The organism is Mesorhizobium sp. LNHC221B00, assembly GCF_000502935.1.
Classification (GTDB): Bacteria; Pseudomonadota; Alphaproteobacteria; order Rhizobiales; family Rhizobiaceae; genus Mesorhizobium; species Mesorhizobium opportunistum.
In genome coordinates, this window is the sequence record NZ_AYWR01000026.1 from 1 (window position 1) to 57,671 (window position 57,671).

At 61.8% G+C, this 57,671-nt stretch carries 49 protein-coding genes and 4 pseudogenes (1 of these 53 running past the window's edge); 22 read left to right on the forward strand and 31 right to left on the reverse strand.

The genetic code is table 11. The annotated features are described in order from the left end of the window. On the reverse strand, positions 1-490 hold a 490-nt coding region (locus X741_RS141515), incomplete at its 3' end, for an FAD-dependent oxidoreductase (protein ID WP_023780011.1). 222 nt (positions 491-712) lie between these two features. On the opposite strand from X741_RS141515, the gene X741_RS141510 reads away from it, so the two are divergent. After that, a complete protein-coding gene (locus tag X741_RS141510) occupies positions 713-1,189 on the forward strand; it encodes an Lrp/AsnC family transcriptional regulator (RefSeq protein WP_031250456.1) in 477 nt (158 codons plus the stop codon). Positions 1,190-1,233: 44 nt separating this feature from the next. Here X741_RS141510 and X741_RS141505 read toward each other — a convergent pair whose 3' ends face one another. After that, a complete protein-coding gene (locus tag X741_RS141505; RefSeq protein ID WP_023769077.1) occupies positions 1,234-2,175 on the reverse strand; it encodes a LysR substrate-binding domain-containing protein in 942 nt (313 codons plus the stop codon). Between the two features lie 93 nt (positions 2,176-2,268). On the opposite strand from X741_RS141505, the gene X741_RS141500 reads away from it, so the two are divergent. Together X741_RS141500 and X741_RS141495 are read left to right on the forward strand one after the other, a co-directional pair. Then, on the forward strand, positions 2,269-4,323 hold the full coding sequence (locus tag X741_RS141500) for an NADH:flavin oxidoreductase (RefSeq protein ID WP_031250457.1): 2,055 nt from the start codon (positions 2,269-2,271) through the stop codon (positions 4,321-4,323). Positions 4,324-4,330: 7 nt separating this feature from the next. Beyond that, positions 4,331-4,807, forward strand: a complete 477-nt coding sequence (locus X741_RS141495) for an Lrp/AsnC family transcriptional regulator (RefSeq protein WP_023780014.1) — start codon at positions 4,331-4,333, stop codon at positions 4,805-4,807. Here X741_RS141495 and X741_RS141490 read toward each other — a convergent pair whose 3' ends face one another. The 7 genes from X741_RS141490 to X741_RS141460 form a co-directional block, all read right to left on the reverse strand. After that, positions 4,808-6,463 (reverse strand): ABC transporter ATP-binding protein, encoded by a 1,656-nt coding sequence (locus X741_RS141490; protein ID WP_023780015.1) that lies wholly within the window; start codon positions 6,461-6,463, stop codon positions 4,808-4,810. Beyond that, positions 6,460-7,305, reverse strand: a complete 846-nt coding sequence (locus X741_RS141485; RefSeq protein ID WP_023769081.1) for an ABC transporter permease — start codon at positions 7,303-7,305, stop codon at positions 6,460-6,462. Before X741_RS141485 ends, X741_RS141490 begins: the two co-directional genes overlap by 4 nt. 2 nt (positions 7,306-7,307) lie before the next feature. Next, positions 7,308-8,258: an ABC transporter permease gene (locus X741_RS141480; RefSeq protein WP_031250459.1), complete on the reverse strand. Its 951-nt coding sequence runs from the start codon at positions 8,256-8,258 to the stop codon at positions 7,308-7,310. 87 nt (positions 8,259-8,345) lie between these two features. Next, positions 8,346-9,956 carry an ABC transporter substrate-binding protein gene (locus X741_RS141475; RefSeq protein WP_023780017.1) on the reverse strand — a complete coding sequence of 537 codons (1,611 nt, stop codon included), beginning with the start codon at positions 9,954-9,956 and terminating at the stop codon, positions 8,346-8,348. Between the two features lie 62 nt (positions 9,957-10,018). After that, on the reverse strand, positions 10,019-10,741 hold the full coding sequence (locus X741_RS141470) for an HAD-IA family hydrolase (RefSeq protein ID WP_023780018.1): 723 nt from the start codon (positions 10,739-10,741) through the stop codon (positions 10,019-10,021). A 237-nt stretch (positions 10,742-10,978) separates the two neighbouring features. Further along, positions 10,979-12,352: an aspartate aminotransferase family protein gene (locus tag X741_RS141465; RefSeq protein WP_023780019.1), complete on the reverse strand. Its 1,374-nt coding sequence runs from the start codon at positions 12,350-12,352 to the stop codon at positions 10,979-10,981. A gap of 10 nt (positions 12,353-12,362) precedes the next feature. Continuing rightward, complete coding sequence (locus X741_RS141460) at positions 12,363-13,202, reverse strand: GNAT family N-acetyltransferase (RefSeq protein WP_023780020.1); 840 nt, start codon at positions 13,200-13,202, stop codon at positions 12,363-12,365. Positions 13,203-13,521: 319 nt separating this feature from the next. Between X741_RS141460 and X741_RS141455 the strand changes: the two genes are divergently transcribed. Together X741_RS141455 and X741_RS141450 are read left to right on the forward strand one after the other, a co-directional pair. Beyond that, positions 13,522-14,190, forward strand: coding sequence for a haloacid dehalogenase type II (locus X741_RS141455; RefSeq protein WP_023780022.1), 669 nt, complete (start codon positions 13,522-13,524; stop codon positions 14,188-14,190). Between the two features lie 16 nt (positions 14,191-14,206). Further along, positions 14,207-15,481, forward strand: a complete 1,275-nt coding sequence (locus X741_RS141450; RefSeq protein ID WP_023780023.1) for an FAD-binding oxidoreductase — start codon at positions 14,207-14,209, stop codon at positions 15,479-15,481. Positions 15,482-15,521: 40 nt separating this feature from the next. On the opposite strand, the gene X741_RS141445 is transcribed toward X741_RS141450, so the two are convergent. The 6 genes from X741_RS141445 to argE form a co-directional block, all read right to left on the reverse strand. After that, positions 15,522-16,979, reverse strand: coding sequence for an NAD-dependent succinate-semialdehyde dehydrogenase (locus X741_RS141445; protein ID WP_023780024.1), 1,458 nt, complete (start codon positions 16,977-16,979; stop codon positions 15,522-15,524). Positions 16,980-16,996: 17 nt separating this feature from the next. Next, positions 16,997-18,040, reverse strand: coding sequence for a tartrate dehydrogenase (locus X741_RS141440; RefSeq protein ID WP_023780025.1), 1,044 nt, complete (start codon positions 18,038-18,040; stop codon positions 16,997-16,999). Between the two features lie 11 nt (positions 18,041-18,051). Beyond that, entirely contained in the window at positions 18,052-19,590 is a 1,539-nt protein-coding gene (locus tag X741_RS141435; protein ID WP_023780026.1) for an aldehyde dehydrogenase, read from the reverse strand. Between the two features lie 147 nt (positions 19,591-19,737). Next, positions 19,738-20,091, reverse strand: coding sequence for a cupin domain-containing protein (locus X741_RS141430; protein ID WP_031250460.1), 354 nt, complete (start codon positions 20,089-20,091; stop codon positions 19,738-19,740). 81 nt (positions 20,092-20,172) lie between these two features. Next, on the reverse strand, positions 20,173-21,096 hold the full coding sequence (locus X741_RS141425; RefSeq protein ID WP_023780027.1) for a glyoxylate/hydroxypyruvate reductase A: 924 nt from the start codon (positions 21,094-21,096) through the stop codon (positions 20,173-20,175). A gap of 10 nt (positions 21,097-21,106) precedes the next feature. Continuing rightward, on the reverse strand, positions 21,107-22,231 hold the full coding sequence (argE, locus tag X741_RS141420; RefSeq protein ID WP_023780028.1) for an acetylornithine deacetylase: 1,125 nt from the start codon (positions 22,229-22,231) through the stop codon (positions 21,107-21,109). Between the two features lie 237 nt (positions 22,232-22,468). Between argE and X741_RS141415 the strand changes: the two genes are divergently transcribed. Continuing rightward, positions 22,469-23,365: a GNAT family N-acetyltransferase gene (locus X741_RS141415; protein WP_023780029.1), complete on the forward strand. Its 897-nt coding sequence runs from the start codon at positions 22,469-22,471 to the stop codon at positions 23,363-23,365. Positions 23,366-24,505: 1,140 nt separating this feature from the next. Continuing rightward, the gene (locus X741_RS141410) at positions 24,506-25,003 is read left to right on the forward strand and encodes a hydrolase (protein WP_023780031.1); all 498 of its coding nucleotides are present in this window, start codon (positions 24,506-24,508) and stop codon (positions 25,001-25,003) included. A 52-nt stretch (positions 25,004-25,055) separates the two neighbouring features. On the opposite strand, the gene X741_RS141405 is transcribed toward X741_RS141410, so the two are convergent. Continuing rightward, positions 25,056-28,208: a GAF domain-containing protein gene (locus X741_RS141405; RefSeq protein WP_023780032.1), complete on the reverse strand. Its 3,153-nt coding sequence runs from the start codon at positions 28,206-28,208 to the stop codon at positions 25,056-25,058. Between the two features lie 276 nt (positions 28,209-28,484). Between X741_RS141405 and X741_RS141400 the strand changes: the two genes are divergently transcribed. Continuing rightward, positions 28,485-28,733: a hypothetical protein gene (locus X741_RS141400; protein WP_023780033.1), complete on the forward strand. Its 249-nt coding sequence runs from the start codon at positions 28,485-28,487 to the stop codon at positions 28,731-28,733. Between the two features lie 138 nt (positions 28,734-28,871). On the opposite strand, the gene xth is transcribed toward X741_RS141400, so the two are convergent. After that, complete coding sequence (gene xth, locus X741_RS141395) at positions 28,872-29,657, reverse strand: exodeoxyribonuclease III (protein ID WP_023780035.1); 786 nt, start codon at positions 29,655-29,657, stop codon at positions 28,872-28,874. A gap of 191 nt (positions 29,658-29,848) precedes the next feature. Here xth and X741_RS141390 point away from each other — a divergent pair, with 191 nt between their 5' ends. The 3 genes from X741_RS141390 (at position 29,849) to X741_RS141380 (ending at position 32,133) form a co-directional block, all read left to right on the forward strand. After that, positions 29,849-30,886, forward strand: coding sequence for an alpha/beta hydrolase (locus tag X741_RS141390; RefSeq protein ID WP_023780036.1), 1,038 nt, complete (start codon positions 29,849-29,851; stop codon positions 30,884-30,886). A 40-nt stretch (positions 30,887-30,926) separates the two neighbouring features. After that, positions 30,927-31,454, forward strand: coding sequence for a DUF1003 domain-containing protein (locus X741_RS141385; RefSeq protein WP_023780037.1), 528 nt, complete (start codon positions 30,927-30,929; stop codon positions 31,452-31,454). A gap of 286 nt (positions 31,455-31,740) precedes the next feature. Beyond that, positions 31,741-32,133, forward strand: coding sequence for a response regulator (locus X741_RS141380; RefSeq protein ID WP_023780038.1), 393 nt, complete (start codon positions 31,741-31,743; stop codon positions 32,131-32,133). A gap of 480 nt (positions 32,134-32,613) precedes the next feature. Here the strand turns inward: X741_RS141380 and X741_RS05045 are convergent, their stop codons facing one another. From X741_RS05045 to X741_RS141365, 4 genes are all read right to left on the reverse strand, one after another. After that, entirely contained in the window at positions 32,614-32,790 is a 177-nt protein-coding gene (locus X741_RS05045) for a hypothetical protein (protein ID WP_084018889.1), read from the reverse strand. Positions 32,791-32,911: 121 nt separating this feature from the next. Beyond that, a complete protein-coding gene (locus X741_RS1000000170050; RefSeq protein WP_023780040.1) occupies positions 32,912-33,088 on the reverse strand; it encodes a hypothetical protein in 177 nt (58 codons plus the stop codon). Positions 33,089-33,379: 291 nt separating this feature from the next. Further along, a complete protein-coding gene (locus tag X741_RS141370; protein WP_023780041.1) occupies positions 33,380-33,616 on the reverse strand; it encodes a hypothetical protein in 237 nt (78 codons plus the stop codon). 19 nt (positions 33,617-33,635) lie between these two features. After that, positions 33,636-34,370 (reverse strand): Crp/Fnr family transcriptional regulator, encoded by a 735-nt coding sequence (locus X741_RS141365; protein WP_031250461.1) that lies wholly within the window; start codon positions 34,368-34,370, stop codon positions 33,636-33,638. An 894-nt stretch (positions 34,371-35,264) separates the two neighbouring features. Here X741_RS141365 and X741_RS1000000171190 point away from each other — a divergent pair. The 4 genes and pseudogenes from X741_RS1000000171190 to X741_RS01000000167180 all read left to right on the forward strand — a co-directional run. Then, positions 35,265-36,257, forward strand: a pseudogene (locus X741_RS1000000171190) (CarD family transcriptional regulator); the annotation flags it as partial. A gap of 439 nt (positions 36,258-36,696) precedes the next feature. Beyond that, positions 36,697-36,951, forward strand: a pseudogene (locus X741_RS1000000171195) (DEAD/DEAH box helicase); the annotation flags it as partial. 135 nt (positions 36,952-37,086) lie between these two features. Beyond that, complete coding sequence (locus X741_RS1000000171200) at positions 37,087-38,127, forward strand: TRCF domain-containing protein (protein ID WP_245272784.1); 1,041 nt, start codon at positions 37,087-37,089, stop codon at positions 38,125-38,127. Positions 38,128-38,346: 219 nt separating this feature from the next. After that, positions 38,347-40,349: pseudogene (locus tag X741_RS01000000167180) on the forward strand (AI-2E family transporter). 76 nt (positions 40,350-40,425) lie between these two features. Here X741_RS01000000167180 and cyoD read toward each other — a convergent pair. The 5 genes and pseudogenes from cyoD to X741_RS01000000167185 form a co-directional block, all read right to left on the reverse strand. Further along, entirely contained in the window at positions 40,426-40,836 is a 411-nt protein-coding gene (cyoD, locus tag X741_RS141360; protein ID WP_023767906.1) for a cytochrome o ubiquinol oxidase subunit IV, read from the reverse strand. Beyond that, on the reverse strand, positions 40,833-41,519 hold the full coding sequence (locus X741_RS141355; RefSeq protein WP_023780048.1) for a cytochrome (ubi)quinol oxidase subunit III: 687 nt from the start codon (positions 41,517-41,519) through the stop codon (positions 40,833-40,835). The genes cyoD and X741_RS141355 overlap by 4 nt, the downstream gene beginning before the upstream one ends. After that, positions 41,516-43,516 carry a cytochrome o ubiquinol oxidase subunit I gene (gene cyoB / locus X741_RS141350; protein WP_032928273.1) on the reverse strand — a complete coding sequence of 667 codons (2,001 nt, stop codon included), beginning with the start codon at positions 43,514-43,516 and terminating at the stop codon, positions 41,516-41,518. Before cyoB ends, X741_RS141355 begins: the two co-directional genes overlap by 4 nt. A gap of 2 nt (positions 43,517-43,518) precedes the next feature. Continuing rightward, a complete protein-coding gene (gene cyoA, locus X741_RS05015) occupies positions 43,519-44,544 on the reverse strand; it encodes a ubiquinol oxidase subunit II (RefSeq protein ID WP_031250462.1) in 1,026 nt (341 codons plus the stop codon). A gap of 206 nt (positions 44,545-44,750) precedes the next feature. After that, positions 44,751-45,619 (reverse strand): annotated as a pseudogene (locus X741_RS01000000167185) (MBL fold metallo-hydrolase). A gap of 264 nt (positions 45,620-45,883) precedes the next feature. On the opposite strand from X741_RS01000000167185, the gene X741_RS141345 reads away from it, so the two are divergent. Continuing rightward, complete coding sequence (locus X741_RS141345) at positions 45,884-47,053, forward strand: hypothetical protein (protein WP_023780053.1); 1,170 nt, start codon at positions 45,884-45,886, stop codon at positions 47,051-47,053. 52 nt (positions 47,054-47,105) lie between these two features. Here X741_RS141345 and X741_RS141340 read toward each other — a convergent pair whose 3' ends face one another. Genes X741_RS141340 through X741_RS0135845 form a run of 3 tightly spaced genes read right to left on the reverse strand, consistent with a single transcriptional unit; the run spans position 47,106 to position 49,981 of the window. Continuing rightward, the gene (locus X741_RS141340; RefSeq protein ID WP_031250463.1) at positions 47,106-47,627 is read right to left on the reverse strand and encodes a ferritin-like domain-containing protein; all 522 of its coding nucleotides are present in this window, start codon (positions 47,625-47,627) and stop codon (positions 47,106-47,108) included. Positions 47,628-47,660: 33 nt separating this feature from the next. Next, on the reverse strand, positions 47,661-48,806 hold the full coding sequence (gene glf, locus X741_RS141335; RefSeq protein WP_023780055.1) for a UDP-galactopyranose mutase: 1,146 nt from the start codon (positions 48,804-48,806) through the stop codon (positions 47,661-47,663). Positions 48,807-48,808: 2 nt separating this feature from the next. After that, positions 48,809-49,981: a glycosyltransferase family 1 protein gene (locus X741_RS0135845; protein ID WP_031250465.1), complete on the reverse strand. Its 1,173-nt coding sequence runs from the start codon at positions 49,979-49,981 to the stop codon at positions 48,809-48,811. 529 nt (positions 49,982-50,510) lie between these two features. Between X741_RS0135845 and X741_RS141330 the strand changes: the two genes are divergently transcribed. Next, complete coding sequence (locus X741_RS141330) at positions 50,511-51,335, forward strand: hypothetical protein (protein ID WP_023780058.1); 825 nt, start codon at positions 50,511-50,513, stop codon at positions 51,333-51,335. 25 nt (positions 51,336-51,360) lie between these two features. On the opposite strand, the gene X741_RS0135850 is transcribed toward X741_RS141330, so the two are convergent. Then, entirely contained in the window at positions 51,361-52,983 is a 1,623-nt protein-coding gene (locus X741_RS0135850; protein WP_051410515.1) for a M20/M25/M40 family metallo-hydrolase, read from the reverse strand. A 147-nt stretch (positions 52,984-53,130) separates the two neighbouring features. After that, positions 53,131-53,382: a hypothetical protein gene (locus tag X741_RS141325; protein WP_023767844.1), complete on the reverse strand. Its 252-nt coding sequence runs from the start codon at positions 53,380-53,382 to the stop codon at positions 53,131-53,133. A gap of 687 nt (positions 53,383-54,069) precedes the next feature. On the opposite strand from X741_RS141325, the gene X741_RS141320 reads away from it, so the two are divergent. The 5 genes from X741_RS141320 to X741_RS141300 all read left to right on the forward strand — a co-directional run. Next, entirely contained in the window at positions 54,070-54,678 is a 609-nt protein-coding gene (locus tag X741_RS141320) for a DUF1206 domain-containing protein (RefSeq protein ID WP_023767846.1), read from the forward strand. Next, positions 54,675-55,067, forward strand: a complete 393-nt coding sequence (locus X741_RS141315; RefSeq protein WP_023767847.1) for a phage holin family protein — start codon at positions 54,675-54,677, stop codon at positions 55,065-55,067. The genes X741_RS141320 and X741_RS141315 overlap by 4 nt, the downstream gene beginning before the upstream one ends. After that, on the forward strand, positions 55,064-55,903 hold the full coding sequence (locus X741_RS141310) for a hypothetical protein (RefSeq protein ID WP_023780061.1): 840 nt from the start codon (positions 55,064-55,066) through the stop codon (positions 55,901-55,903). Before X741_RS141315 ends, X741_RS141310 begins: the two co-directional genes overlap by 4 nt. 91 nt (positions 55,904-55,994) lie before the next feature. Then, positions 55,995-56,291 carry a hypothetical protein gene (locus X741_RS141305; protein WP_023780062.1) on the forward strand — a complete coding sequence of 99 codons (297 nt, stop codon included), beginning with the start codon at positions 55,995-55,997 and terminating at the stop codon, positions 56,289-56,291. Positions 56,292-56,651: 360 nt separating this feature from the next. Then, a protein-coding gene (locus tag X741_RS141300; protein WP_023780064.1) for an ABC transporter substrate-binding protein crosses the window boundary here: on the forward strand, positions 56,652-57,671 show its 5' portion. 156 nt of this gene lie beyond the right edge of the window; only the first 1,020 of its 1,176 coding nucleotides appear in the window; it begins with the start codon at positions 56,652-56,654; the stop codon falls past the right edge of the window.

Consider the following 57,671-nt stretch of genomic DNA (forward strand, 5'->3'; position numbering starts at 1 on the left):
CCCGCGACGGATCCGCGGTGCCGTCGGTCGGCGAGAACACGCCGCCCTTCCAGGTCCGGCCCGTGGCGCGGCCCCGCTCGCTGGCCTCGGCGCTGTCGAGCATGTGCGTGGTGACGCCGGCCGTCCTAGCGAAGTCACGCCAACGCACCCAGCCAGCCAGTTCCGCATCGTCATTGCTGAGATAGAGCAAGCCGCACCGCCGAAAGCCGGTGTCTTCATCTGTCTCTGGGGCAAAGCGCTGCCACAGATCGAGGCTGCGCGTCGCCATGGGCAACTCGCGCGCGTCACGGTTCTGCTGGCGGCACCACCCCCAGTTCCTTGAGGACTGCTCGGCGCCGACGCGTCCCTTTTCGACAAGCACGACCTTCATGCCGCGCCTGGCCAGGTAATAGGCCGCGAAGATGCCGACGATGCCGCCGCCGATCACCACCGCGTCCGCGGTCCGTGGCAGTTCGCCGGATGTCTCGATTTGCTGCAGTGGTGCGCGCATGGTCTCTCTGCCTTGACGCGCCAATCTACCGTGTTGTGCAGGCAGCCGGTGCCGCAGTTGACGCTGAAGCAGAATTTTATTCCGGCAGCCTGGGCGAAATCGGGAGCCGCTGCGTTTCAAGCGCTGTCCGCTTGGATGGACAGGCCTACGGGCTGTGGTAGTGTCAATGCCTATGAGCAAGGCAGCATTTTGTGCTACGGCCTGCGTTCTGCGGAGACGACCGTGAAACTGGATCGGATCGATATCAAGATTCTGTACGAGTTGCAGAAGAACGGCCGCATCACGAATGTGGAACTGGCTGATCTGGTGCATCTGTCGCCAAGCCCATGCCTGATGCGGGTCAAGAAGCTCCAGTCGGAAGGGTACATCGAAGGCTATTCCGCGCAGGTCAATATCGGCAAGCTCGGCCAGACGCTGACCGTGTTCACCGAAATCACCTTGAAGAACCATCGCCAGGTGGACTTTGCCCGCTTTCTCGCCGTGGTGGAGAAGATCGACCAGGTCATCGAGTGCCACCTCGTGTCGGGCGGCTACGACTATTTGATGAAATTCGTGACCGCCGGCATCGCCGAGTACCAGACCATCATGGAACGGCTGACCGACATGGATATCGGCATCGACAAGTATTTCAGCTTCGTGGTGCTGAAGTCGCCCATCATCAAGGCGCACATGCCGCTGCCCAGCCTGTTTCCGAGGTAGTCAGCGATGGCCTTGCGCGCGCTGCGCTTGTCGCCTGCAGCCCGCTACAAGGTGTCCGGCCCCAATATCGGGTGCAGTGCCTTCAATTCGATTTGCATCTCGGCAATCATCCAGGCGCAGATGTCGGAGACGACAGGTCGTAGCGGCCTTGAGCGCGGGGCAATCAGCTGATGGATCCGGCCCGTCTTGATCTGCCTGTCCGAGGCCAGGACAAGGGTTCCCTGAAGCAATGCCCTTGAAACGTTGCTGAGCCAGCCGAGCGCTACGCCTTCCCCGTTCATCGCGGCTTGAAGCACGACCGCGTAGTCCGAGAATTCGAGCCACTTTGCCCTGCTGGTCTTGCGGTCCGCCACACTGCCCCAGGCGTCCAGCCATTGCTCCTTGGCGTCGGTCAGGTGAAGCAGGGCATGACCTTCCCCGGTTCCGGCATGGATCAGCCGACCGTGGGCCGACAAATAGGATGGGCTGCACACCGGAACGATGATCTCAGGCGAGAATGCCCAGTGGTGATAGTGGGGGTCGTCATCGGCCAGGATTCTCGTGGCCAGGTCAACATTCTCGGCGGGTCCTCGCAGAACGCCCGCGGTCAGTTCGAACCTCAGATCGACGTCAGGAAACCTGGTGTTGAAAGCCCCTAACCTGGGAACAAACCAATAGGTTGCCAGAGAACTCGAAAGGGAAAGGGTGACCACCGGCTTTGCAGCGCTGTTCTGCTTGATCCTGCGGATCACTTCCGCGATGCCGTCAAATCCCTCCCGCACGGCCGAATAGAGCACACGTCCGTCCGGGGTCGGGGTCAATCCCGTTGCGCCTCGTGTGAAAAGAGGCACACCAAAATCGGCCTCGAGTTGGGCAATGCTGCGGCTGATCGATGGTTGCGTGACGTTGAACTCGCGCGCCGCGGCCGTGAAACTACCGGACCGGACCGCAGCTTCGAAGACAAGCAGTCCGCGCGCGGAGGGAACGAGTTTTGCAAAACCAGCCATGCGCCCAGCGTATAGACACCCCAACAATTTGCAAGCTTTCTATGAGCTCGGAAATGGCGAACTATAACCCTGATGAATGGGTCGGAGCAGAACATGAAGACAGCGGCATCCCAAGCGGGCAGCACATCCAGCGATCCTCTGCTTCAGCCGTTTCGGCTCAAGGGTCTGACGCTGCGCAACCGTGTCGTCAGCACCAGCCATGCCTCGATGCTGGACGATGGCGGCCTGCCGCTCGAGCGCTATCAGCGCTACCATGAGGAGAAAGCGCGCGGCGGCCTGGCGATGACCATGGTGGGCGGCTCGGCCATGGCGTCGCCCGATTCGAGCTGGGGCGGCGGTCAGCTGGACCTTTCCACCGACCGTATCGTGCCTCATCTCCAATCGCTATCGCAGCGGGTGCATCGCCACGGCGCCGCCGTCATGTGCCAGGTCTCACACCTTGGCCGGCGTGCCACCGCCTATGCAGGAAACTGGTTGCCGCCGGTGGCGCCGTCACGCGTTCGCGAGACGAGAAACCGGAATTTTCCGAAGGAGATGGACGCCGCGGACGTCGACAGGATCATCAAGGATTACGCCAGTGCCGCAAGGCGCTGCCTGGACGGCGGTCTGGATGGCGTCGAAACCGTCACCGGCGGTCATCTGATCGGTCAATTCCTCTCGCTCAGAACCAACAGGCGCACGGATGGATTTGGCGGTTCGCTGGAAAACCGCGCCCGCTTCGGCCTGATGGTTCACGAGGCGATCCGCCGCGCGGTGGGCGACGATTTCGCCGTCGGCATCCGGTTCGTGATCGACGAGGCGGCCAAGGACGGATCCGATTTCGACGAATGCCTTGCCTTTGCCAGGCTGTTCGAACGGGAAGGTCATCTCGACTTCTTCAATTGCATCTTTGGCCGCATGGACACCGACCTGTCGCTGGCTGAGCAGAACATGCCCGGCATGTTTAGCCCGAGCGCTCCGTTTCTACCTCTGGTCGGGCAGTTCAAACGGGAAACCAGACTGCCCGTGATCCATGCCGCAGCGATCCGGGATGTAGCGACGGCGCGGCATGCCATCCGCGAAAACCTTGTCGACCTGGTCGGCATGACCCGGGCGCATATCGCCGACCCCGATATCGTCAACAAGGTGATGCGCGGCGAAGAAGAACGCATTCGCCCGTGTGTCGGGGCGTCCTACTGCCTGTACAAGAAGGTGCAGTGCATTCACAACCCGGCCAGCGGCCATGAAACGATCATCAGCCATACCATCGTGCGGGCCGAAAGGCCGAAACGGGTGGTCGTGGTCGGCGGTGGTCCGGGTGGGATGGAAGCGGCAAGGGTTGCTGCCGAGCGCGGCCACAGAGTGAGCCTGCTCGAAGCGGGGGCGCGACTTGGCGGGCAGGTGCTCGTCGCGGCCTCGGCGTCCGATCGCAAGGATCTCATAGGCATAGTCGACTGGCGCGTCGACGAACTCGCGCGCCTTGGCGTGGAAGTCCGTCTCAACACCTATGCGGACGCAGAGATCGTCCTCGCCGACCAACCGGATGCGGTCATCGTCGCCACAGGCGGCGTACCCGATATGGACCGACTGGAGGGTGCCGAACATTGCGACAGCGTCTGGGATGTCCTGACCGGGGTCGTGCCGACGAAGGACGACGTGCTTATCTACGATGAAACCGGACGCCAGGCCGCGATTTCCTGCGCCCTGCATCTTGCCGGTCCGGAGCGCGTGGTCTGCCTTGCCATAGCCGACGACACGCTGGCGATCGAAACGCCCTATCCCGACCGGGTGAGTTTTCGCAAACGCGCCGCGGAAAGCGGCATCCGCGTCGTCAGCGATGTGCGCCTGGTCAAGGCAGCGCGCCAAGGCAACGGCATCGCCGCCACGTTCCGGCATGAGCTCACCGGTGCCGAAACGGAAATGACCGCAGCCCAACTCATTGTCGAGCGCGGCACGGTGCCGATGGAGGATACCTATCAGGACTTGCGGGCGCGCTCAGCCAACAACGGCGTCACCGACATAGCCCTGATGACGGGCACGGAAACGAGGCGGGACAACGGTCCGCAAGCTGCCGGATCATTCGTCTTGCACCGCATTGGAGACGCGGTTGCCAGCCGGGACATCTACTCGTCGATCTATGAGGCCTACCGGCTCTGCTCGCAATTGTAGATGGGCCATGAAACTCGATCGAATTGACATCAAGATTCTCTACGAGCTGCAGAAGAACGGCCGCATCACAAATGTGGAGCTGGCGGAACGGGTCAATCTCTCCCCCAGCCCATGCCTGATGCGGGTGAAGAAGCTGCATGCTGAAGGCTATATCGTACGCTATTCGGCGCAGATCGACGTCGCAAAGCTGGGGCGGACGCTCACCGTTTTCACTGAATTTACGCTCAAGAACCATCGCCAGATCGACTTCGCGCGTTTCCTTGCCGCCATTGACAAGGTCGATGCGGCCGTCGAATGCCACCGCGTTTCCGCCCGCTACGACTATTTGACGAAATTTGTCGCCGCCGGCATCGGCGAGTACCAGGAGATCATGGAGCGGCTGAGCGACATGGATATCGGCATCGACAAGTATTTCAGCTTCGTGGTGCTGAAGTCACCCATCGTCAAGGCCCACATGCCGCTGCCCAGCCTGTTTCCGATGTAATCAGCGATGGCCGTATTGGCTGACGAGCTCGGGGTCGCGGACGAGGCCATCGAGCCAGGTGGGGTCGAGCTTCGGCACCGAGGAGAACAGGAGCTTGGAATAGGGGTGGGTCGGCGCCGTCAGCTTGTCGGGCGTGATCTGCTCCACCCGCTCGCCATTGTACATGACCATGATCTCGTCGCAGATCGCTTCGACGACCGAGAGGTCGTGGCTGATAAAAATGTAGGAAAGGCCCAACTCGCGCTGCAACTCCTTGAGCAATTCGATCACCGCGGCCGCCACCACCGTGTCGAGCGCCGAAGTGATTTCGTCGCAGATGATCAGCTTGGGGTCGGCCGCCAGGGCGCGCGCGAAGTTCACCCGCTGCTTCTGGCCGCCCGAGAGCTCCGACGGGCGACGGTAGCGCAGCGTCCTGGGCAGGCGAACCATGTCGAGCAGTTCGTCGACGCGCTTCGAGCGCGCCTGCCTGTCGAGCCCGTGATAGAAGGCCAGCGGCCGGGCAATGATGTCGTCCACGGGCTTGGCCGGATTGAGCGCAGTATCGGCATATTGGAACACGATCTGCATCTCACGCAGCTCGTCCTGGCTGCGTTCGCCTGCGGTGCGCTCCAGTTGCTTGCCGTCGAAGATGATGTCGCCGGCCGCTGCCGGATGGATGCCGGCGATGACGCGCGCGAGCGTCGATTTTCCGCAGCCGGATTCGCCGATGATGCCGAGATTGCGCCCCTTCTCGACGACCAGACTGACGGAATTGACAGCGCGGATAAGCGGCAGTCCGTCAGTCCGCACCGCACCATAGCCGGCAGTCACATTGTCGATACGCAGCAGCTGTTTCGTCCCGGCATCCGCGTCCGCATGTGCTTGCCGCGGCTTCGGCTCGAAGGCGGCCAGCAGTTCGCGCGTATAGGGGTGCTGGGCAGCCGAAAGAATCTGAGCCGTGGTGCCGGTCTCCTGCACTTCGCCGCCCTTCAGCACGACGATGTGGTCGGCGATCTGGGCGACGACAGCGAGGTCGTGGGAGACGTAGACCCCCGCTATTCCGCCCGCCCGCATGACCGACTTGAATGCCTTCAGCACGTCGATCTGCGTCGTCACGTCGAGTGCCGTCGTCGGCTCGTCGAAGATCATCAGCTTGGGATCGCCGATGAGCGCCATGGCCGCCGAAAGCCGCTGCAATTGCCCACCCGAAACCTGGTGCGGGTAGCGCGCGCCGATCCCTTCCGGATCTGGCAGCGACAAGGCCCGGAATAGCTCAACCGCGCGCTTTCGCGCCTGCTCGGGGGACATCAGCCCGTGGATGCGCGTAACCTCGATCACCTGCTCCATGATGGTAGACGAGGGATTGAAGGAGGCGGCAGCACTTTGCGGTACATAGGCAATGTCGGTGCCGCGCATCTTTGCGCGCTGCTTTTCGGAAAGTGCCGCCATGTTCTTGCCGTTGACATTGATCTGGCCTCCGGCGATCCGGCAGCCAGGCCGCGCATGGCCCATCAGCGAGAGCGCGATCGTCGTCTTGCCGGAACCGCTCTCGCCGATCAGAGCGACGATCTCGCCGTCGGCGATGTCGAGGCTGACGCCCTTGATGATTTCGACGACACGACCCGAGTCCGTCGTCGCCTCGATCTTCAGGTTCCTGACTTCGACGAGATTGCTCATGCGTCCCTGTCCCTGATCTTCTGCGGCAGGTTGTCGATCAGCAGGTTGACGCTGATGGTGAGGCTGGCGATCGCCAGCGAGGGAACGATGACGGCGGGCGCGGCGAAGGGCAGGCCGCCGATGTTCTCGCGCACCAGCGCGCCCCAGTCGGCGAGCGGCGGCTGCAGGCCGAGCCCGAGGAAGGACAGGCCGGAGAGCAAGAGCACGATGAAGACGAAGCGCAGGCCGAAATCGGCCAGCACCGGGCGGATGATGTTGGGCAGGATCTCGGATCCGATGAGATAGGCGGTGCTTTCGCCACGGACGCGAGCGACGGTCATGAAGTCCATGCTGTTGATGTTGACGGCGAGCGCCCGCGCGAAGCGGTAGGCGCCGGGGATATAGATGACGGCGAGCGTCATGATCAGCGCCGGGATCGACGAGCCGACCGCGGCGACGACGACAAGGCCGAACAGCTTGCTGGGGATGGAGTTCATGGCATCGAGGAAGCGGCTAAGGCAGGTGTCGAGCCAGCCGCCGGTGACGGCCGCGATCATTCCCAGCACCACGCCGCAGAAGCAGGCGATGGCCACGGCGGCGAGCGATATGCCGACGGTGTAACGCGCCCCCATCAGCACCCGGGAGAGCATGTCGCGGCCCAGATAGTCCGAGCCGAGCCATAGGCCCTGACGCATCGGGCCGAAATAATCGTCGTCGACGATGTCGCCGATCGAATGGGGAGTGATATAGGGCGCGAAGATGGCGATCAGCGTCCACGCCAGGATGACCAGCGCGGCCACCACGCCCACGAGATTGTAGCTGCGGCCCAGGAAGGACCGTCGCGAAGCTGCCACGCGCGCCATCGTCACCTGAGCCTCGGGTTGGACATGATGGCGATGATGTCGGCGACGGTGATGAGCAAGAGGTAGCCGAGGCAGAAGATCATCGCGCAGCTCTGGATCAGCGGCAGGTCGCGGGTCGCGACCGCATCGACCATCAGCTTGGCGATGCCGGGATAGTTGAAGATCGTCTCCACGATGATGACGCCGCCGACAAGATAGGACAGCGACAGCGCAACCGCGTTGACGATCGGCCCGAGCGCATTGGGAAGCGCGTGCTTGAGCACCATGCGGCCGCGTGAGGCGCCTTTGAGAAGCGCCATCTCGACATAAGGCGCGGACAGTGTCTCGATCACCGCGGCGCGGGTCATGCGGATCATCTGGGCGGAGATGACGAAGGTCAGCGTGATCACCGGCATTGCATAAATGCGTACGAGGTCGGTCAGCGTATGCGCCTCATTGACCGAGGACAGCGCCGGCAGCCATTTGAGATAGACGGCGAAAAGCAGGACCGCCAGCGTCGCGACCATGAACTCCGGCACCGAGATGACGCCGATCGAAAGTATGGTGACGGTGCGATCGTAGAGGGAGCCGCGCAGCATGGCGGCGGTGATGCCCAGCGTCAGGGCCAGCGGCACCGAGAGCAGCGTGGTGATGCCGGCGAGCTCCATGGTGTTGACGAAGCGCCCGCCGATCAGCGCCGCGACCGGCATCTCGTTGGCATAGGAAGTGCCGAGATCGCCGTGGAGCAGGCCGAGAAGCCAGCGCAGGAAGCGCAGGATTGCCGGATCGTTGAGATGCATGGCCTCGCGCAGGCCGGCGACCGCTTCGGGTGTCGCCGCCTGGCCGAGCAGGATCGACGCGGTGTCGCCGGGCAGCATGCTGGTGGCGAAAAAAACGGCGAACAGGACTATCAGAAGCGTGATCACCGCGATTGCCAGCCGCTTTAACACGAGGTTTAGAACCCCAGACGTCATGGAAGCGCTCCTGCGGTTGCGTTCGGCCAAGCGATGTTGCGCAATAAGGTGCCAGGGACCGGCTGTCCGGTCCCTGGCAGGCGCCTCTCAGGCTTCGAGCCAGAGATATTCCGCCATTGCGTAGCCCATCATGCCACCGAGCGGGTTCGCCTCCAAACCCTTCACCTTGCTGGAGAGGGCATCGACGTTGGAAATGTAGGCCGGGATGATGGTGCCGGCCTCCTCGGAGACCATGGTCTGCATGTGGCCGTAGATTTCCTTGCGCTTGGCCTGGTCGAGCGAGCCACGCGCCTCGATCATCAGCTTGTCGAACTTCTCCGACTTGTACTGGCTTTCGTTCCAGGGTGCGTTGGAGGCGTAGAGCAGCGAGAACAGGATGTCCGGCGTCGGGCGTGGGTTGATGTTGCCGAAATGGACCGGCGCCTTGAGCCAGTAATTGTCCCAGTAGCCGTCGGACGGGACGCGCTGGACGTCGAGCTTCATGCCGATATCCGCGCCGGCGGCCTGGATGATCACCGCCATGTCGATCGACGAGGTCGCTGCGTCGGAGGCGATCACGGGGATGGACTGGCCAAGCAAGCCCGACTTCTGGAAGTGGAACTTGGCCTTGTCGGGGTCGAAGGCCTTCGGCTTGAGGTCGGCATTGTGGAAGATGTTCGCCGGCGAGACGGGCTGGTCGTTGCCGACTTCGCCGAGGCCGCGCAATGCCGATTTGACGATCTGCTCGCGGTTGACGAGGTATTTCATGCCGGCCACGAAGTCGGCCTTGTTGCCCGGATCCATGTCGAGCCGGATGTTGAGGTCGGTGTAGTTGCCCGAGGTGGTTTTCGACAGTTCGAAGCCTTGCTGCCCGCCGATGAGCTTCATCGCGCGCGGATTGATGGAGGCGGCGAAATTGATGTCACCGGACAGCAGGGCGTTCACGCGGGCGCTGTCATCGCTGATGGCGATGAATTCGAAAGAGTCGAGATAGGGCTGGCCCGACTTCCAGTAGTTCTTGTTCTTGGTGACGACCGACCGCACGCCCGGTTCGAACGTTTGCAGCACGAAGGCGCCGGTGCCGTTGCCCTTGGAGAAGTCGGTGGTGCCATCGGCGACGATCATGAAGTGATGCAGCGCCAGGATGGTCGGGAGGTCGGCATTCGGATCGGCCAGCGTGATTTCCACGGTCGACTTGTCGACCGCCTTGAAGCCCGTCATCTGCGCGGCGATCTTGGCGACTTTGGAACCGACCGCCGGATCGAGATGGCGCTTCATCGAGAAGACGACGTCGTCGGCGGTGAGGGCCTTGCCGTCGTGGAAGGTGACGCCCTTGCGCAGCTTCACCGTCCAGGTCTTGGCGTCCTTGCTGTCGAAGCTTTCGGCCAGCTCCATCTGCGTGACGCCATCCTTGTCGAGGAAAGTCAGGCGATTGTAGAGCGAACAGCAGCGGACATAGTCGGTCGACAGCGACGCCTTTGCCGGATCGAGCGTGTCGGCGGTCGAGGACGACCAGCCAGCGGCCTTGAAACTGCCGCCGGAAACCGGCGTGGCGGCGACGGCATTGGTGGCGCGGCCAAGCACCATGCTGCCCGCGGCAATCGCAGCGCCGCCGGCCAACAGCATCTTGAGGAGTTCGCGGCGGCTCGCGCCCCGCCGAATGGCATTTTCGACCATGGCATCGTCTGCGCTGGTCCAGTTCGTGATCTTGTCGGTCATATCATTCCCCTTTCGTTTGTTTTCCGGCTTGCTCGTCTTGCTGCGACTTTCCGGGCTTGGGCTCAGGTTCGTTGCTTCAGGCTTTCCCGCACAGCGGCGGCAAGGGCCGCCATTGACGTGAAGTGGTAGTCCGGCGTGGTGAAACGCTCGGGCTCGATCGTGCCGCCATAGCCCTTCTGGGCATGCCGGCGCTCGATCCAGCAGTTGGTCATGCCAAGCGCCCGGGATATGCCGATATCGTGATACTGGCTTTGCGCGACGTGCAGGATGTCGTCCTTGCTCTCGCCCCTTGAGGCGACGAAATCGAAGACCTTCTGGAAAAAGGCCGGGTCTGGTTTTTCCGTGCCTGTATCGTCGGCAGTGAAGGTGGCGAAAAAGGGCGATCCGAGTTGCTTCTCGAAATGATCGAGCGCCCAGCGCCGGGCATTGGTCATGGCAATCAGCCTGTGCGATTTTGCAAGCTTCGCCAATGCAGCCGCGCTGTCGGGGAAGCCTTGCCAGACGCTGGCGGAGTCCCGCAGGCGCATGCCGTATCTCTCCTCGGCCGGCAGGCCGAGCCGTGGTGCGATGACCCTGTAGACACGCACGAGATCGTCCGGGAACTGGCTCGCATCGGGCATGTAGCGGGCTTGCCGGTAAAGGCTCAGCGCTTCCTCGCCGTCGAGCGAAACGCCGGCCTCGGCGGCAATCCCGGCCAGGCAGGTCGTGATGCCGCCTTCGAAGTCGATCAGCGTGCCTACCACATCGAAGGTCATGTATTTGAATTCGCTAAAGCCCCTGGCCAAGACTGGGTCTCCTCTGCGCGCGGCCGAATTGCATGTGTTGAACAGAACAAAATTCCGTGCTGTCCGGGGCGTAGGCCTTTTTCGAAGGCCCGGAAATCCGGGCTTTCTGGCCTTGTCTTATCAACAGTCTGGCACTTCCCCCACGCTGGATTCGCCGAAAAGACGTGAGGGGGCGGCACAAAATTGCGAAATCGTCTGCCCCGGCGCTATTTCGAAACACAGGGTATTCGTCTGCCGTCATGCCATTGCCTGGCGGACATCGGGATCGTCCAGTGTCTGGTCGAGCGTCCGGCGCGTGAGCTCGATGATCGCATCTATGTCGGCGTCGGTGCAGCAGAGCGGTGGTGCATAGCCGATAACCCCATGCGCAAAGGCACGGATGATCAGGCCGTTGTCCCACGCCCTGTCGAAGACGCGCCGCGCCGGCATGGCCGACGCCGGAAGCGGGGTCTTCTTCTGTTTGTCGACCACCAGTTCGATCGCGGCAAGCATGCCGCGGCCGCGCACGTCGCCAACGAGCGGGTGGTCCCTCAGGCCCTCCAAGCCCGCCATCAGGCGAGCGCCGGCCTTGGTGCCGTTCTCCAGCAGGCCGTTTTCGTAGAGCTTCAACACTTCCAGCGCGACGGCGGCGCTGACGGGATGGGCGGAATAGGTGTAGCCGTGACCAACGGCCGAACTGCCCGCCCCGTCGGCGATGACGTCGTAGACATGATCGGCCATGAATACGGCGCCCATGGGAACATAGCCCGAAGTCAGCCCCTTCGCGGTCGTCATGAAATCGGGAACGATGTCCTCATCGGTGCAGGCGAACAAGGGTCCGGTGCGGCCGAAGCCGGTGATCACCTCGTCGGCGATGAACAGGATGCCGTACTCCCGGCAGAGCTCGCGCATCGCCTTGATCCAGCCTTTCGGCGGCACGATCACGCCGCCCGAACCTTGGATCGGCTCGGCATAAAAGGCAGCGACTCGCTCCGGTCCGATCTCCTCGACCTTGGCCTTGAGCGCGGCGCGCGATGCGGCGATGATCGCGTTGCCGTCCTCGCCCACCGGGTTGCGGTAGGGACAGGGGGAGGGGATCTTGTGCTGCCATTCAAAGGGAACGCCAAAACCGGCGTGAAAGGCGGGCAACGCGGTCAGGCCCGCGCCGACCACCGATGACCCGTGATAGCCCTGCTCGATGGAAATGAACTGGTCGCGTTGCGGCTCGCCTTTGGCATTCCAGTAGTAGCGGACGAAACGGATCGTGCTGTCGACCGCGTCCGACCCGCCGAGCGTGAAATAGACGTGATTGAGATCCCCGGGCGCGCGCTCAGCCAGCTCCGAGGCGAGGCGGATGGCCGGCTCCGAGCCGAGGTCGAAATAGGCAGTGGCGTAGGGGAGTTCGCGCATCTGCCGGGCCGCCGCCTCGACGATGCTGTCATGACCGTAGCCGGCATTGACGCACCACAGCCCCGCAAATCCGTCAACGAGTTGCCGGCCTGACGCATCGGTCACGGTCGCCCCCCTCGCCGATTTCAAGACGCGCACGCCGAGCGCCTCATGGCCGCGGTATGATGAGACCGGATGGATGAGGTGGGCGCGATCGAGTTCGATCAGGGAATTCGCGAGCATTGTTGTCCTCCTAGCCGAGCGCCTGGTTGGCGAGGGCGTAAACTTTTGGCCTGGTCTGTTCCGCGACGCTCTTGGGCGGACGGTCCATTGCCACGCCTCCGCCGACATGGGTGAGGCCGATTTCCTCGAGCCAACCGGCAATGCCGGTCGCGCTGTCGGTATCCACGCGCAGAAAGGCGCCGGGGCGGTTCGCGGCGAAGAAGCTAATCAGGGCCTTCGCGGTGTCAGCGCTTTCCGCGATGACCGGTCCGATCACCTCACCGCGTCCGAACGGGCGGATTGCGGCATAGGCTTCAATCACGCCGTGGCGGCGGATGATTGCGAATTGGCCGCGCTCGGCCAGCGCATCGATCAGGGCTTGCCGGTCGGCGCCATAGGCGTTGCGGTCCAGCGCCTTGATGTCCGGCAGCTCGTCCATGCTTGCGGCTTCCACTCCATCCGGCACGCCGAGCGCTGCAACCGTACCTTGATGCTGCCGGATCGTGCCGGAGGGCACAAAGCCCAGTTTCTGGTAGAGAGGCATGCCGTCATTCGTCGCGACGAGCCGCAGCGGACGGTCGCCGGCAAGGGCGATGGCCTGATCCATGAGCCGGCGCCCGAGCCCCTTGCCACGCACGTTCCTGTCGACGATCACCATGTTGATCATGGCGCAGTCCGCGCCATAGGGTGTCACCAGGATGGTTCCGGTGACACGGCCCTGGTCGTCGAGCGCGACCGCGCCGCTTGAGAGCTGCAGCGCCATCTGCCAGTCCTGCGGGCGATGCGGCCAATTCTCCTGGCGAGAAAGCGCCACGGCTCCCTCGATATGGTCCGGCCCGAAGTCCTGAATCTCGATCTCGCCCTGCTGCATGAGGCATCCTTCCGTCTGCCCTCAAGTCTCGACCATTGTCGCGTCGCAAATCGTCTGAAGGCTTCGGCCTTGGCGGTATCTTTCGCCGTAGCGCAAGCGGTGCGCCGCATCTTGTGCTGGCGCCCGCCACGGCGGAGGCGCTCCACGTCACGCGCGGCGCCGCGTTCGACACACCAGATGCTACAGCGTGCCAAACCGGATGGCGGATACGGAACTTTCTGCTTTCGGGAGGGCGATTTCGGTCAGGTGGGTCGCCACCACCCGTCCTATGATGAAATGCTTCCCAACGCGAATGTGCTTCCACTGGAGATCGACGGACATGGCTTCTTTCAGGCCCAAATATATCACCTTCGACTGCTACGGCACGTTGACCAATTTCCAGATGGCGGAAGCGGCGCGAGACCTTTACGGCAGCCGGCTCGACGAACCGCGTATGCAGGAGTTCATCAAGAACTTCGCCGCCTATCGGCTCGACGAGATCATGGGTGACTGGAAGCCTTATGCCGACGTTGTCCACAACGCGCTCGAGCGGGCCTGCAAGCGCAATGGTGTTGCCTTCAGCCCTGACGACGCCAGGATGGTCTATGAGCGTGTCCCGACCTGGGGGCCCCATGCAGATGTCCCAGCCGGCCTGGCTAAGGTCGCCAAGGAAATTCCGCTGGTCATCCTGTCCAACGCCATGAACGCGCAGATCCTGTCCAATGTCGAGAAGCTCGGCGCACCGTTCCATGCCGTCTACACGGCCGAGCAGGCGCAGGCTTACAAGCCACGTTTCAAGGCCTTCGAATACATGCTCGACATGCTGGGCTGCGGCCCGGAAGATATTCTTCACTGCTCGTCCTCGTTCCGCTACGACCTGATGTCGGCACATGATCTCGGCATCACGAACAAGGTCTGGGTCAATCGCGGCCACGAACCGGCAAACCCTTACTATGGCTATGTCGAGATATCAGACATTTCGGGTCTCCCGGGAGTGATCGGGCTTTGAAACAGGCGGATCGTCGATGAAACTGATCTCCTACTGGCACGATACCGCCCCTGTCTTTTCCGGCGGAGCGCAAGGCCCGGTCGAGGGGCACTATGATGCCGTCATCGTCGGTGGCGGCTTCACCGGTCTCGCCGCGGCGCGCCAACTGGCGAAAGCCGGCGCGAAGGTGGCGGTGCTGGAGGCGCAGCGCGTGGGCTGGGGCGCATCCGGCCGCAATGGCGGGCACCTGAACAACGGCCTCGCTCACAGCTACCTCTCTGCCAAGGCGGAACTCGGCAAGGAACGCGCGATCGCGCTCTACCGCGCGCTCGACGACTCCGTCGACACCATTGAGGCGCTGGTTGCCGACGAGGGCATCGACTGCAATTTCCGCCGCGCCGGCAAGCTGAAGCTCGCCTCCAAGCCGCAGCATTTCGAAGCGATCGCCCGCAATTTCGAAGCCCTCCATGCGGAAGTGGATCCGGATACGGCGCTGCTGTCGGCGGCCGACCTCAAATCCGAGATCAGCTCGCCCTTCCACGGCGCGATGCTGTCGAAGAAGAGCGCCATGATGCATATGGGCCGCTATGTGGCAGGCCTTGCGACAGCCGCGGCCCGCCACGGCGCGATCATCCACGAGAATGCGGCGGTGACCGACCGCAAGCAGGTCGGTGGCAGGCATGAGCTGACGACCTCCCGCGGCCGCATCAGCGCCGAAAATGTGCTGGTAGCGACAGGCGCCTATACCACGCCGAATTTCGGCTATTTTCGCCGCAGGATCATCTCCGTCGGCAGCTTCATCATCGCCACGCGGCCGTTGAGCGACGCCGAGATCACTGCCACCATGCCCGGCAACCGGACATGCGTCACCTCGTTGAATATCGGCAACTACTTCCGGCTTTCACCGGACAAGCGCCTGATCTTCGGCGGTCGCGCGCGCTTCTCGGCGACTTCGGACCAGCGCTCGGATTCGAAGAGCGGACAGATATTGCAGGCGGGCCTAGCGGCGATCTTCCCGCAGCTCGCCAAGGTCGAGATCGACTATTGCTGGGGTGGGCTGGTCGACATGACCAAGGACCGCTTTCCGCGGGCCGGCTATCATGACGGGGTCTGGTACGCGATGGGCTATTCCGGCCACGGCGCGCAGCTTTCCACCCATCTCGGCATGGTCCTGGCCGATGCCATGCTCGGCCGCGAGGACCGCAATCCGCTGAAGGGGCTCGAATGGCCTGCCATTCCCGGTTATTCCGGCAAGCCCTGGTTCCTGCCGATGGTCGGCCTCTATTACAAGGGGCTCGACCGGATCCAGTGAGCTTCGATGTGGTCCGCTTTGGGCTCTCAGCCAAATTGCCTCAGCTGAGCCCGCCCATGTGGAAGCTCTTCATCTCGAGATATTCCTCGATGCCGACCTGCGCCCCCTCACGGCCGAGGCCGGACTGCTTGACGCCGCCGAAGGGCGCGACTTCCATCGAGACCGAGCCGGTGTTGAGCCCCACCATGCCGAACTCCAGCGCCTCGCCGACGCGCCAGGCGCGTTTCAAATTCTCGGTGTAGAAGTAGGAAGCAAGCCCATAGGGCGTACCGTTGGCGAGCGTGATCGCCTCCTCTTCCGTCTCGAACCGGAAAAGCGGCGCGACCGGGCCGAACGTTTCCTCGGCGGCGAGCTGCATGTCTTTTGTGGCACCAGTCAGCACCAGCGGCGCGACATACTGGGGACCGTCGGGCAATGCCGGCCTCGTTGTGATGATCGAAGCACCCTTGGCGAGCGCGTCCTCGACATGGCGGTTGATCTTCTCGACCGCCGCCATGTTGATCATCGGCCCGATGGCGACACCGGCTTGAGTGCCCGGTCCGACCGTCATGGTGTTGACGCGAGCGGAAAGCTTGGCGGCGAAGGCTTCGTAGACACCGGCCTGGACGAGGATGCGGTTGGCGCAGACGCAGGTCTGTCCGCCATTGCGGAATTTCGAGACAAGCGCGCCCTCGACGGCGAGATCGAGATCGGCGTCGTCGAAGACGATGAGGGGCGCGTTGCCGCCGAGTTCGAGGCTGAGCCGTTTGACAGTATCGGCCGCGCCGCGCATCAGCAGCGAACCGACCCGAGTCGAGCCGGTGAAGGAGATCTTGCGAACAGTCTCGTTGGCCATGATCTCGTTGCCGATCTCGGCCGGCATGCCGGTGACGATGTTGATGACGCCGGCGGGGATGCCCGCGCGTTCGGCAAGCACGCCGAGCGCCAGCGCCGAATAGGGCGTGAACTCGGATGGCTTGATCACAACCGTGCAGCCGGCGGCCAGCGCCGGCGCGACCTTGCGGGTGATCATCGCGTTGGGGAAGTTCCACGGCGTGATGATGCCGCACACACCGACCGGCTCCTTGAGCACGATGATACGCCGGTCCGGCGTCGGCGAGGGGATGGTGTGGCCGTTGATGCGGCGTGCCTCCTCGGCAAACCATTTGACGAAGGAAGCCCCGTAGCGGATCTCGCCTTTGGCCTCGTCCAGCGGCTTGCCCTGTTCCGTCGTCAGGATCAGCGCGAGATCGTCCAGATGCGCCAGCATCAGGCCATGCCAGGCCTCCAGGAGGCCAGCGCGCTCGGCGTTGGTCTTCTTCTTCCAGCCAGCATAAGCGGACGCCGCGGCCTCGATGGCCGCCCGGGTCTCCGGACCGGCCATGTCGGGCACCGTGCCGATCGCGCACAGAGCAGCCGGATCGACAACATCGACCGTCTTGCCGGAGCGGGCAGCGACCCATTTGCCGTCGATCAGGCCGGCTTCGCGGAAGAGACTTTTGTCTTTGAGGTTTTTCATCGAAAACGACCTTGCAATCAGGAGAGCGCTGCGACGACGGCGGCCGTGATGGCCTGCGTTCTGTCTTTGCCCGGAATGGTTCCAATGCCGCGCGCGGTTGTCGCTTCGACCGCTTGCATGACCCGCCCGGCTGCGACCGCTTCGCCGAGATGGTCGAGCATCATGGCGCCGGACCATATAGTGGCGATGGGATTAGCGATGCCCAGATGCGCGATGTCGGGCGCGGAACCGTGCACAGGCTCGAACATGGATTGTGCCGAGCGGTCGGGATTGATGTTGGCCGAGGCGGCGTAGCCGAGCCCACCCTGGATCGCTGCGCCTATGTCAGTCAGGATATCGCCGAACAGATTGGAGGCGACGACCACGTCGAGGCTCTCCGGCGCCATGATCATGCGCGCGGCGAGCGCGTCGACGTGATAGCTGGTGACATCGACGTCCGGATAATCCGCAGCCAGCTTTCGCGCGATCTCGTCCCAGAACACCATCGAGTATTTCTGCGCGTTGGACTTGGTGACGGAGGCCAGCTTGCCGCGCCGTTTCCGCGCCTGCTCGAAGCCGAAGCGCAGGATGCGCTCGACGCCGGCGCGGGTGAAGATCGAGGTTTCCACCGCGACCTCGTCCAGAGTGCCTTGATGCACGCGGCCGCCGGCGCCCGAATATTCGCCCTCGGTGTTCTCGCGGATGCACAGGATGTCGAAGCTCTCGGCACGTAGTGGGCCGTTGACGCCCGGCAGCAGGCGGTGCGGCCTTATGTTGGCGTATTGCACGAATGCCTTGCGGATCGGCAGCAGCAGGCCGTGCAACGAAACGGAATCCGGTACCTCCGCTGGCCAGCCGACGGCGCCCAGAAGAATGGCGTCGAAGCCGCGCAAGGTCTCGATGCCGTCTTCGGGCATCATGCGGCCGGTATCCTTGTAGAATTTGCAGGACCAAGGGAACTGGGTTCCCGTCAAGGCAAAGCCCGCGTGTTTGGCTGCGGTCTCCAGCACCGTCCAGGCGGCGGCGGTCACATCGCGGCCGATGCCGTCGCCGGGGATCAAAGCGATCGAGTAGGGCTTCATCGGCATCTTCTCTAGAGGCTGATCAGGACGCTCTTGGTCCTGCGGTTGGCGAGATAAGCCTCGCGGCCGAGATCCTTGCCGATGCCGGAGCGCTTGTAGCCGCCGGTCGGCAGGATATGGTCGCGCGAGCGGCTGTAGCGGTTGATCCAGACGGTGCCCGCTTCGAGCTTGCGTGCCAGGCGGATCGTGCGGGACAGGTCGGCGGTGAACAGGCCGGAAGCCAGCCCGTAGGTTGGATGGCTGGACAGCGCCAGCGCCTCTTCCTCCGTCTCGAAGGTCTGGATGGTGAGGACCGGGCCGAAGATTTCCTCGACGATCGCCGGATTGGCCTGGTCGACATCACAGATCAGCGTCGGCTGGTAGAAATAGCCGGGGCTGTCCATGACGCCGCCACCGGTCAGGCATTCGCCGCCGGCCTCGATCGCGGCCCGCACGATGCTGTCGACACGGGCCCGCTGCCGTTCCGAGATAACAGGCGAATACTGCGTCGCCTCGTCCCAAGTCGGGCCGGGCCGCACCGCCTTCATCCTTTCCAGGATGGCAGCCGTCAACCTGTCGGCCACGCTCCTCTCGACGATCAGGCGCGTGCCGGCGACGCAGGCCTGACCGGCATTGAAGGTGACGCTGCCGGCGATGGCCGTCGCGGCCTTCTCCATATCGGCATCGGCAAAGACGATCTGCGGGCTCTTGCCGCCGAGTTCCAGCGTCATCGGCTTGACGCCGGCGCGGGCGACGTTCTCCANAAAGACGATCTGCGGGCTCTTGCCGCCGAGTTCCAGCGTCATCGGCTTGACGCCGGCGCGGGCGACGTTCTCCATGATCGCTGAGCCGGCGCGGGTCGAGCCGGTGAACGAGACCTTGGCGATTTCGGGATGGCCGGTCAGCGTCGTGCCGGTCGTCAGGCCGTCTCCCAGCACGACGTTTATGAGCCCTGCCGGCAGGCCCGCCCTCACGGCGAGTTGCGCCATGTAGACTGCCGAGAACGGTGTCATTTCCGATGGCTTCAGCACCACCGCATTGCCCGCGGCCAGAGCCGGCCCAAGCTTCCATCCGGCCATCGAGATCGGGAAATTCCAGGGCGTGATCGCACCGACCACGCCATAGGGCTCGCTCATGATCATGCCGAGAGTGGCGTCGTCGGTCGGCACGAGCTCGCTGCCTTCCTTGTCGGCGAACTCGGCAAAGAAGCGGATCTGCTCGGCGGTGATGGCGATATCGCCGGCAACGAGCTGGCCGACGGGCCGGGTGGAGCACAGCGCCTCGATCCTGGCCAGCGTTTCGGCCTCCGCCTCGATCAGGTCGGCCCAGGCCTGGAGCGCCTTCGTCCGTTCGCGCGGCCGAACGCCGCCCCAGTTGCTGGCCTTCAGCGCCGCCTTGGCGCTTTCCACCGCACGATTGACCATATCGACGCCGGCCACGGGGCAGCCGGCATATGCCTTGCCATCCGACGGACGGCGCATCTCGATGGCACTCTCGGCCGCGATCATCTCCCCGCCAATGAAATGACCGACGGGAAGCGAGACGGTATCCGGATCGAAGCTCAAGCCCATGGTACCCACTCTGGAATATTCTGCAGAAGCCTAGCGCGGGCTCTGGCGCAGCATGCGCCGTTCGACGATCGGTCGCGGATGATTGTTGTGTGCCGGCGATGACAGACGGCAAAATCTGTTGCGGAGGCCGGCGCCTCCGCCCTCCCGTTACCCTACGGTCACGTAGATCTTGCGTACCGTCTCAATGGTCTTCCAAACCCCGGTGAAGCCAGGTTTCATCACGAAGCTGTCGCCGGCGCGATAGGTCACCGGCTTGCCGCCGTCGGGCGTGATTTCGATCAAGCCGGAGAGGATGTGGCAGAACTCGAAAGTCTCGCCTTTGATCGAGCGCGTTTCGCCGGGCGTCGCCTCCCAGACGCCGGTATGGACGAGGTCGCCCTTGGCAACATCCTGCGCCCAGGTTTTGAAGCCAGGGTTGCCGGAAATCAGCCGCTCGGGCAGCGCCGCGGATTCGCGCGGCTGGAAGACAGGCCTAGTATCGACAGTCTTGAGCAGGGACAAGAGATGGTCTTTCATGTTGGAGGATCTTGGCTTGATGTGTCGTTGTCCCAGAACCGCTGCACACTTCCGGGCGACATGCACTTAGTAGCCGCGCGACCGGTCGACGAGCCCGATGGGATCAAGACCGGCGCGGTAACGCCTGATGTTTTCGACAACCGCCTTTGCTGCGCTGGCGGGCTGGGTGACGCTGGCGACATGCGGGGTCAGGATGACCTTCGGATGCGACCAGAACGGATGGCCTGCCGGCAGCGGTTCGGGATCGGTGACGTCGATCATCGCCGCCGAAAGGTGGCCGCTGTCGAGCGCGGTGACGAGGGCTTCGTCGTCGAGCTGCGGCCCCCGGCCGGTGTGGACGAGTGCCGCCCCTTCAGGCAGTTGCGCAAACAGGCCGGCATCGAGCAAACCGCGCGTCTCCTTGGTCAGCGGCAGCAGGCAGATCAATATGTCGCTGACGGCGAGCATCTCGCTCAGCCCGGGTTCGCCATGGTGGCAGGTCACGCCCTCGATCCGCCGGGGCGAGCGGCTCCATCCGGCGAGCGGAAAGCCGAAGGGCTTCAGGCGGTCGAGGACGGCTTGGCCAAGCTGTCCGAGGCCGAGCACGCCTATCCGGCGCGCCCCGGCCTGGAGCTGGGCGATGTCAGCCCATTCGCCGGCGCGCTGCTGCGCGAGATATCCAGGCAGGTTGCGGTGGAGCGCGAGTATGGCCAGCGTCACATATTCCTGCATCATGCGCACGATGCCTTCCTCGATCATGCGCACGACCTTCACGTTTGCAGGTACCGCATCCAGGCGAAATTGGTCGACGCCGGCGCCGATGGAAAACAGGATTTCCAAGTTCGTATAAAGAACGAGGTTGTCCGGCACGGTCCAGCTGATCAGATAACGCACGGCGTCGGGATCGACCGTCGCGGCATCCATCGTGATGGGAACATCCGGCAGTTCTGTCGCGAATACCTCGCAGAAGATCGCGCCGCGGCGTGCATCGGAATTGAACAGGAATGTCATTCCGTTCCTCTCATGCCGCGCAGCGGACGCCCAGAGCCTCGATCACTCGCTGACAGGCGGTGAGTTCGCTGGCAAGGATGTATTCGTTGGGTTTGTGGGCGCGGTCTATGTCGCCGGGTCCACAAATGATCGCATCGAGCCCGGCGGCCTGGTAAAGCCCGGCCTCCGTGCCGTAGCTGACGGCGGCGAGCGGCGCATCGCCGGTCAGTTCGCCCAGCAGTGCCGCAAGCGCCGTATCCTGAGGCAGCGACAGCGCCGGATAAGCGCTCATCGGCCTCCACTCGATACGAAAGCCGTCGGCCGCGAGGGCCTCTGCCCGCGCCTTGACCGGCGCGAGCAGGCTTGCCGGGTCGACACCAGGTATGGCGCGTGCCTCCAGGTCCAAAGTGCAGGCGCCGGGGATGATGTTGACCTGATGTCCGCCTGCCACGACGCCCGCCTGCAGCGAGGAGTAGGGCGGCTCGAAGGCGGCGTCGAATGGACCGTGTGTCAGCCGCTCGGCTTCGCTCACGGCCGCGCTCAGCACATAGGCCATGGCATGGACGGCGTTGAGCCCGAGATCGGGCCTCGAGGAATGCCCCGAGCGCCCGTTGACGATCACGCGGGCGGCCGCCTTACCCTTATGGCCGCGCACGGCGCGCATGCCGCTCGGCTCGCCGACGATGACGCCCAACGGCTTCGCGCACAATTCGGGAAGGCGGGCGATCAAATGCGGCACGCCACGGCATCCGACCTCCTCGTCGTAGGAAAAGGCGAGGTGGATAGGCCCGGCAAGGCGCAGTCCCGTCAGCGCGGGCACGGCCGCGAGTGCCGCGGCAAGAAACCCCTTCATGTCCGTGGTGCCGCGTCCATAGAGCCGTTCCCCCTCCTTGCGCAGTGCGAAAGGGCTCGAACTCCATTGCGGCTCGCTGGCGGGAACGACGTCCATATGGCCGGACAGGATGTAGCCCGGGACATCGGCGGGGCCGATCGTCGCGAAAAGATTGGAACGATCGCCTTCCGGCCCCGGAAGCACGGTGACCTGAACTCGGTGTTCAGCGAGATAGGTCTTGATCCAGCCCGCGATATCGCCGTTCGGCCTGCCGGCGACCGTTGGAAAAGCGACGAGACGATCGAGGATGTCGAAGACGTCCATTCCAGTCCTCAAAACGTTCGGGTTCGCCGGATCGGAGCCGTCGACCATATGCTGCTAGATTTCCAGAGAGAGTGTGTGCATTCTTTCGCGATTGCGTGCCGAAAGCTGAAATGTTTCAGTTGAATCTTGCGTTGCCGCGCGGCTTTCGAGCTAATCGTACCGGTCCGCTCGTTTAGCGTTGGCGGGCAGAGGGTGGCCGTCGTTGTGCCGCGCTCGGTAGGACAATCTTGTAGGGACATGGACTTGAAGCTGTCCGGAAGCTTGAAAATCGACACTTTCTCGATGCGGATCGGCGACATCGAAGGCGTCGAACTGGACCGCTTGCACGCACACTCGCTCGCCGTGGGATGGCCGCATCGCGCTGAGGACTGGCAGTTCCTTCGCGAAATGGGATACGGGTTCGTGGCGCTCGACGAGATCGGCCGCGTTCTCGGCTCGGCCATGTGGTTCGCGCATGGTGCCGATTTCGCCACAGTGGGGATGGTCATCACCTCGCCGCGATTGCAGACGCTGGGGGCGGGGCAATGGCTGATGAAGCGGGTCTTCGAGAAGGTCGCCGGGCGCGATCTGCGCCTGAATGCAACGCGCGCGGCAAGGCGGCTCTATCTCTCGCTGGACTTCCAGCCGGAGAAGACCGTCTATCAATGCCAGGGCATCGCCAGCTTGCAGATGACGGGCAGGCCGGCAAATATTCGAGGCGATGTCCGAAGTTTGGGCGAAAATGACATTGCCGCTGTGATCGCGCTCGACGCGGCCGGGTTCGGCGTGAGGCGGGCGGCTCTCATCGAAAAACTTTTCGTTCACTCGGCCGGCTATGGTCTTTTCAAGGGCCATACGCTGAGCGCTTTCGCGCTCTGCCGGCCGTTCGGGCGGGGCCATGTCGTGGGACCGGTCGTGGCGGTAAGCGACGCCGACGCGTTGGCGGTCGTCCGGCCGCACGTGGCCGACCATTCGGGGTCTTTCCTGCGCATCGACACCCATATGGACAATGGCGAGTTCGCCGCCTTTTTGTCGCACAGCGGAATGCCGGTATTTGACACGGTGGTGACCATGTCGCTGGGCAAACGCATTGCCGCTGTTCCTTACGGCAGCTCGTTGAGGACCTATGCCTTAGCAAGCCAAACCCTCGGGTAGTTGCCTTCTGTCGCGCAACCGTATCGGCTTGGTCGACCCTGGTTTTATCAATTGCTCGCCTAGGGTGGTCCGCATGGTGTTCTATCCCACCTTGGCCCTAGAAAGCGGCCCGTTCGCTCGCGACCCATTTCGGTCATTCACTACCAGGAGTTCCTGGCGACCTGGGGCTGCATTGGCGATATCTCGAAGCTCGTAACCAGTCGTCTTCTTGGTCCTTTGGTTCGCCAGACCATACGAGAGAATTCGAAGGAAACGGCTTGGCCCAAAACGTTTGGGCCGATTATGGGCCCAAAGAGAAAGGTCGGCCGATATGCCATCCGGCGCATGATCGGTTGGTTTGACTTACTTGACGACGCGCAGGGCCGCTCGCTGCTTCATCGCATCGCATTTGGCCTCACGCTCGTTGATAGCGCGGCCGATGTCGACAGCCATTCGCTTTCTTTTCGGCGAATGGATGCCCATAGGCATTCTTCAGTACCGTCCCGCCTTCCGAACGATCGAGCGGCGCCAACGCTTGTGCCAGCTTGTGGACGATGGGGATGAACATCTCGCGCCCGCCGTGACGGTTGCGGTTCTTCTTCCGCCGGAAATAAAAGCCTCGATCACTTCCAGAGAGCCATCGACGTGGACGACAAAGCCCAGCGTTGCAAAGCGGGAAGTGCTGTTCGCAGCGACGACAGGGCCAAAGTGGCCTAGGCAGGCGCCAATGTCGAACATCCCCGCAAGATGATTGTTCCGTCCGACGTGGAGACGCGACCTCCGAAGCATTGAAGAGATCAGGGCTGCACTCCCTTCTACTTGGGACTCCCGTCTGTTGACTGGCGGCAACGAGATTTCCATCGTGCCGCGCCATCACAGCAATGAGCAAGGCACGCGGCGTTGCGCACCTCATCCTGGACGTGGGCATTCTGATAGCGGCATAGCGGTCGAGCTCGGCCTTGGGCCAGCCGGTGCCATCGATCGACGTTATCCAGTCCGACAGAGAGCCCATGCAGCCGGCGGTATCGGCCGCAACAGCCGCCGGGCGGCAACGAACCAACGGCGCCGGGATCGTTGGCGGCCCAAGGCAGCTAAGATCCAGTTGCAGGCGGTCACCGAAACGATCCCTCGCTATCTCGAATCGGGAGTGCTGCGACGACAATGGTCTTCTTTACAAGCGACACGCATTGCAACGATCCCCGCATTCTCAGGATCGATCGCCGGCCGTTCGGATCGCTGGCCGAGCATGATGAAGCGCTGATTGCCCGGTGGAACGAGACCGTCGGCCCCGAGGATGAAGTCTGGCATCTCGGCGACTTCGCGCGCCACGGCAAATCGAACGTCGAAACCCTGCTGGCACACCTAAACGGCCGCAAGAACCTCATGGTCGGCAACAATGATGCTTTCGAGACAACGGCCGCACACGGGTGGCACAGCGTCCAGCACTATAGGGAGCTGATGCAGGAGACCCAGCTTATCGTGTTGTGCCACTATCCGTTCCGGACGTGGAACCGGATGGGCAAGAAGTCGATAAATCTGCACGGACATTCGCACGGCAAATTGAAGCCGCTGACGCGCCAATATGATGTTGGTGTCGACTGCTGGGACTTCCGGCCCGTTTCGCTGCACACCTTGCGCGGCAAGCGCGGGCTCCGGTGACGCGGCTGAAGCGGAGAGGGTTGGTGAGCGAGCACCGGCGGCAGTTGCCCTTTCACTTTCTATCCAGCACCTTCCGGATCTTCTCCGCCAATTCGTCGATAGTATAGGGCTTGGTCAAAAGCTCCGTTCCGAAATCGAGCGTGCCGTTGTGGACAATGGCGTTTCGCGTGTAGCCGGTGGTGTAAAGCACTTTTAGCGACGGGTGTGTCCTCTTGAGCCGGTCCACCAGTTCCCGGCCCGACATCTCCGGCATGACTACGTCAGTGAACAGAAGCGAAGGCACTTGCCCGCTTTCGACGGTTGCCAGAGCGTCCCGTGGCCCTTGCATCTCCAACACGGAATACCCAAGCTCGCGCAGCGCTTCCGCAGCCATCAGCCGGACGCGATCTTCATCCTCGACAACCATGATGATCTCGTCCGCACGTCCGGGGTGCTCGCCCGCCACGGCCTCGGTTTGGCTGTCGAGCACGCCGCCATGCGAACGCGGCAAATAAATTTTCAAAGTGGTTCCGATACCCTTCTCGGAGTAGATTTTTACGCTGCCGCCCGACTGACGAACGAACCCATAGACTTGGCTCAGTCCCAGCCCAGTGCCCTTGCCGACCCCTTTGGTGGTGAAGAACGGATCGAAGGCTCTGGCCAAAACATCGGCAGTCATGCCGATTCCGGTATCCGTAACCGCTATCATCACATACTGGCCGGAAGGGATTGCGTTCTCCCTGGCGTAGCGGTCGTCGACGTGGGCATTGGACGTCTCGATCGTAAGCTTTCCACCGGTGGGCATGGCATCGCGTGCATTGACGCAAAGGTTGAGCAGCGCGCTTTCCAATTGCCCTGCGTCCGCCTCCACATGCCATAATCCAGCGGCGAGCACGGTCTCGATCTGGATGGTCTCGCCAAGCGTCCGGTTCAGCAATTCGCTCATGCCGGAGACAAGGCGATTTGGGTTCAGCCGCTTCGGCGCCAGCGGTTGCTGGCGGGAAAAGGCGAGCAGTCGCTTGGTAAGTTCTGCCGCACGTTGTGCTCCGTCGATCGCGCCGGTCACGAATTGGTGGACGTTGGTGTCGCCGTTTCTGAGCTTGCGCTGCACAAGGTTCAGGCCGCCGATGATGACGGCCAGCATGTTGTTGAAGTCGTGCGCGATGCCACCGGTGAGCTGTCCGACAGCTTCCATCTTCTGAGCCTGGCGCAGGTGCTCTTCCGCCTTGGTGCGTTCGGCGACTTCGTCTATGACGCGTTGTTCGAGCGTGGCGTTGAGTGTCTGCAGCGCCTTGAACAGTCGGGAGTTGTCGATTGCCGTCGCGGCATGGCCCGCAAGCCCCAGCAAGGCCGCCTCTTGCTGTTCGGCGAAGACGCGGGTCTCTGAATGACCAAAGAAGAGACCACCCAGCACCTCGCCAGAACGCGAGACGACCGGCACGGCAAGATAGGAACGCACCGGCAGATGGCCCTCTGGCATGCCCTTGCGGGGCCAGTTCTTTCCGTAACGCGGATCGGCGAGGATATCGTCGGAGCGCACGACGCTTGTACCGCGGAAAGTGGGCTCGAACACCGCGGTGTTGCGCGGCATGGGAAAGTTCTCAAAGGCAGAACGAGGTGCCCCCGACAGGGCGTAGAGCATGTAGCTGTCGCCCTTGTCGTCGATCACATTGTAGAAGAAAGCTCCAAATTGTGCGCCCGACAGCGCTACGCCGGCATCAGTGACTGTCTGGACAATCCGCTCCACGTCAAGCTCGGCCGCAACGGCGGCAGCGGTGGCATTCATCAACTGAAGCTGATGTTCCACCCGCTTTCGTTCGGTGATGTCGATGACGGTGCCGATAAAGCGGACCGCGCGGCCGGATCGGAAAAACGATTCACCGGTTGCGGCAATCCAGCGCTCCTTGCCATCCCGCAAACCGATGGTCCGGTATTCAATGTCGTAGCGCGAAGACGTGTCCCGCGCCAGCGCCCGGCGCACGGCCTCGTCGGCCCGTGCCCGATCTTCTGGATGGAGGCCCACCAAAAAGGCGCTCTCATATGTCACCTCCGCTTCCGGCGGCAGGCCAAAAAGGGCTTTGCACCGGGCGTCCCAACGCAGCACCCCGGTTACGGGATCGTAGTCCCAGGTGCCAATAGCGGCCGCGTCGGTAGCAAGCCTCAGCCGCTCCTCGCTCGCCCGGGCCGCCTGTTCCGAGCGGACGCGCTCGATGTGAGCCCAGGACCGTTCCGTCACCTCGGTCAGCAAGGACAGTTCGCGCTGCGACCAGACGCGGGCCTGCTTGTCGTGGATGGCCATCAACGCAGCCAGCCGGCCCTGTTTGACCAAAGGCATGCAGATGGTTGCCGTTATGCCGATATCCTGAAAGGTCTTTGCTTCCTCTGGGGCAATTTCCTCAAGGTTGTTGTTGATGATAAGCGGCCGATTGGCGCTGAGCTTGCTGACAGCCAGGTGGCCGAAATCGGCAAGACTGTAATGTCCTTTGATGCTGGGCGAGCCGGGTGCGCTCCAGTCGCCGCGGATTGTGAAATGATCCTGGTCCTGCTCCATGTCGGCATAGGCGCAAATCGAGACGCCAAGATGTTCGCCGAGAAGCCGTGTGGTGATCTCCATGACAGCGTCGGCGTCGGCTGCGAGGGCAATCTCTCTGCCGAGGCGGTCCAAAAAGGCGAGGCGCTCGGCGTTCTCTCGCAAGGCCTTCTCGGCGCGAAGTCTCTCTATCGCGGTACGCGTCCGGTCCGCGACTTCCGAAATGAGGGTTACTTCCTCCTTGGCCCAGCGTCGGGGCGCGGAGTGGTTCAGATACAGCAGCGCCACCAAACCGCCATGCTCGGTAATCGGCATGTTGATGAGAGATTGAGCGCTGATGGCTTTTAGGGCGTCCGCATGGTCGCTGGTTCGCGGGTCCGTCTCGGCATTTTCGAAAACAACGGTGTCGCCTCGCTTCAAGTCCTCGATATACGAGCCGTAGTTCCTGAAATTCAGCGTCCCAGCCAGGCTTTTGATGCCCGGCGCGTTCCAATCGTTGTCGATGGTGATCGTCTCATTATCGAGATCGATCGTGCCGTATCCGGCTCGGCTGACGCCAAAATGGTTACCCAGCAGTTCCGCGGCTGCGTAGGCTAGATCGGCAGGATCAGCAATCTCGCGAATGCGATCGCCCAGCGCTGCCAGAAGCTCGAAGCGCTCCAGTTCAGATCGATCATCGCGCGAACTGACCCCCATATCGCCCCCGTTTTGCCCGGACTGGATAATGCGGTCGACGGCCAAGAGTTCCGTTACAGTATGGAACGCTCCCGACTGACGGGTCGACAGTACACGCGATACGAGCCGATATCGCTTTGCAGATTGCGATCTTGCGTGCACGGACCGTTGTGCCGGTACATCATAGGTTAATGACACGCGGTGCGGCGCGCCGCATAAACGTCGGATCAGCGGGCATGCAACGAGCTCCGCTGCTTGGGAGCGACCATCGTACTCTTGCTCGTTTGGAGACGCTTGATGCTTGACCGACCTATTCGCACGAACACGGAAGCTCTCTCACCGAATGATCTGGACACCCTTCGCGCGGTTTTCGACGCGATGTGCCAGGAATTTGCAATTCTGCCGGACAGCGCGGCGGCCCATTCCATCGCAAGAGAGCTGGTCAGGCTTTTCCAGACAGGGATGACGGAAGCGGCCATGCTGACAATTGCCGTGCGCGCACGTTGGCAAGGGGATTGGAAAATGGAAGGCAGCAGCGCTGCCTGACGTTTGAGGGTCGGTCGTCCACAATCCGTCGCCGTCCTGGCTTTCCAGGATCTGATCGCCGCTTCCCAGAATCCGGAGCAGCCCAAGGAAACGCAAGAACCTGGCGTCATGCGCTCGGGCTGAAGTTCGATTTTCGCTTTAGCCGGGCCAGTCCAGCTCGATCCAGGCTGGCGCGTGATCGCTCGGCTTCTCCCATCCCCGCACCGCAAAATCCACGCCCGCGCCACTCAGCCTGTTCATGAGCGAGGGGCTTACGAGAAGATGGTCCATCCTAAGACCGGAGCTGCGATCGTAACCGCCCCGGTAGGAGAAATTCCAATAGGTATAGACGCCCCTTTCGGGATGGATCAGCCTGACTGCGTCGATCCAACCCTCAGCCAGCATGTCGGCGTAAGCTTGCCGGCTCTCTGGAAAGTAGACGGCGTCGCCGAGCCATCTTGCCGGGACTGCGGCATCGATCGGCGTCGGCACTACATTATAGTCGCCGCAGAGCACGCTGGCAGGGGTGTCCCTGAGCAGGAGCCGTGCGTAGTCGATCAAACGCTCGAACCAGCGGAGTTTGTAGTCGAACTTCGGACCAGGCGCTGGATTGCCATTGGGCAAGTAGAGACAGCCGATGACAAGGCCGTCGATCTCCGCCTCGATGTACCGGCTGTGCGTGTCATCGAGGTCACCCGGCAACCCGCGGCGACGCTCATGCGGCAGCTTGCCTCGAGCGAGAATAGCTACGCCATTGTATGACCTCTGCCCATGCCATATCGCTCCGAAGCCGGCGTTCCTGATGGCTTGGGCTGGAAACTTCTCGTCCGATGTCTTTAATTCCTGAAGACACACGATGTCGCAATGCGTCTCGCCCAGCCATTTGAGCAGCACCGGCAATCGTCCGTTGACGCCATTCACATTGAAGGTCGCGACCCGGATCATCTGACGCCCCGGATCACGCTTTGAGGTGCCCATTCAATGTTGCTCTCCGCTTGTCGAGTTCATCTTGCCGATCAGCATCAACCACCAACCGCCAAGAAGGTTTCGCCGGTTGACGCGTCGTCCTTGTCTGACGGAACAAGCTGTGACCCCGAAGGTTGGGCTCACACACACATCTTCCAACAGGCACGAGCATGGCGTTCGACAGAGATGGATCGAAACTCGCGGCCGGGCTGCTCGTGGCCATATTGGCGGCATTGGCGGGATACAACGCCGTCCGCGCCAAACGTGCGATTGCCAGCCGGGCATATGGACGGGTGATGGAGATCGAGGATCTGCGCCTGCATTTTATCGAAGCTGGAACCGGCATGCCGCTGCTTCTCCTGCATGGCAACGGGTCCATGGCGGACGATTTCAGGTCGAGCGGCATCTTCGATGAGCTGGCAAAGACCTACCGGGTTCTCGCATTTGACCGCCCCGGCTTCGGGCGGACCCCACGGCCGCGCGGCCGGCGCTGGTCCGCTCGCGACCAAGCCGACCTGATACATGCCGCAGTCGGCCGGCTGGGCATCGAGAAATATCTCGTGCTCGGACATTCCTGGGGAGCTTGGATCGCCCTCGAGTTGGCGCGAAGGCATTCTCCATCGGTGGCCGGCATTGTGCTGGTCTCCGGCTATTACTATCCGCCACCGCGGCTGGATCTTGCACTGGCCGCGCGGCCGGCCTTGCCCGTGATCGGCACGGCGTTTCGCCACACCGTGCTGCCGCTGTTTGTGAGGCTCGCCTGGCCTTGGGCAATGGAGAAGATCTTTCAACCCGCCGCGATCGCCAGCGACTTCGCCGCATTCGCCAAGGATGTCGCCAGCCGCCCCTCGCAACTGCGCGCGGTTTGTTCGGAGTCGGCATTGATGCTAGCCGCGGCCCTGTCGAGGAAGGCCAGCTATAAGGACATTGCCGTGCCGACCGGGATCCTGGCGGGAGCCGAAGACCGGTTGTTCGACGCGGAAGGGGATGCACGACGCCTGCATGCCGAAATCGGGGGGTCTTTCCTCGAGGTGATCCCCGGCACGGGCCATATGGTTCATCAGAGCGCACCGCGGGCAGTGGTCGGCATCGTGCACGCGATTGCGGGATCGCACGCCTTGTCCCAAGGATCCCGTCGGCCGCGACTTAAGCCGCGTGCCGGCAAGGCGGGTTCGGCCTCGCAGAGGTTCCAGGCGGGCGACAAGTGACGCCGCTTGCACGAAATCGTTGTTCAAACGGGGCTCCCAAATGAGCGACCAACGTCCGACCGACATGCAGTCGGTGCTCCACCAGAACATCCAGGCCCTGGTCGAGCACAGGCGGAAAGAGGAGGAGCACCAAGGCGTTCAGGTGCGGATTGCCGGCGCTGTTTCGCGCTTCGCGGGAAGCATGGCTTTCGTCTATCTGCATCTCGCAATCCTTGTCGCCTGGATCCTCGCGAACCTTGGCGCGATACCGGCCATCCCAGCTTGGGACCCGACTTTTGTGATCTTGGCCATGATGGCCTCGGTCGAGGCAATCTTCCTGTCAACTTTCGTGCTGATCAACCAGAACAGAATGGCCGAAACCAGCGAACGCCGAGCGGAACTTGATTTGCAGATCAGCCTTCTCAACGAACATGAAACCACGCGGCTGATCGAGATGGTGGCTGCCTTGACAGCGCGTCTGAACGTGTCGACACCGGCTGACAAAGAGCTGCCGCAACTGGCCGAGAATGTCGATCCCCGAAAGGTGATGACGCAGATCCAGCAAGCATCTGGAGATCAGGAAGCTTGATCAAAGGCATCATCGCAAGCCTCGGCCGCGGACCGACCCACAAGGGCTTACAGCGAAGGAACCTCGCGCGGTTCAAGAGTTCGCTACAGGCCTGTAATTAGCCCGTTATCTGGGCCTCGAGGCTGTCGAAGCAGCTTATTCCGGTCGCCGTTCTCCAAGTCGGCTTCATGACGTCACGCAATCGCGGCAGCGCGGAGTTCAAATGCAACCAACCGGCCGGAGCGTGTCGGATGGAACCACTTTGATGCCGAAATCGTAGTAGCGGTGGCGACTTGGGAAATCCCGGATGAGCGAAGGTGCTGTTCTGATCGTCGAAGATGAGACCATGATCCTGCTCGACCTAGAGTCAGCCTTGGAGGAGGCCGGTTTCCAGGTCGTTGGCACTCGGAATGCCACCGAGGCGCTGGCGGCTTTCGATCCCGATCCAACCAAGTTCAGGGCCGCCCTCACGGACATCCGTTTGGGACCGGGACAATCGGGGTGGGAGGTCGCTCGGCATTTGCGAAGATCCAATTCGACCATCCCGGTTGTCTATATCAGTGGCGATAGCGCGGAACACTGGGGATCGGAAGGTGTGCCCAACAGCATAATGATCACCAAACCCTTCTTTCTGCCGCAGATCATAACAGCCGTTTCCCAACTCTTAAACGCGCAGCAAGGTCCAGAAGCTCACGTCTAGGCATCGGACCTCGGCTCGGACTGTTGACTGGATCACATGCCGCAACTCGAAGTCTTGAATCCCTTATCCCGCGTCATGTTCCTGGGCGCAAATCCCAAACATCAGCAGGCTCCTGGCCGCCCGAGCCTTTGTCACCCCGCGAAAACCCGACGGAACATTCTTTCCTGTCCAGCGTTAGCGCAGGCTGGACAATCCTTGTGCACAATTGTCCGGCGTCGGTGATTGGAACCCCACTGCTTCAGATGCCTCGGCTCCCTCGCGAGGCGGGCGGCGCGGAGTTGAGATTCAATGCATAGAGACGCATTCACCCCGTCAGAGCTTGCCATACTGAGCCGCGTCCTGGCACGCAGCAATATCAAAAACGAGACTGAAACCGAGAGAGAACAGCGGGCATCGCGCATCCTTGCTTACTACCAAGCGGGGATAACCGACGAGACCGAACTCGAACAGCTTTCCCGACAACCGCTGGGAAGGTAACGGCTAGTCTTCCTTCTTCAGGGCTTCCGCCTGGTCCTTGAGTTTCGGCCAATCGGCGCCATGTCGGGGCAGTAGCGTGCGTGCCTGTTTCGGGTCAACGTCGGTGACCTCGACCAGATGTTCGACCTCAAGCTCCTGTCCTTTCGCCACCCGGCTCGCTTTGTCTGCTTTTCGTTTCATTGCCGTGTCCATCGTCAGACAACATGAACCAGCTTGTGGGATTGCGGTTCCAAGGGCTTCAAAGAAAATTGGCCCCCCAACAATCAACCGTCTCGGGAGCCCTCCTGGAAGCAGGGCGCTCTCACTGCTCGAGCTTTCGGTCGAGCTCGTCAAGCAATGACCGATGCTCTCTGGGTATGTCCGCGTCGGTTGGCAGATCCAGCAACTGGCGCAACTGGCGGCGACTGGCCTCCGATGAAATCCACTGACGTATGAGACGGGCCATGGCCTTCTGTTGTGCCTTGCCGATTTCTTCCATGTTGAGAACCCGAGCTTGTCCGTGGGTCGAACTCGGCGGCTCCTTGATGGTTCCCGGTCTTGCATCACAAACCGCGGCGGGTGAAGAAACCTGCGTGTCACGCCGCAGGTTCAGACGGTCATGTGATTGGCCGCCCGATGGTCGACCGGCAGGAATACTGCCTGGAGGCGGGGCGGATCACACTTCCCGTATCGATGATAGCCGATGCCGTATTCCTGGGGCGGATATGGCTCGCAGCGAATGTATGCAGTCCCAATCCGGCCGGTCTGACGCGAATGGGAGCGTCCAAACCTATTTCATCAATTTGACCTGAAGTGAGAGGCTCAGCCGCAAAATCTTATCGCCATTCTCATTGCGCACTTCGACAAACAATTGCTCCCCGTCGACGCTCTTCAGGGACTCTCTCGTGAGGTCGATAAGGCCCTCGAATCCCGCGCGGCGCACCTCATCGAGGCCAGCACATTCGACACCTATCTCATCCTCGAAAAACAAATCACGATCGCCGCTATCGAAGTAAAATCGTGCCATCGGAGAGCTTCCGTCACCACTAATCCGCGGGGTTCCTTTGATGCAGGTAGGTCGTGTCGAAATCTCCTGCATGAGTGAGGCCAGCCCAGTCCAGTGCATGCACTTGTGACCCCGAGGTGGCAATGAGGCCTCTCCGTCGTAGTTCCTGAAGCATGCGATTGACGTGGACCGTAGACAAGCCCAGTGCATCGCCGAGGGCTGCCTGTGTGATGGGAATATCCGCCACGTGATCCTGGATGCGTCCGACGGAGCGCAAGCGAAAAATAAGTTCGCACAGAATGTGAGCCATGCGGGTGTAAGCCTCGCGCCTTCCCACATTGGTGACCCACTCCCTGTAAATCGCGGCGTCGATCAATGTCGATCGCCAAAAAGCGGCGGCGATACGGGGATGTTGGTCGCAGACGGAGCGTAGAGTGTCGTGCCGCATGAAGCCTATTCGGGCCGGCGTAAGAGTTGAGAAGTTACAATCCATGATCGACAGATGCAGCCCGTGCAGATCAGGAATGTCGCCGGCCACAAAGAAGGATGTGATCTGTCGCTTTCCTTCGCCTGTATGTTTGGTCGAACCGACCAAACCATCCAGCACGACAAACGAGTAAACAGGATGGTCGCCCTCACGCACCAGGTCGTGGTTGGCCAAATAATCCTTCTCTTGGATCGGAATGCTTCTTAGGACGCCGATATCAGCCTCCCGAATATCCGAGATGGTCTGAAGTTTGCGAACGAGCACATCCGAGGATGAGGTGGGAGACAAACTGACTACCTAGCTGATGTTGGTGATCGAACTATTATTCGCGCCAAAAGTTCCGGTGGCCAGTTTCCGGACCGATTGCATCGCGCGATGAGGTACGGCGAGGCGGCGGAGGCGGCACCGCTCGGCGTGGTTCACGCGTGGAGCATCCTGCCGACGTCGAGCGCGATTGAAGATTCCGGAAATGATCGAACCACCAACTTTTCAGGGCAGCCATAGAGGGACCCGGACAGCAGTGCATTAACCTATGACATAGGCTCGGTCCCAAATTGTCCCGCTGGTGAGCAGCTTCGGGAACTCGCCATGGTGGTTCGGCTTTGACCTTGCCACTCGTCTCTCATGGCAATCCCGCACCGCGGCCCGGTCCTAGGACACTTTTAATGCGTGCCACGGAACAGGGTGGCTCCGCTGGCGTTCTCCTGCGGGCAAGGTGAGATTTCAGTGAACAGGCATGTTTCGCGGACGGATGTCGGACAAATCGGTCACACGGATGATAACTGCTTCGCGACAGAGCGCGTCGTCCCGCCATCTTCGGCAATGGCGGCAGCGCTGGCCGGCGGGCTTGAGGCCAGTCCCGACAAGCACATCGTCCATATAGCTGCCTCGGAACACATCGCCGAGGAGATCGCCGGGGCTTTGCATCAGTTCCTCCCCCGCGCGGACATCATCTTCCTGCCGTCCTGGGATTGCTTGCCTTACGACAGGGTGTGGCCGACACGCGCCAATATGGGGCGGAGACTTTGCGCGTTGCGTGAGATCGCAACAGAGCCCGATCGCCCGCGCATCGCTGTAATGTCGATCGAAGCCAGCCTGCAACGGGTGCCGCCTGCTCCGGTCATTGCTGGCGGTTTCACGGTTCTGGAGGTGGGACAAAAGTTCGACCGGGACGGTTTCAGAATGAGATCCGAAGCAATTGGCTATGTTGTCGACGAAAGGGTTGATGAACCGGGTGAGATCGCTTTTCGGGGCGATGTGGTGGATATCTTTCCCGCTGGCGCGGATGGCCCCGTTCGCATCGTCGTCGGCCCGGACAGCTGCATTCGCGAACTCAAGACCTATGATCCAGTCAGTCAGCTCAGCGAACGGACGTGTCACTCGATTACCGTCGGACCGGCATCCGAGCTCATCTTTGAAGCCGGGGACCACCCCGCGTTGGCAGCCATGCGCACGACCTCGATGGAAGAACGCATAGTCGCCTTGTACGGCGATATGCCGTCTGTTTTCGATGCGGCGTCGAGCGCCTCGATCTCCTTTCTTGAAGAGGCCGACGGTCAGCCGCTCGGCAGGGTTCTGGCTCTGGTCGAGGATGCACGCCGTGCCAGACAGGTAGCTGCCGGACGGAAAGAACCTTTGCCTGAACATTTCTACCTGTCGCGAGACGAGTGGGATGCTGCTGTGCGTAGCCGCTGTTCCACAAGACTTTCCGTTTCTGCTGCCCCAGTTCCCAAATTCTTTCGCCGGGCCCGACCAGGGCATGAATTCGCGGAATTCGTCAAAAGGCAGACGAGCACCGGGGCCAGTGTGGTGTTCACCGGCGATGCCTCCGAGTTGCAGCGAGCAGATCGGCTGCTCGATCGGAAGCTAGGTCGACGGGCCGAGAAAGCCGCCGACTTGCCGCAGATCCTTTCGGCCGCGAGGGGCTCTCTTCTCAAGGCTGAATTCGTTCTCGACGAAGGGTTTGTCGACGCGCAATCCGATATAGCGGTGGTGACCGCGGCCGACCTGTTTGGTCCCGCTTTGAAGGCGAATGGGAGCGCGGCCGCAGGCATGCCCGAACCCGAGCTGCGCATCGGCGACGTCGTCGTCCACGAAGATCACGGCCTGGGCTTGCTCATGGCCGTCGAACAGGTCGACGTGGCCGGCCAAAGACAGGATGTCGTCAGGTTGGAATATGATGGCGGGGCTTCCTTGCTGGTTCCGGTCGATGAGTTTGAGCGAATATGGCGCTACGGCTCGGAACCGGAGGCAGTGTCGCTCGATCGCCTCAACGGCGAGGGCTGGCCCAAGCGACGCGAAGCTGCGTTGCGCGAGATCGATAGGCTGGCCAAGCGCCTGGTAGGCCTCGCAAAGGTCAGGTCCAGCCAGTCTGCCGAGATCATGAAGCCCTCCCGCGCGGACTTGGCCCGTTTTGCGGCGAAATTCCCCTACACCGAGACTCCCGACCAGGCTGTCGCCATCCGCGCTGTGCTCGACGATCTTGCGTCGGGAAGAACAATGAACCGGCTCGTCTGCGGCGACGTCGGTTTCGGCAAGACGGAAGTTGCCCTGCGTGCTTGCGCGGCAGCCGCTCTCTGCGGAAAACAGGTTGCGGTCGCGGCGCCGACAACTNGTGTTGGCGCGCCAGCATCACGAGACGTTCAGCCGCCGCTTTGCGGGAACGGGGCTCAAGGTCGTTCACCTTTCAAGAATGGTCGGGGCGGCCGAGGCAAGAGCGGCAAAAGAGGGCCTGCGGAGCGGCCATGTTGCGATCGTTGTGGGCACCCAAGCCTTGGCGTCCGAGAGCGTCACCTTCGCCGATCTCGGACTGATGGTGATCGACGAGGAGCACCGTTTCGGTGTCAAGATGAAGCAGGCCCTGCGGAACAGGGCGCCCTGCCTTCATACGCTGAGCATGAGCGCCACGCCGATACCCCGGACGCTGCAATCGGCGTTGTCGGGTATCCAGGATGTCAGCGTCCTAAACTCTCCGCCCGCCAAACGGCGCCCCGTCCGCACGATCTTGGCGGCGTTCGATCCGGCATCGGTGCGCGCGGCCCTTTTGCGTGAATTTCAAAGGGGCGGACAGAGCTTCTTCGTGGTCCCGCGCATCGAGGAGATTGCCAGGGTCCGCGACCAGCTAAACAGACTGGCGCCGGAACTCGAGGTCAAGACGGCGCATGGCGAAATGAAAGGGAGACAGCTGGACGAAATCATGGTCGGTTTCGCCAACGGCGATGGCGACATCTTGTTGAGCACCGACATCATCGAAAGCGGGCTCGATGTTCCACGGGCTAACACAATCATCGTGTGGCGAGCGGATCGGTTCGGTCTGGCACAGTTACACCAGCTTCGCGGCCGGGTCGGTAGAGGAGCGGTGCAGGCCATTGCGTTTCTTCTGACCGAGCCTGGCGTTGAACTGGCCGACAGCACCAGGGCCCGACTTTCGACGATGCTTGCGCTCGATCGGCTTGGCTCCGGCCTGGCGATCAGTCAGAGGGACCTTGACCTGCGCGGGGCCGGAGATCTCTTCGGCGAAGATCAGGCTGGACATATGAAGCTGATCGGTGCGGGCCTCTATGCGCATCTGCTGGAGCGGGCGGTTTCGGCGGCTGGAAGAAGACCCGGCCCTGACAGGCAACTTGCCGACATCGCTGGCCTGGAAAAAGGGGCTTTTCCCGAGACCTATGTCAACGAGCCGACGGTGCGTGTTGGCCTCTATGCGCGGCTCTCTCGTATGCGTTCGGAGTCGGACCTCGACGCGTTCAGCGAAGAGCTCGAGGACCGCTTTGGAGACATGCCCGGCGAAGTAGCCGTTTTGCTGGAGCTTACCAGGTTGCGAATAGCAGCGTCGGAACTGGGTATGGCCAAAGTCGATGTGGGTCCTGAAGCCATCGCGATTACCCTGCGCAACAAGCCGGTGGCCGCCCAATGGCGCAATAGCAAGGGATTGGAATATCGAAACGGTCGCTTGATTTTCAGGCCGACCCTGTCCCGCGTGTCAGACACCGCAGCAGTTCGCATGGCACTTGACGCCATGCGCGCCGCCAGTCGAGTGACATGATTGATTGAATCTGCAGCGACTGTCGAGCGCGCAATATCACCCCCGCAACTGTTGCGGCGTGCGTGGGAATTCGGCCCGATCCAAGGCGCCTCGCGACGGCGCCGCGCATGGAGGATTCGCTCGGATTACCGGCTCCAGCGGGACTCCCCTCGAGCTTGCAGCACAAGTTGCGCTCCGCCTGAATATGTCTGATCATGCGAAGTTGGGCAGGAGAATTGGATGGCGACAAGTCGGCTAAACGGCGCGCAACCCTCTGTTCCTCTGTTGAGGGACATCAACACAGGGATCACGGCACACCCGCGCACTGCTTTGCCCACGGTGGCGACTGTCGTGACAGTCGTTGCCGCCTTGTATTTCGGTCGCGACGTGTTCCTTCCCATCGCCATCGCGCTTCTGCTGACCTTCGCGCTTGCGCCGGTGGTTTCCGCGCTCAGACGGATCGGCATTCCCCGCCTTGCGGCCGTCATCTCCAGCGTGCTTGGCACCTTCTCGGCGCTCGCCCTGTTCTCCTTCGTCGTCGTTACGCAAGTCGGCGAGCTGGCACAGAATGTTTCGCTTTATCAGGCGAATATCCTGACCAAGGTCAGGTCCCTTAAAGAAACTGGCGTCGGCGGCGGCATCATCGCCAGGTTGACCGGGGTGATCGAGCGCGTCGGCCAGGAGATCAACAAACAGGAGCCCTCGCAGCCAGCAGCCAGCCAGCCTCAACGCGAACCGGTACCCGTTGAGATCGTATCGCGCGAAAGGCCGCTCGAAATCCTGCAAAAACTGATCGCCCCGCTTATCAGTCCGCTGGCGTCGGCGGGGCTCATAATCGTCGTCGTTATTTTCATGCTGCTCGAGCGCGAGGATCTTCGCGATCGGTTCATAAGGTTGGTCGGCTACGGCGACCTTCACAGAACCACCGAAGCGCTACAGGACGCCGGCAAGCGGCTCGGCCGCTATCTGCTCATGCAACTGGTCGTGAACATCTTGTATGNATCTTGTATGCCGTTCCCATCTCGATCGGGTTATGGGTCCTTGGGATCCCCAATGCACTGCTGTGGGGGTTGCTGGCGTTAGCGCTGCGCTTCGTTCCCTATATTGGTCCTATCATCGGTGCACTGCTGCCCTTGTTCCTTGCTCTGGCCGTGGCTCCCGGCTGGTCGCTCGTACTATGGACAGCCGCGCTGTTCGTGATCATGGAAATAATAACTGGCAACGTAGTCGAACCTTGGCTCTACGGATCCCGTACAGGGCTCTCTCCCTTGGCCGTCATCGTAGCCGCGATTTTCTGGACGTGGCTGTGGGGACCTCTTGGCCTGGTTTTGTCTACTCCGCTCACAGTCTGTCTCGTTGTGCTGGGCAGGCATGTGGCCCAGTTCGAGTTCCTCGACGTTCTGTTTGGCAACGAACCGGTGCTCGAGCCACATGCCCGGCTGTATCAGCGTCTGCTGGCCGGCGATCCAGACGAAGCCACGGACCACGCCGAGGAAATTCTAGAGGAACAATATCTGTTCGAGTTCTACGGCAAGGTCGCGGTTCCCGCCCTGCTGCTCGGAGAACAAGACCGCGTCAGGGGCGTGATGGATGATCACCAACTGCGGCAGCTGGCTGCCAGCGCCCAGATATTGGTGGCGAATCTTGACGACAGCGCTCAGGAGGAAGCGGAGGAGGACGATCTCGCCGCCGGTGATGCGTCTGGTTCGGACAAGGAGAAGGCGATCGATGCGGAAGTGGGACAGGACATCGATCTCCCGGACGGCACCGGCCTGGCCGTAGTTTGTGCCGGCGGACGCGGCGAACTCGACGACGCGGCGGCGGCGATGCTTGGGCAGGTGTTGCTGACCCAAGGCGCGGTCACGTCAAAGGCCAGTTTTGCAGAGCTGCTTCCGGCTAGCATTCGCCGGCTGCAGCTGGATGGGCTGAACACTGTCGTGATCGGGTTCTTGAACCGCAACTCCGTCAAACATGCGCGGTTTATGGTGCGGCGCATAAAACGCATCAATCCAGCGATACGGGTGGGCGTTGTGTTCTGGGGAGGAAACGGCGAGGACCATGGAGAGACGACCGGTAAATTAGCCAACGCCATCAATGCGGACTTCGTCGCGCTCGACATGGTGAGCGCGGTGACGGGGGCGCTATCGAGGGATCTGCCGGTTGCGCTGAGCACCGTTGCCAAGCGGCGCGTTCGCCGCAAGTCACCGGCGCGCAGGAAAGAGACCCTTGTGTCGGCCAAATGAGCTGGAAGAGAGCGCTCGTTTGGCCTGTTGAATTCCGGTAGATGAGCTCCGGTGCTCGGGCGGGGGTGCTGCTCGCTCAAGGCATCTTTCCGGCTTGATGGGCCGTCATGGCAGCCATGTTCTCATTCAGGTGGGCCATGATCCAGACCGAGCCCAGAACCACCAGCGCCACGATCAGCACGCCGAAGGCGAGGGCCAGGATGTTGTTGGTGTTGTCCGGCCCGGTGGTCAGGTGCAGAAAGAAAACGAGATGCACACCCATCTGCGCGACAGCGAGCACCACCAGCGCCGAGATCACCGCCGGCTGGTATATCAGGTTCGTTTGCGCCGCCATGAATGCGGCAATCGTCAGCAGGATGGCGAGGCCGAAGCCGAGCAGGTAGCCCAAAAGCCCCCCAGCCATTTCGTGCTCTGTGATGCGTTCCTCGCCCGGTGCTGAATCGCGGCGGTCCTGTATTTCGCCGGGCCTGCTCTCAGTCTCGGTCATGGCGATACTCCCAGCAGATAGACCAGGGTGAAGATGGCAACCCAGATGATGTCGAGTGCGTGCCAGAAAAGGCCGAAGCAATGGAGCCGTCGCAAAGTGTCCGGCCGAAAGCCCTTTACCCATAGCTGCGCCATCATTGTGCCTAGCCAGAGCAGGCCAAGTCCGACGTGGGTCCCGTGGCAGCCTACGAGCGCGAAGAAGGCTGAAAGAAATGCGCTGCGCGAGGGGCCTGCCTGCTCGGCGATCATTGCCGCGAACTCCTGCACCTCCAGGAACAGGAAGGCTGCCCCGAGCAACCCGGTGACGAGAAGCCAAAACTGCGTGGCAGCGATCGATCTGCGGTGGGTCGCGAGCGTTGCCAGGCCACCGCTGAAGCTCGACGTGAGCAGGAGACCCGTCTGCACGGCAACGCGGGTGGGCTCGAACAATTCCTTGCCGGTGGGTCCGCCGGCGGTCGCCTTGGCGAGGACGGCATAGGCGGCGAAGAAGGCTGAGAAGATGATGATGTCCGACAGGAGAAAGATCCAGAACCCGTAGGCCACGGTGACGAACTTGGAGGCTGGGCCGCCCTCTCCGTGGCCTGTCGCGGATCGCGCGCCATGCCGATCGGCGCGATCAAGCCGGTAGGGGTCGCGTGTCCGGGTGCCGGCGGTGATGACGCTGGAGAATGCGTGATCGCTCATGCCGGCCGCTCCCAGCGCCGCAGCCAGGCCGACTGCGAGGCCTCGCGGTCATGGTCGATGCGCGCGACCTCGTCGGCGGCGATCTCGTAGTCCCCATGATCGCGCCAGGCGAAGACGACGAAGGTGATGTAGGCGCCGATGAAGCCGACGATCGCCACCCACCATATGTGCCAGATCAGCGCGAAGCCGATCAGCGTGCCGAAGAAGGCGGTGACGAAGCCTGTCGGGCTGTTGCGCGGCATCTCGATAGGCTCGTATTCCTTTTCCTCGGCTGCGTTCTGCTCGATCCCTCGTTGCTTGATGCGCCAGTAGGGCTCTTCATCCTCGACGTGAGGCAGCCGCGCATAGTTGAAGACGGGGGGAGGCGACGATGTCGACCATTCCAGCGAACGCCCATCCCACGGGTCGCCGGTCTGATCGCGGAGTTCGTCGCGATGCCGGATCGAAACGAGAAGCTGTGCGATCTGCAGTGCGGCGCCGGCGATCATCACCAGCACGCCGAATGCGGCCACCACCAGCCATGGCGCCCAAAGATCCATGTCGATATGTTGCAGGCGCCGCGTCATGCCGAGCAGACCGACGATATAGAGCGGTACGAAGACCAGCATGTAGCCGGCCAAGGTGACCCAAAATGCCGCCTTTCCCCAGTCTTCGTGCAAGCGGAAGCCGAACGCCTTGGGAAACCAGTAGGTGAAGCCGGCGAACGCGCCGAACAGCACGCCCGAAATGATGACGTTGTGGAAATGTGCGACGAGGAAAAGTGAATTGTGCAGCACGAAGTCGGCCGGCGGGACGGCAAGCAGAACGCCAGTCATGCCCCCGACGGTAAAGGTGGTCACGAAAGCGAGCGCCCAAAGCATCGGCGTGTCGAAGCGAACGCGCCCGCCATACATTGTGAAGAGCCAGTTATAGATCTTCACGCCGGTGCCGACCGCGATGACCGACGTGGCAATACCGAAGGCTGCATTGACGTCCGCTCCGGCGCCCATGGTGAAGAAGTGATGCAGCCAGACCATGAACGAGACGATGCAGATGAACATCGTGGCCGCGACCATCGAACGGTATCCGAACAGCGGCTTTGACGAGAATGTCGAGAAGACCTCGGAGAAGATGCCGAAGGCGGGAAGCACCAGAATGTATACTTCGGGATGGCCCCAGGCCCAGATCAGGTTGACGAACATCATCTGATTTCCGCCGGCTTCATTGGTGAAGAAATGGAAGCCGAGATAGCGGTCCAGCGTCAGCATCGCCAGCGTGGCGGTGAGGATCGGGAAGGCCGCGACAATGAGCAGGTTGGAGGCGAGCGAGGTCCAGCAGAACATCGGCATTCGCAGATACCCCATTCCGGGCGCGCGCATCTTGAGGATAGTCGTCACCAGGTTGACGCCGGTAAGCAGCGTTCCGACACCGGAGATCTGGATCGACCACAGATAGTAATCGACACCGACACCCGGTGAGTAGGTGGTTTCCGACAACGGAGCATAGGGCAGCCAGCCGGTGCGCGCGAATTCGCCGACGACAAGCGAGATGTTGACCAGCAGGGCTCCGGAAGCCGTCAGCCAGAAGCTGACGGAATTGAGCGTCGGAAAAGCGACATCGCGTATGCCAAGCTGCAGCGGTACAACGAAATTCATCAGGCCAATCATGAAAGGCATCGCCGCGAAGAAGATCATGATCGTGCCGTGTGCGGAAAAGATCTGGTCGTAATGCTCCGGCGGCAGGTAGCCCGGTCCGTGGATCGCCAGCACCTGTTGTGTGCGCATCATGATGGCATCGACGAAGCCACGCAGAAGCATGAGCATCGCCAGCACAATGTACATCACGCCGATGCGCTTGTGGTCGACGGAGGTTATCCACTCGCTCCACAAATAGGGCCAGTAGCCCTTCACCGTAATCCAGCCAAGCACGGCGGCTGCTGCCAGAAAGACGCCGAGCGCTGCACCGAGCGGGATGGGTTGATCAAAAGGAATGGCCGACCAGTCGAGCTTGCCCAGCATCGTCATTCTACCCCTTTTGCCTGTGGACTATGCGCCATCGGTGGCGCCGCCGCCGCGGGGCTTGCCTTTGGACTCACCTGTGGCTCGCCGCTGGACGCGCTTTCAGAAGGTCCCGGACCCGGCGGCAGTGTCTGCTGAACAACTGCGTCGAACAGCCCAGGCTGCACATGGCCGAACGCGGCCGGCGGCACGTTTGTGCTTTGCCGGGCGAGCTCACGATACGCATTGGCGTTGAGCACGCCGCCGCCGCCGCGCAGCGACGAGGCCCAGCGGGCAAAGGCATCAGCTGAAACCGCGCTCACCTTGAAGTTCATATCCGAGAAGCCGTCGCCGCTGAAGTGCGCCGACTGACCGAAATAGCTGCCTTCGCGGTCGGCCTGCAGATGCAATTCGGTCTGCATGCCGTTCATAGCGTAGATCATGCTGCCAAGCTGGGGCACGAAGAACGTGTTCATCACGCTGGCCGAGGTCAGCTTGAAACGCACCGGAACGCCGGCCGGGATGACCAGTTGGTTGACCGCGCCCACACCCTGCTCGGGATAGAGAAACAGCCATTTCCAGTCGAGCGCCACCACTTCAATGTCGAGCGGTGGCTGCGCGGAAGGGATCGGTTTGCGCGGATCTAGCTGGTACGATCCGTAGTAGATCAGCCCGCCAAGAAAGAGGATGGTGAGCGTCGGGATCGACCAGACGATCAACTCGATGCGCCCCGAATAGGTGAACTCCGGATCATAGCGGGCGTTGCTGTTCGAGGCGCGGAATTTCCATGCGAAGGCTAGGAGCGCAACAAGCGTCGGAACAACGATCACCAGCATCACCGCCAATGAGTTCAAGAGGATCGTGCGGTTGCCCCAGCCAATGGGCCCTTGCGGGTCGAGCACACCGCCCGCGCAACCGGGCAAGACTGCGATTGCCGGGGTCCAGAGCAGTGCGCTCGCCAACTTGGCGCTGGATGGCAACAACACCGGCTTCGCCTTGAACCCTGGAGGGGACGCGTCATAAGGGCACGCGTTCATCGCGTTTTCCATCTGAAGGCTTACCTTGACGCAGAACTTCGATGCACTTCGCCGCCGCGAACGGACGTCCTAACTGGCGCCGCCTTGGTTTGTTCCCGACGCGCCCGCGCATGGTTGTCGGTCGCGGTCGCAGTGTGGGGGTTCTGGATCCCGTCGATTTCGCCCCGCGCTGGATTATCGGAGCAGCCGCGGAATACTGTCGTTCGTACAGACCGAACTCAACTATTTGGGACCGTCGCTGGCTCGCGCACGAATTTCAGTTTGGGCGGGACGGCGAACTCCCTGAACCGCTCAGCCAGGCTTTCGAGAGCTTGACGCATGCCCGCTCCCGCAGCGGCCGCGCCGTGTCCACTGATGACCATCCGCGGCTTTAGCGCAGCCAGTTGCTTAACGGATCGTTCAGCCGCTTCCCAGTCCGGCGTGAAGTAGCGCGGCGGGCCATGCATCTCGAGATCCTGGACAGCAACCTCATAGACGGACTCCTGGCCGGTGGTGATGAACGCGTCCCCCACGATCAGCGAGCCGTCTTCCTCGCGCCAGAGCGAGATGTGCCAGGAGCGTGCCCGGGTGTATGCAGCCATTGCCATCCGGGCATTCCGGGGATCGATCCGTCGCCCGGCAAGATCTCCAAACGGCTGCCAAGATCGATCGGCCCGCGTGGAAAAAGCGGTGAAAGCAGGGCCATCAGTCCACCCCCGACCCACGGATCCGGCGGCGGATAGGATGTTGTCCCGTCCAAGTAAGGACGCTCAAGCGGGTGCGCGAAGACAGGCACGTCCCACTTATTGGCAAGGTCCAGAACCGGCCCCACATGGTCGAAATGGCCGTGGGTCAGGATAATTGCGGCTGGCCGCGCGTTCGTGCCAAACCGTTTTTCCGCGACCGCGAGAATGCTGCTGCGCGACGTCGGCAACCCCGTGTCGATCAGCACCCAGTTCCGATCACCGCCGCCTGGCGCGCCGAAGAACACGACATTGACGATTGCCAGCCGCAAATAGCCCAAATCCGGTGCGATGCTCCAAGCGCCATCGCCACGATCCTCGCGTCTGGCGTGGTCGATCTCGGAAAGTTGAATCTGAACGGTCATGTGATCCCGTGCCTCTGTTGTTGCCGAGCAGCCGCTCGGGTTGATCGGCGGCCGTGTACATCGCCCGAACTTGGCGCGGGCCTCCTTGTTCCTCATTCGCAACCCAACTCCCGGCATCACCACAGGAACAAAGCCTTGACCAATCGGTTCGGCATTACCCGGTCAGGCAAGGGCTAGGGGATGAGGGTATGCCGGACTGAGCAACGCCACCCCGTCCCGGTCCGAGCAAGGCGGTTGGAGCCGACTGCCCGAAGGAGACTTCGAATGAGCGATATGGGACGCAGGCACGAGCACCAGGCGGAGGCTTCGGATACGGAAGTTTCGCGGTTCGCCAGTTTTTTCATGGCGGGCTTTGAGTGCTCCTCGCACCGACGCAAGGACGGCGTTCGCCTCGACCTTATCCGTGCGACCTCGCATAATCTGCACGCCCTAGGCGACTACCGCGGCTGCGCCGAACTCGGCCTTCGCACCATTCGCGACGGGCTGCGGTGGCATCTGATCGAAACCGCTCCCGGGACCTATGACTGGTCAAGTTGGGCACCGATGGTCGAGGCCGCCCGGTCGGCAGGTGTCCAAGTCATCTGGGACATCTTCCACTACGGATCTCCAGACCATGTCGACCAGGGATCGACGGATTTCGTCGATGCCTATGCCTCGTTCGCGGCAGAAGCCGTGAGAGTGCACCGTTCGATCGCCGGAACACCGCCTCTGTTTTGCCCGATCAACGAGATCTCCTTTTTCGCATGGGCCGTTGAAGTCGGTTATTTCCCGCGCGTGGGGCCGGAAGAACGGGGATGGTTCAAGCGGCATCTCGTGAAGGCTGCCATCGCGGGCGTGCGTGCAATGCGCGAGATCGACCCCGCCTGCAGATTTGTCTGGGCCGAGCCGCTTATCCATATCGCTCCTCGCGATGGGACCCGCGGCGAACGGCGTCGGGCCGAAAACGCCCGTCAGGGGCAGTTCGAAGCTTACGACATGTTGCTGGGCCACGTCGAACCCGAGTTGGGCGGGAGCGAAGATGTTGTCGATATCGTGGGCCTGAATTTTTACCCGCACAATCAATGGTACCTGAACGGACCGACGATACCGATGGGACATCATGAGTACCGCGCCTTGTCGGAAATGTTGCTCGAAGTCGCTCATCGGTACGGTAAGCCGATGTTCATTGCGGAGACCGGTTCCGAGGGATCCGGCGGGCCGGCTTGGCTCCACTATGTCTGCGACGAGGTGCGCGCCGCCATGAGTTCGGAAGCGCCGATCGAGGGCATTTGCCTGTACCCGATAACAGCCTACCCCGGCTGGGACAATTCGCGACATGCGGAGGTGGGGCTGTTTTCGGTCATTCAAGCCGATGGCATGCGACGCCTCCGTCAGCCCATCGCGGACGAACTGGTCCGTCAGCGAAATCTCTTCACCGCGAAACGGACGGGCTGACGGGTGCGGTCCGGGGCAGGGCGTCTGTCATGGACGCCCGCGCCCCATTGGATCAGCTCTTTGCGGTTTCCCCGGCCTCGCGCAACTTGGCATAGCGCAAGGTGACGTCGCTCAGGTTTTCCTTCAGCCAATTGGCCATGGCTTCCTCTTCGCTCAAATTCTGCTTGAGAACCCTTTCGGCGTCCTGAAAACCACCGGCCTCGGCCAGCACCAATAGCGAATTGTAAGCGGCGATCTCGTAGTTTTCGAATGCGAAATTCGCCAGGCTGTTCTTGATGATCTCGTCGCCGGCCATGGAATGTCCCATGGCAGCCATGCTGCCAACCATCGACAACGCCGTATCCTTGAGAGTGGAGTGCTCTTCGTCGAGACCGTCCAGGACGGCCTCAAGTCGCGTGATCTGGCCTTCGGTTTCCTGAATGTGCCGACGCAAACGATCGGCCACCTCTGGATAATTCTCAATACGCTCGACTTGGGGTTTCATTATCGATAGCGCCTGGTTTTCCATGGCGTGGGCGTTGCGCAAACCAACAACGAATATCTCACGGCTTTCTGAATCGAAGTTTGTGTCCATCGTAGTTCTCCTTTTGATTTTGCGCCCCCGAGCTTAGGTCCTGTATGCGGGGGAGCTTACCGCCGGCTCCGCCAATGGCGGACCCGGGACGCTCTTCTGGATGCGGGAGAAAGCAGCCAAGGCCTGCCCGACCACCTGGTCCATGTTGTAATAGCGGTATGTTGCCAGGCGACCGACAAACCACACGTCGGGACAGGTTGCGGAGCGCGCTTCATAAAGCTTGTAGAGCGCTTCGTTTTCGGCCCGCGGCACCGGATAGTATGGGTCCCCGATGTCGCTGGGATATTCGTAGGTCAGGCTGGTCCGCGAGCTCTGCTGGCCGGTAAGATGTTTGTATTCCGTGATGCGTGTGTAATCTTCCGTCTGGGGATAATTGACGACCGCGACCGGCTGAAACTGTTCGCGGTCCAGCGTAACGTGCTCGAAACGAAGCGAGCGATAGGGAAGGTGCCCAAGCTGCCAGCCGAAATATTCATCGATCGGGCCGGTATAAACCAGGCGCCTGAATGGTATCTTCTCACGAATTTCGCGGAAATCGGTCTGGAGCAGGATCTTGATATTCGGATGATCAAGCATGCGTTCGAACATCCGTGTGTACCCGCCAGCCGGCATTTTTTGGAAGCTGTCGTTGAAATAGCGATCGTCGCGATTGGTTCGGGTCGGCACTCGTGCTGTCACCGATTTGCTCAATTGACTGGGATCGACGCCCCATTGCTTCCTTGTGTAGCCACGGAAGAACTTCTCATAGAGCTCTCGTCCCACGGTACTGACGACGACGTCCTCGGCCGTTCGAACGTCCTCTACCGTCTCGCGTCGTGACGCAAAGAAATCTTCCAGCTGCGTCGAGGTTAGGTTGAGCCCATAAAGGCGGTTGATCGTGTCGAGATTGATCGGGATGGGAACCAGTTTCCCGTCCACCGCCGCCAGCACCCTATGCTCGTACGGCCGCCATTCGGTGAACTGCGACAGGTACTCCACGATCGCCTGGCTGTTGGTGTGGAAGATATGCGGCCCGTAGCGATGGATGAGGATGCCGGCTTCATTGTAGCAATCATAGGCGTTGCCGCCGATATGGCCGCGGCGGTCGACCACGAGCACGCTCTCATGACGCTGCGAAGCTATCCTTTCGGCAAGCACGCTGCCGGCAAACCCTGCGCCGACGATCAGCCAATCGAACATGGCTATGCGCTCCTGCGAAGGGGGACGACCTTCTTGCCTTGATGGGCACGCTCAATGTGAGCTGCCATGGCATTCCATGTTTTCTCCCAGGACATGTTCGCGAGATAGGCGTCGACTTGCGGCCAGAGGGTTTGATGCGGTCGCGAAAGAACGGAGCGCAGCTTGATTTCCAGATCGTCACCGTCGGCGATTTCCACCAGGCCGGCGGCACCGTAGCTGCGCACCACATCCACGATTGCCGTCGAGACGACCGGCAGGCCCGCGGCCAGGAACTCCGGCGTCTTGGTCGGGCTGATGAAACGGGTCGCTTCGTTGAGCGCAAACGGCATCCACCCGGCATCCCAATGGCGCAAATAATCGGGTAGCTCGCAATAGGGCTTCGCACCCAACCAGTGCAGATTTTCGGCTTGCGGCAGGCTTGAAGGATCAATCTTGACCACGGGGCCGAGCATCACGAAATGGACGTCGGGCATGGTCTTTGCCGCCAGCGCCACGAGACGACCGTCCAGTCTCTCGTCGATGACGCCGAAATATCCCACCCTCGGGTGGGGAATGTCGGCCTGATCGGCTGGGTCCTTTCCCGGCTTCCTCGCCCTGTGGAAGTGCTGCACATCGATGCTGCTCGGGAAGGGGTAGATCTCATGATGCGAGCGGCGCTTGGTCTCGAACAGGCTCAGGCCGCCGGTGAAGACGAGATCGGCGCGCCGCAGAAGGGCCTTTTCCATCTGCCCCAGTTCTGGCGGCGCATTCTTGAACGCGGAGAGTTCGTCCATGCAGTCATAGACGCATATGTCTGCGTCGAGATACTCCGTGAAGCGAAGAGCCATCGGGGTGTAGTACCAAGCGATCAAACGACTATGCGGCATGGCAGCGATCGCCTGGTGAACAAATCTCCGCTGGACGGCATCTGCTTTCGTGGGCGACGTGCCGAGCGGGAGCACCGGTGTCACAATCAGAATGTTTGACGACGGCTCGCTCGTCCGCATAAGCGGATGTGTCAGGTCTTCGAAAACAGGTTCTTCAAAGTAGACCACTCGCTGCTGCTTGGACGCGAGAGTGAGAATATGCTGTGGGCGTTGATGAACAAAATTCCATCGAAGGTGTGAGAAGCAAACCAATAGATTTTCGCGACCGGGGTATTTACTTCTGGCTACCCTGCCCAAGGCTGCTTCCATTGACATATTCCTTTTTATAGACGCTGATTTATTTTACGACTAACATTTGTTAATCGCGGGTGGAGGAGAACTAAACTTCGATTCAAGCTTCTAACTTTCGATCGGGTAAGTTGTTCCAAGGTGAAATGGAGAGACTCAGCCCATCCGTTGGTCGACGAGCCCGAAGGTCAAATTGCCGCGTCGGGAATGGCTGTCGGCGCTTGCTCGCCATTGAAAGCGCGGTCGACCAGAGGAATGCGGTGGAGAGCGGCATTGCCGCATTTGCGCTGAACTCGTTGGTTATAAAATGCGCGATACATCAAATTGATTCGCCTGGATCGCTGCGCGGGTCCGCGTGCTAGGGCGAATTCCGGGGCTGACATGAAGATCGATTTTGAAACCAACGTTTTCCCGCTGTTTCATCCGCAAAGCGTGGATGATCTCAAGGACCCGTGCCCTGTCTTCGATGGCAGTGTGTGGCACGTCTTCGGTTCAAGCGGCACGGTCACCACCGANTCTCAAGGACCCGTGCCCTGTCTTCGATGGCAGTGTGTGGCACGTCTTCGGTTCAAGCGGCACGGTCACCACCGAGACGTGGAGAATCCTGCATGCCACGGCGCCCGACCTCTATGGCCCGTGGACCGAGCATGAGCCGATCGAACTTCCGATCAACGGCACTGGTGTCGCGGCTCCCGGTGTGATCCACGAAAGCGGCGTGTTCCACATGTTCATTCAGACCGAGTTCATGAAGTCTGGTGGCCGTTGCGAGCACGCGGTTTCCAACGACGGGTTCCATTGGGTGGTTCTCAGCCCGGCCATCCTTGCCATCCCGGACACGGAGGAGGATGGTATCTACGATCCGCATCCAGCGGTCATTGGCGGCAAGCGCTACCTCGCCTATTCGGCCATGCCGAAATTCACCAGGGTGCCTCAGCCCGACATCTATCTGGCGCGCAGCCAGTCCGATTCCTGGTTCGGTCCCTGGAAGCGGATCGGCAAGATCCTCGACCACAACGATGTTCCTCATCACAATACGAGAGAGGATCCGGACTACGAATGGGGCATAGAAGGCGCACAATTGGTCGAGCTGCCGGATGGCCGAGTGCTGCTCAACGCAACTTGCTTTCTTCCGAATGGCCTTCGGGGGAACCGGCAACGGGTGTTTTTTGCCATCGCGGACGAGGTCAGCGGACCCTACGTCTCCATCGGCCCGGTGCTCGAACCGGGGCAGCCGGGAGAGAATGGTCACTCGACGGTGATGATCGAAGGCAGCCAGCTTTCACTGTTCTACCAGAGCCGGGTTGCCGCAACCGATCACCGGTGGCGTTACGGCTTGGCCAGATGCGACGTCGCTCTGTTTTCAAAGGTTGCATGATCACTGCCATTCTGCACGCCGCGTCCTATCCAAGGAGCTTGCGGCAAATGTCGCGAACGAGCTGTGGCAGGACCTCGAACGCATACCCGACATGCAGTCGCTCGAGCGGCGTGTGATAGTCTCGTCCCCAGGGACCGATATTGATCGTCGGAATGTTGGCCAGGGCTCGCCGCGGTGGCCATCGCACGCTGTCCTTCCAGGCCGGCGTGTTGCGGGCAACGATGTCGAGAGAGGATTCCTCGGCTTCGCCAAGGAAGCTCATGTCGGAGATGCCGGCGAAATAGTCCGTGCAACCGACCGCGCTGCCGTGGCGCGCCATCGCCTCGGCGGCGACGGTGACGGCGGCGGCTCGCAACCGGGCGGCGGCCGGCAGTTCGGAAAGGTTCGTCGGCAGATAAGGGATTGACCCGAAGCCTGTAACGATGGCCGGCCCGGTCAACCGGCTGAGTTCCCAAGCCTGCTCCGTTATCAATCGGCATTTCTCAGGCAGCGCGAGATCGCCGGCAGCAATCGAGGCGGCAACAGCTTCGAGTTGCGCCCGCTCCGGCTGGCCCAGACGCTCTATCAAAGTCTCGTACCGGTGGACCGGAACAGACCTTGCCGTGTCGACCTGGCCTGTCGTTGCACTGACGCGGCTCTGCAGTTCCTGGAGAAGGCGCGAGGCAGCTTCGGCGCATAATTTGTCGAACCGGTCGAGCACCTCAGTGGGTGTCCGGCGATAGCTCAGCACATTGAAGCTGGCATAGGCCACCCGCGGCGTGGTGACATCGTATCCGGTCTTTCCGTCCCTTATCCCAAGCAGGCTGGGCGGCGTGCCTGGTGCCGATCCACCCTCTTCGGTGAGTTCGGGCGCCCATTCCAGCCGAGCAGCGATTGCGGCGGCGATGGCCGCCGCGTTGAGGCCATTCAGGGGAAAACCGCTATGTGTGGGAACGCCAACGACAAAGGCGGTGGGAAGCAGCTTGCCCACTGTTCCCAGGGCGATCACGCGCCCCTTGCTGCCGTCGCCGTCATCAGCGATCGCGTCGAGATTGATTGCCGCGATCAGATCGAGGTCGCGCTCTTCGCAGATTTCGGGCAGCATCCGTGCCGCCTTGCGGGCACCGGCGGAATTGTTCTCCTCGTCCGGCACGGCGATAAAAAGCAGGTTTCCAGACGGCTTCGCCTCTCCGGCGAAATCGGCGCATACGGATAGGCCCGCCGCAAGGCCGGCCTTCATGTCGAGAAGGCCACGTCCGGCCAGGAAATCGCCGCCCGCGAGATCGTGATGGGCCAATCTGGCGGCTGGAGCCTCGCCTGCGACGAGGGAATCGCGAAGTGCTCGTGTCAGGGCCTCTGGCCGAGTGGCCAGATGCTCCAAGTGCCTATAGTCGCTGGTTCCAACGGTGTCGTAGTGACCTGTCAAAAGCACCGTTGAGCGTCCTGTGCCGCGAAGCAGCATCGCCACGCAGTGACGGCCGTCCCGAGGTCCGATCTCGATCGTCCACACCTCGGCGTTCCGGAATGCTGTCTCCCGTCGCAGTTCGCCCGCCAACCACGGGCCGAAAGCGGCCTCGCCGTCCGTCCCGGTGACGCTTTTCTGTTCGGTGAGTTCAACGGCCCAGCGCCGCGCGTGGCTGGACAGCGTCACGGGAAACCTTTGGCTCATTATCGTCCTGACATTCGGGTTGGCGCGATGAACAGTATCTTGGCCAAGCGCCATCTCTCAAGCACGGTTCGGTGTGTTCCAGGAAAATCCCCCGCGGAAACATTCCTGCTCGGAGGAACTTTCGGACCGGGGCAGCTTTTGTTTTGATCACACGCAAACGATGAGGCGAAGATGCAGGTGCTCGATACAGCCGTACATAGCGGGCCGGAGAATCTCGTGGTCGAGTTTCTCGGCGAAGGCGGCCAAAAGATCGCCACCACCACGGACTTGTCCGACCGGCAACTGCCGCTCGCTGAAGCCGCGCTGGTCGCTCGGCAGATGATGGTCCAGTGCGCTGTTCGGCATCGCGGCCGCTCGGAACGGTTGGGCGGTGCGAGTTCGCGACGGCAGCGGCAACATAGCCGTATCCATTGATTTCAAGGCCGCAAGACCAGCGAAGGCGGTCGCTGGACGAAGGAGCTGATCGCCCAGCTTTGCAGTGGAAGGCCAGTTATATGTACAATTTCATGTCATTGCATGCGATCGCTGCCCGGAGAAGCGACGGGTTGCGACCGGAACTCATCCGGCTGTTTCAGGTGCGCGCCGCCTTGAAGGCAGCTGGCGTCGCAGACCTGCAATCATATAATGGCGTCGGCTTTGAGCAGGCCGGACCAAATCCGGTCGGAGACGCTGGGACAGGGCAAGATAATGTGGTCCCTCTTCCTGCCGACAGAAGGCAACAGCCAGGCTCTCCGGCGCGTTAGGCTGTTGAAACAGGGATAGCGGCAGAGGTCGCGCTGCTGGTTTGGCGCCAGGCGACGGCCATCGCTGATTACCCCAGCCCGGCATATCGTTGCATCCCTGTCGAATGTCGAACAAAGGCATCGAACACGCCGGGGCCGGGCAGGCCATTCCTGACGTGTTTTGCTGACGAAGCACACGCACCACGGCTCGATCGCAAAACCTTTCGTTCATGGAACATCCAACGTTTCTCGAAGTTGGGCAGCCAAGGAGGAACGTGCCATGAACAGTGTTATCTATCTTATCGGCCTCGTCGTTGTCGTGCTTGCTGTCCTCTCTTTCCTCGGTTTTCGCTAGGTGGTGACCATGCAAAGTGATGACGGCCAGGGCCGTAAACCCTCTGATTTCGACCAGGCGAAACGTGATGTTTCCGACAGGCTTCGTCAGGAAAAAGAACGCGCGAACGAGTTGCTTCACGATGCTCGCGACGAACTGACCAGCAAGGCTGGCGAGTACGCAACAGAAGCCACGCAGGTCATTTCCGACAAGGCGGAGGAGGCGCAGCGCGACGTCGGATCGAGCCTGGCGGCACTGGGCGGCGCACTGCGCGCGGCCAGCGATCACCTGGCCAACAACGACGAAAGGACCGCATCGAAATTTGCGCTGGACGCCGCCGGTGGCCTGGAGCGGCTTTCCTCGTCACTGAAACAAAAGCCGTTCGGACAGGTGCTTGAGGACATGCAGTCTTTTGGCCGACAAAATCCCGGTGTCCTCCTTGCTGGATCGGTGCTGGCCGGACTGGCGCTCGGCCGGTTCATCAAGGCTTCTCCACCGGCAAGCCGTCAAGCATCTCAGAATGCTTCGGAAGACGCCAACTCGCAGACTGCTCAACCGGCTGAACGGGCTGACGGCTCGTGGGGATTCGACCGTATCGGCGATGATGTCGCCACGCAGCATGCGGAGCAAGACAGATGAACACGCAAGACAATCCCAGCCTCGCGACCCTGGTAACCGACCTGGCCCAGCACGCCACCACGCTAGTGCAAACCGAAGCCCGACTTTTGCGGGCAGAGCTGTCCGAAAAGCTTACCAAAGCGGGATCGGGCGCCGCCGAGGTGCTGGGCGGCGCGATCTGCCTGCTCGCGGCCTTACTGGTGCTGCTGCAGGCACTCGTCATCGCTCTGACACGGGCAGGGCTGGGCGCCGGGTGGTCCTCCCTGTTGGTCGGTGTGGTCGTGGCAATTCTTGGCATCATCCTGCTGCGGACCGGAATGGCAAGCATGGCGCCTTCCGAACTTACTCCCGACCGAACCCAGGAACAGCTCAGGCGCGACGCGAATGTGATCAAGGAACAAGTGAGATGAACGAGAAATCCGCAGCCGAATTTGAACGCGAGGCGGAGGCCGCGCGCGCCAGGGTAGTGGAAACCGCCGAATCCATCCGAGGCAAAATGACACCGGGACAATTGCTGGACGAATTCACCGGCATCTTCTCCGGCGGAGAGAGTTCGGCCATGCTCGACAACCTGAGAACGCAGGTCAGGGACAATCCCTTGCCCGTGACGATGATAGGTGCGGGCCTGGCTTGGCTCATGCTGGGCAGCGGTCCTTCAAACGGCGGCCGACGCCCGGCCGGTTACGCGGCGGCCATGGCGCCCGGCCGTCGTGACGATGCGGATGGTGGAGCGTCGGGCAGTACGCTCGCCGACGCTGCCACGTCGCTCTCCTCGGCTGCAAGTAGCGTCGGCGACAGCCTATCGAGCGCGGCAACGATCGCCGCCGAGGGGCTGACGAGCAACGCGGCGAGTGCAGGATCGGCGACTGGCGACATGGCTGCGAAGGCCGGCCGCTCGGCTCAGGAGCTACTGAATGACCAGCCCTTGGCGGTCGCGGCGGTCGGTCTCGCGATCGGCGCCGCGATAGGTGCCATGCTACCCCACACCGCAATGGAGGATGAGCAACTGGGCGGCTATCGCGAACAGCTTCGCAACACTTCTCAGGACATGCTCAACCAGGGCCTTGAGCAGGCCAAACAGGTTGCCGCCGACGGCTATGAAACGGTCAAGCACGAAGCTGGCCGGCAAGACAAGGACGCAGGCACATTGGCCGACCAACTCGGCGGGATCGTCAAGTCTGCGGCCGACGCGACGGAGCAGTCCGTGCGCGAGCGGACTTCGCGCCTTTCGAAGGAAGAATCCTAGACGACGGCAGCTTTTCGATGGGGTCGTGGCCAAGACCGCCGGCGTCACTCGCTTTCTCGTCTAGTCTGCGGCCGACAAGAAGGACGCGTCCGTGCGCGAGAAGCTTTCGGACGTCGAAGCCTCGGCGGGCAAGACATCCTGGTTGCGCTTTGACCGCCACGGCGCAGTCGATCAGCGGCGTGTTCGCCGGCGACGAGGCTATGAAAGGTCTCTGGCGAGCTTCACGTTCGAACCTATGGAAATCGCGTCCTATACGATCCTCATCACCGGCTCCAATGCCGCGGGCGAGGGCGAGATTGCACGTGTGTGCAAACAGTACCTGCGCAAAAGAGCAAGCCATGGCCGAATGGCTGAAGGACCCTTCCGCAAGTCGCCGAGACCTTTCTGACACCAGCGGAGCCGATAGCGACAGCGCCAGGCGAGGAGGATCGACTTAAACCCGGAGCCTGCCGCGGTGCCGTGGGGCGGGATGCTCAGCCAGTGGTCGGCTATCACGAAGCCGTGGCTCGGCACGAGCGCCGTTCGAATCCAGGAACATTCCTTTGCCCAGGGGGTTAGTATTGCTCCGCAGTACCGGAGCGCTCGTGTTGCTTTCGAACTTCCAGGAGCAGTCGTTTGACGGGCCTCCCGCGGCTATGGCGTCAACGGCGAGCCACCACCTTGTCGTGCCGGGAGATGGGCAGGCCGCGATCGCTGGGGGCCTGAAGACTATTCCGGACCAACGGTGCGGACGGGAAGGCCAACGCGAATGAAGATCGCGCTGGCTTTTCTCATGGTCCTTGCCCTAGCCGCTCCGACACTTGCCGAGCCGCCGACGATGGTGATCGGTTATCTCGGTGAACAGCTCAAATCGCCTCTGCCGCTCGGGCCGCTGGATGAGGCCGTTACCGACGAAGGCCTGCAGGGCGCTCGGCTCGGCATTGCCGACGACGCCAGCACCGGCCGGTTTCTCGGCCAGCAATTCCGGTTGCGGGAAAAGATCCTGAAGCCGGGCGAGGCTCCGGCCGAGGCCGTCAAGGAGTTCGCCGCCGCGGACATCAGCTTCGTCGTCGCCGATCTCGACGCCGACCGGTTGCTGCAGGCGAGCGCCGCCCCAGGCGCCGAGCGGATGACGCTATTCAACAGCCGCGCCCCGGATGACCGGCTCCGCCAGGACGATTGCCGCGGGAACGTGCTGCATACGATACCAAGCCGCGCCATGCTCGCCGATGCGTTGGCGCAATACCTGATCTGGAAACGCTGGCAGCACTGGTTTCTGCTGGTCGGGCCGCATCCCGGGGACCAGGCGATGGCGGCCGCCTTTCGACGGGCGGCGGCTCGCTTCGGAGCCGAGATTACTACCGATCAGCCGTGGACATTCAGGCCCGCCAACGGACGTGCCGATACCGGGCATGTCACGCTGCAGACCGAAATACCCGCGGTCACGCAGGTCAGCGACTATGATGTTCTCGTGGTCGCCGACGAGGCGGATGAGTTCGGCGCCTATCTGGAGCAGCGCACTGCTCTGCCGAGGATCGTCGCCGGCACCCAAGGGCTGGTCGCCACCGGCTGGAGCCCGGTCAGCGAGGAGTGGGGCGCAACCCAACTGCAGGATCGTTTCCACAGGCAGGCCGGGCGCTGGATGCTGCCCAGCGACTATGCCGCCTGGCTCGCGATGCGCAGCATTGGCGAGGCAGCGACGCGCCTGCACAGTCTCGATCCCGCGGCGATCGGGCAATACATACGCGGCGAGGCGTTTCTTCTCGCCGGCTTCAAGGGGCAGGGGCTC

Bases quoted from the DNA above. Each gene is read 5' to 3' on its own strand.
- X741_RS1000000170050 (WP_023780040.1), bottom strand. From the start codon at position 33,088: ATGGAAGAAATCGGCAAGGCACAACAGAAGGCCATGGCCCGTCTCATA.
- X741_RS141500 (WP_031250457.1), top strand. From the start codon at position 2,269: ATGAAGACAGCGGCATCCCAAGCGGGCAGCACATCCAGCGATCCTCTG.
- X741_RS141425 (WP_023780027.1), bottom strand. From the start codon at position 21,096: ATGACATTCCTGTTCAATTCCGATGCACGCCGCGGCGCGATCTTCTGC.
- X741_RS0135845 (WP_031250465.1), bottom strand. From the start codon at position 49,981: ATGGAAGCAGCCTTGGGCAGGGTAGCCAGAAGTAAATACCCCGGTCGC.
- X741_RS141480 (WP_031250459.1), bottom strand. From the start codon at position 8,258: ATGACGTCTGGGGTTCTAAACCTCGTGTTAAAGCGGCTGGCAATCGCG.
- X741_RS141415 (WP_023780029.1), top strand. From the start codon at position 22,469: ATGGACTTGAAGCTGTCCGGAAGCTTGAAAATCGACACTTTCTCGATG.
- X741_RS141475 (WP_023780017.1), bottom strand. From the start codon at position 9,956: ATGACCGACAAGATCACGAACTGGACCAGCGCAGACGATGCCATGGTC.
- X741_RS141390 (WP_023780036.1), top strand. From the start codon at position 29,849: ATGGCGTTCGACAGAGATGGATCGAAACTCGCGGCCGGGCTGCTCGTG.
- X741_RS141440 (WP_023780025.1), bottom strand. From the start codon at position 18,040: ATGAAGCCCTACTCGATCGCTTTGATCCCCGGCGACGGCATCGGCCGC.
- X741_RS0135850 (WP_051410515.1), bottom strand. From the start codon at position 52,983: ATGAGCCAAAGGTTTCCCGTGACGCTGTCCAGCCACGCGCGGCGCTGG.
- X741_RS141490 (WP_023780015.1), bottom strand. From the start codon at position 6,463: ATGAGCAATCTCGTCGAAGTCAGGAACCTGAAGATCGAGGCGACGACG.
- X741_RS141460 (WP_023780020.1), bottom strand. From the start codon at position 13,202: ATGCAGCAGGGCGAGATCGAGATTCAGGACTTCGGGCCGGACCATATC.
- X741_RS141385 (WP_023780037.1), top strand. From the start codon at position 30,927: ATGAGCGACCAACGTCCGACCGACATGCAGTCGGTGCTCCACCAGAAC.
- argE (WP_023780028.1), bottom strand. From the start codon at position 22,231: ATGGACGTCTTCGACATCCTCGATCGTCTCGTCGCTTTTCCAACGGTC.
- X741_RS141485 (WP_023769081.1), bottom strand. From the start codon at position 7,305: ATGGCGCGCGTGGCAGCTTCGCGACGGTCCTTCCTGGGCCGCAGCTAC.
- X741_RS141325 (WP_023767844.1), bottom strand. From the start codon at position 53,382: ATGTTGCCGCTGCCGTCGCGAACTCGCACCGCCCAACCGTTCCGAGCG.
- cyoD (WP_023767906.1), bottom strand. From the start codon at position 40,836: ATGACCGAGACTGAGAGCAGGCCCGGCGAAATACAGGACCGCCGCGAT.
- X741_RS141340 (WP_031250463.1), bottom strand. From the start codon at position 47,627: ATGGACACAAACTTCGATTCAGAAAGCCGTGAGATATTCGTTGTTGGT.
- X741_RS141320 (WP_023767846.1), top strand. From the start codon at position 54,070: ATGCAAAGTGATGACGGCCAGGGCCGTAAACCCTCTGATTTCGACCAG.
- X741_RS05045 (WP_084018889.1), bottom strand. From the start codon at position 32,790: ATGAAACGAAAAGCAGACAAAGCGAGCCGGGTGGCGAAAGGACAGGAG.
- X741_RS141505 (WP_023769077.1), bottom strand. From the start codon at position 2,175: ATGGCTGGTTTTGCAAAACTCGTTCCCTCCGCGCGCGGACTGCTTGTC.
- X741_RS141400 (WP_023780033.1), top strand. From the start codon at position 28,485: ATGCTTGACCGACCTATTCGCACGAACACGGAAGCTCTCTCACCGAAT.
- X741_RS141380 (WP_023780038.1), top strand. From the start codon at position 31,741: ATGAGCGAAGGTGCTGTTCTGATCGTCGAAGATGAGACCATGATCCTG.
- X741_RS141410 (WP_023780031.1), top strand. From the start codon at position 24,506: ATGGTCTTCTTTACAAGCGACACGCATTGCAACGATCCCCGCATTCTC.
- cyoB (WP_032928273.1), bottom strand. From the start codon at position 43,516: ATGCTGGGCAAGCTCGACTGGTCGGCCATTCCTTTTGATCAACCCATC.
- X741_RS141355 (WP_023780048.1), bottom strand. From the start codon at position 41,519: ATGAGCGATCACGCATTCTCCAGCGTCATCACCGCCGGCACCCGGACA.
- xth (WP_023780035.1), bottom strand. From the start codon at position 29,657: ATGATCCGGGTCGCGACCTTCAATGTGAATGGCGTCAACGGACGATTG.
- X741_RS141315 (WP_023767847.1), top strand. From the start codon at position 54,675: ATGAACACGCAAGACAATCCCAGCCTCGCGACCCTGGTAACCGACCTG.
- X741_RS141450 (WP_023780023.1), top strand. From the start codon at position 14,207: ATGAAACTGATCTCCTACTGGCACGATACCGCCCCTGTCTTTTCCGGC.
- X741_RS141445 (WP_023780024.1), bottom strand. From the start codon at position 16,979: ATGAAAAACCTCAAAGACAAAAGTCTCTTCCGCGAAGCCGGCCTGATC.
- X741_RS141465 (WP_023780019.1), bottom strand. From the start codon at position 12,352: ATGCTCGCGAATTCCCTGATCGAACTCGATCGCGCCCACCTCATCCAT.
- X741_RS141345 (WP_023780053.1), top strand. From the start codon at position 45,884: ATGAGCGATATGGGACGCAGGCACGAGCACCAGGCGGAGGCTTCGGAT.
- cyoA (WP_031250462.1), bottom strand. From the start codon at position 44,544: ATGGAAAACGCGATGAACGCGTGCCCTTATGACGCGTCCCCTCCAGGG.
- X741_RS141405 (WP_023780032.1), bottom strand. From the start codon at position 28,208: ATGGGGGTCAGTTCGCGCGATGATCGATCTGAACTGGAGCGCTTCGAG.
- X741_RS141495 (WP_023780014.1), top strand. From the start codon at position 4,331: ATGAAACTCGATCGAATTGACATCAAGATTCTCTACGAGCTGCAGAAG.
- X741_RS141455 (WP_023780022.1), top strand. From the start codon at position 13,522: ATGGCTTCTTTCAGGCCCAAATATATCACCTTCGACTGCTACGGCACG.
- X741_RS141370 (WP_023780041.1), bottom strand. From the start codon at position 33,616: ATGGCACGATTTTACTTCGATAGCGGCGATCGTGATTTGTTTTTCGAG.
- glf (WP_023780055.1), bottom strand. From the start codon at position 48,806: ATGTTCGATTGGCTGATCGTCGGCGCAGGGTTTGCCGGCAGCGTGCTT.
- X741_RS141310 (WP_023780061.1), top strand. From the start codon at position 55,064: ATGAACGAGAAATCCGCAGCCGAATTTGAACGCGAGGCGGAGGCCGCG.